Here is a 57,671-nt window from a genome sequence, read left to right on the forward strand (position 1 = left end):
CCGCACTTCGTCGTCTATTGCCCGTACGCGAGTCGATTCGCCTACGAGATGAAGATCGTCCCGCGGAGACCGGGCAGCCACTTCGGGCAAATTCAGCCGGAGCAGATTCAGGATCTGGCCGAAGTGCTCAAAAAGGCGCTGCAGAAGATTGAGTCGGCACTGAGCGATCCTCCCTACAACTTCGTTCTGCGGACGGCCCCGTTCCGAACCGGTTCGTTGCCTTACTTCCGATGGCACATCGAAATTTACCCTCGCATCGCCCGGGCCGCCGGTTTTGAATGGGGCACGGGATGCTTCATCAATATCGCCGCTCCGGAAGACGCGGCGGAAACGCTCCGCTCACAGGCCGTCGACTGAGCGAAGACGGTTCAGTACTGCCGGTGATTTGAGCTTCGCGCCGGTCGACCTCATGATTGCAGGCGAAACAAATTCTCGCGGAGGTACTTAATGCGCGCTCACTTTCGACCTGCGGCCTTGATGGCGGCAATGACAATTTGCCTCGGAATGGTGGACGACTCAAACGCCCAAGAGACCACCGAAACGTCCGCGTCCAAAGAGATCGTCGTTCCGGAGATTGAATCGACGCCGTTTGACGACAGTCAGCAGAAGTCAAAGCTCTATCGCGAAGGATTCGCGACCGGCTATCACTGGGCATTCAGCAAAGGCCATCAAGGCTGTCCGACGCATCCCAGCTTGCGCAATCTCGCCTTTATTCGAGGCTGGGTCGAGGGTTGGCAGGCGGCGATCGCCGATGGCGGAACTCGGTCACTGCCGGGCTTGTACGCTAAGTACTTGAAATGGGACGACGAAGTCAGGCCGGAGGAAACTGGTTTCCGCTCGCTGTTCGACGGCACCTCGACCGACGGTTGGCTGGTCGCACCCAACAAGCCGTATGCGGGCCCGCTCGAAGAAGGTGCGATTCAGCCTCACAAGGCGGGCGGAAGATACGTTTATCACGACGATGTATTTGAGAACTTCGAACTGCGGCTCGAAGTCAAACAGTCGAGCGAGAAAACGAACTCGGGCATCTTCATCCGGCTCGTCGACCCCACAAAGCACTTTGGAAACCCGAAGAAAAACCCTCGCAGCGGTTTCGAAATTCAAGTCGGCCCCGGAGGAACGGGGAACCACGACTTCGGCGCGATTTATGATCTCGTGCCCGCGGCGGAGAACGTGCAGCGGCCCGTCGGCGAGTGGAACGAGGTTCAAGTTTACGCGAACGGTCCCCGCATTGTTGTGACCGTCAACGGCCTTCGCACGGCGACTCTGAATGCCGACGAATGGGCCGAGCCGGGCAAGCGACCGGATGGCACCAATCACAAATTTCTCGCCGCGATCGCCGAATTGCCGCGCCGCGGGCACATCGGCTTTCAGGATCATGGCAGCAAAGCCTGGTTTCGGAACGTGCGTATCCGTGAGTTGCCGAGTTCTGAGCGATCGGAACTGGGCGGTGAAAACTAGCACGGCCGCTGGGTGGCCGGGGACGACGCTTTCGCCGCCCCCGGAACGCGTATCTCGGACGGGCGACTGCTCGTCAAAGACGCTTCACCGCACCCATTCGAGTTTCCGAATCGTTCAGTCAGGTTTGCGACCCGCGTCTACGGCAGGTGGAAGTTAGACGAGGGGCGGTCTAACATTTCGCGAACCGCTTCCTCTCCACACCAAGTCGCAAATGCTCCTGTTCGCACTCCGTAATCTCTGGTCTCGTCCCGCGCGAACCATCTTGGCTCTGTTGGGACTGACGGTCGCCATTGCCGGGATGGTGGGCCTGTTCAGCGTGGCACACGGGCTCGACGCGACGGTCAAAGACACGTTCGCCCGCGTTCCGGGACTCGTGGCGATGCAGCCGGGGGCGCCGATCCCGCTGTTTTCGACCCTTCCCTCCGACTGGCAGCAGGAAATTGAGCAGGTCGACGGGGTTGGCGTCGTCAACACGGAAGTTTGGCAACGCGTGAACATGATCAACGGGAAGGCGATTATCTCGCCGCCGCGATTGTTCTGCGGGACCGACATCCCCTCGCGACTCCAACTCTCAACCGATCTGTTTGGCGACTCGATCATCGAAGGCCGGTACCTCACGCTCGAAGATCGAGGCACGACCAATTGCGTGGTCAGCAACTTCATCGCCGAAGAGTTCGGGGCGACGGTCGGCGACGTGCTGACACCGAACGGGGTCGAATGCAAAATCGTCGGCATCTATTCCGTCGGGTCGATTCTGGTCGATGTGGCTATTGTGCTCGATGTCGACATGGTCCGGCAGATTACCCGCTACGACCCGGAAACCGTTTCGGCCTTCTACATCGAAGCCGCACCCGGAGCGGAGCCAAAGGCCGTCGCCGAACGAATTTCCGATAACTTTGCCGATCGCGCCATCGAACCGTGGCGTCCGAGCGAGTTGTTACTGCTGTCCGATAAAAATCCGGTCGAATCGTTATTCGAGTCGATCGATCAGCTTCTCAGCGGCGAGTTAAAACCTGCTCCCGCGCCGCCTTCTCTGGGAGCAGGATCGCCGACCGGTTCGGGGGGAGAGCCGAAGTCCGGGGTTGATGTCCGCACCATGGATGATTGGTCGGCTCAATTCGATCAGCTCACGGGCGACCTTGATTTGTTTCTATCGATCTTGACGAGCATCGGCCTGACGATCGCGGTCTTAAGTGTGATTAATACGATGTTGATGAGTGTGAGCGAACGGATTATCGAATTCGGCATCCTCAAAGCCAACGGGTGGAGTCGCCTCGACGTTGTGAAACTCATTACGGCCGAAAGCGGACTGATCGGCCTCGGCGGTGGAGTATTGGGAACCTCCATCGGCTGGGCGGCGACGCTGATTCTTAACGCCTATTTCCCGGACCGACTGAATCTCTATGCCAGCCCTGAGCTCATCGGTTTCGCATTAATCTTCAGCTCTCTGCTCGGCGTTGTGGGAGGCCTCTATCCGGCATTGTGGGCGATGAGGATGGCTCCAATGGAAGCGATCCGCAGAGGCTAAGTAGAGGTGAGGGGTTAGAGGTTAGAGGTGAGAGGAAATTGAGTACTTTGTTGCCGAATTGGTTGAATTTGCGGGATTTTCAAACTTCTATTCTTAAAGAATAGAATCCACTCACCACTCACCACTCACCACTCACCACTCACCACTCACCACTCACCACTCACCACTCACCTTTTTCAATCATGATCGAACTGCAAGACGTTGCCAAAACGCATCACCGCGGGGAGACGGCCGTGCATGCGCTGCGGGGCGTGACGGCGACGATTCCGGAAGGTTCCTTCACCTTTATTCTGGGACCATCCGGCAGCGGTAAGAGCACGCTGCTCTATTTAATGGGTGCGCTCGATGCACCGACGGCCGGGGACATCGTCGTTGACGGGCACTCGATCAATGAAATGCCCGACTCTGCGAAGGACTCTTACCGTCGCGACGACGTCGGCTTTATATTTCAGAGCTTTAACCTGCTCAAGAATTTAAACGCCGTCGACAACGCGCTCGTGCCCTATCTGCCGCGGGGAGTGAACGGTGAGTTGAAATCGCGGGCGGTCGAATTGCTGAAACGAGTCGGACTGGAAAACCGGATCGATCACACACCCAATCAACTATCCGGGGGTGAACAGCAACGGGTGGCGATTGCTCGAGCGCTGCTCAAAGATCCGAAGTTGATCCTCGCCGATGAACCGACGGGCGAACTCGACAGCAAGACCGGGGCGGAGGTGTTCGGCTATTTGCGGGACCTCCACGCCGAACGCAAGTCGACTGTCGTCGTTGTGACGCACGATCAAAGTCATCTGACGTCGGGTGACACGGTCTTGCGGATGCGCGATGGGCGGATCGAGGAGTGATCCTTAACACGTTGCGTACGTGGTGCTTCGCTTTTATCCGCTTACTTCGTGCGCGGCTTGTTGACCTTGTGCGTGGCTTGTCGGGTTTTGAAAAGTTGACTCTGGGGGCGTCCCGGCAAATCATTGCGGATCGAAGGGAGAGTTATGCCGGGAATTATTCGGACCAGTCGTGATCGTTTTCGCGACTACTCGCAGAATCTGTTTCAGAGAAAATCGAAGGACGACAAGCCCGATGATCCACTCGCGTGGTATCGCGGACGACATCGCTCGTCATGGCAGTTGCTGCGCGAGTTTTTTGGGTTGATCGACGGTTACTGGCCCAGCGTCGCATTCGCCCTGGTGATGCTGACGTTGTCGACCGGTCTTGGGCTCATCCCGCCGGCGGCGACCAAACTGGTTGTTGACAACGTGCTGGGCGACCAGCCGATGCCGGAGTGGATCGCCGCTGCGATTCCGCTGCCCGAAGAACGCGGAGCGCTGCTCGCACTCATCATCGGTGTCGTAGTCGCGATCTCGTTTGTGAAGGTCGGGTTCGGGCTGTGGGGCCGTTGGCGGGCGACGCTGACGACCAAACGCGTGCAGATGAGCGTTCGCAAGCGGGTGTTCGCTCACGCCGTTCGGCTGCCAATGCACCGGGTTCACGATCTTAAGTCGGGGGGAATTGCGAGCATCCTGCGGAACGATTCCGGAAGTGTCGGAGATCTCGTCTTCGGCCTGATCTACAATCCGTGGCGGGCCGCGGTGCAGTTGATCGGGAGCCTCTTGATTCTTGCCTTCGTCGACTGGCGACTGCTCGTCGGGGCGATCGCGATGCTGCCGGTCGTGTACGTGACGCATCGGACTTGGATCAATCGCATTCGGCCCCAGTTCAAAGCGGTCCGGGCCACGCGGGAAGAGGTCGACGCTCAAGCGACGGAGTCATTCGGCGGGATGCGCGTCGTCAGGGCCTTCGCCCGGGAACGCAGCGAAGGAACACGCAACATGAAGTCTCAGCACTTCATGGGGCGACAGGAGCTCTACGCGTGGTGGTGGGTGCGAATCGTTGAATCGATTTGGGAAACGGTGATTCCACTCGCCAGCGCCGGTTTGCTGCTCTATGGCGGCTGGCAGGTACTCGAAGGAAGCCTCACGCTCGGCGATCTGATGATGTTCCTCGTTTACCTGCTCATGTTGTTGGAGCCGATCGCAGTGCTTGCGCAGAGTGCGGCTCAGTTCCAGAACAGCCTGTCCGGGCTGGATCGCATCCTTGATGTGCTGGCTGAGCCGACCGAGATGCCTCGGCCGGAAGACTGTCGGCCGCTTGATCGCAGTGCGGTCGCCGGGCGGGTCACCTTCGACAATGTCGACTTTCGATACGACACATCAGAGGACGACGCCGGCTTCTCGTTGCGGGAAGTCTCGTTCGAAGCCGAACCGGGCGAAGTCATCGCACTGGTCGGTCGCAGCGGCGCGGGTAAGACAACCCTCTGCAACTTGGTCGCGAGGTTTTACGACGCTACCGGTGGTCAGATTCTGCTTGATGACGTCGACGTTAGAGAATACGACGTCGAGCAATATCGCCGGCTGCTCGGCGTTGTTGAGCAGGATGTGTTTCTGTTCGACGGAACCGTCACCGAAAATATCGCCTACGCAAACCGCGCGGCTGATTTGACGGACATCATCCGGGCCGCCCGCGCGGCGAATGCCCACGAGTTCGTTGAGCGATTGCCGCAGGGATATGAGACGGTGATCGGTGAACGGGGCGTGAAGCTCTCCGGCGGGCAACGTCAGCGACTGGCCATCGCCCGGGCGGTGCTGGCCGAGCCGAAACTGCTCATTCTCGACGAGGCGACGAGCAATCTCGACACCGAGAGCGAGCGGCTCATTCAGGACGCTCTGCAGAACCTGATGGCTGATCGGACGAGTTTTGTGATTGCCCACCGGCTCAGCACGATCCGGCACGCCCATCTGATCCTGGTCATCGAAGACGGCCGGATCGTTGAACGTGGCACCCATGACGAGTTGGTGCGCACGGGAACGATCTATCCTGAAATGGTGGCGCTGCAAACCGGCCGGAACTTCGATGTCGAATCATCGGTATCCCAACCGATCGGCTGATGACTTCGAGTCAGTTCGGGTAATTGGCGCAGAGTGATCGGAGCACTGAGCGGTCCGGTTGGTCCAGCCGGACCGATTGTCCGGCCCCCATGCAGTTTCGGTGTAGAAATCGCCGACTTTCGAACTGGTGGATTTTCTCGGTGCAGGGAGGCACGGGGTTTGATGACTCGGTTCGGTAAAAAATTTGTTGTGTTGGCCTGCCTCTGTGCGGTGGGGCTGACCGCCTCGGCCGATGAGCCTTCTCCCTGGGTCTCTTACGAGTCGCAGATCGATCGATTCGCCGCGAGCTTTCCGACGACACCCGAGATCGAAGTCCTTTCAGAAACGGGCGAGCCGCGCCGGGCGACCTATCGTTCGGTCAGTTCGGACCGGCTGGCGCACTATCGACTGACGGTGCACGATCTGGTCGGTCCCGATACCGGCGCCGCTCAAGAAGGGTTGATCCTCGGAACGAGCGAGGCCATCCGCTCGGAATTGAGCGGGGCGATCCTTCGGAAAAAGATGATTCGAGGTCCGCTCGACGCGATCGATGAGAAATCTGGAACGGAGTTAACGTCATCTTGGAAGGAAGCGAATTCCGACAAGACGCTCTACAGTCTTTTTCGCTTCCTGCCGGTCGGCTCGCGATGCTACGAACTACAGGTGATCTTCGTCGGAGATTCGAGTTGGAGCGACGCGGACAAAGACCGGTTCTTCAAGTCATTTCGCCCGTCTGAACCGGAGGTCGCTGTTCGTGGATGGCGGACGGTCACGCCGTCGGGCGCGGGCTTCTCCGCGCAGTTCCCCGCACGACCAACCGTCGTCTCAAGCCGTGCCGGCAGTTCGCCATATAAGGCGTATACGACGACAGGTCCGCTCAACCGCGGCGAGTTCCGGATCAGTTACTTTGATTTAAAGCAGACACCGTCGACCGAACAGATTCCGCTCATTTTCGACAATGTTCGCAACACATACGCGAAGCGATTTGAAGCGACGGCTTCCAATGAAAAGTCGGTCGTGATCGACGGGTCGCCGTCGCGACAATTTGTGCTCAAGGGCACATTCGAAGACAAACCGATTACGGTCTCGGCCTGCCTCGTAACGACCGGCTCTCGATTCTTCGAGGTCAAAGTCGTCGACCGCGATCAGCAACGACCTGTCGATGCAGCCGACATCGATCGATTTTTGAAGAGCCTCAAAATCACCGGCGATCTGACGCCGATTGAAGCGGCCGGAGATGACGATGCGAACCTCCAGGTGACGGCCGCTCCGGCGCCGCTCGAAGACCGGCCCGCTCTTGACGATCTGAAGGCCGACGACTCGACATCGCTCGATGGAAAACCCGAACTCGACGTACCTCCCGACCAGTGGCGTTGGTTCCGATCGGAGCAGGGTCGGTTCCAGGTCATGCTTCCACAGGAACCCCGCTTGACGACCGGATCGGTTAACAACTGCGACCGCGTTTGCGCCCACGCACTCAGCGCGCAGGGAGCGATCAGTTTTGCGGTGTCGAGTGTCGATCACGACAGCCCGATCAGTCAAAAAGATGCCGTGAAAATTTTCAATTCGACCCGCGATCGTTCCATCAAGGAATTCGGGGCCGAGATCAAGCACGACCAGTTAATTCGCTACCGCAGCTATCTCGGGCGAGACCTGCTGCTCGAAGCGGACGTTGATGGTCGCGCCTACTTTTTTCGAGAGCGGAACGTTGTCGTCGGCGATCGAAGTTATATCTTGCAGATGGTGTGGACCGCGGACCAACCGGTGCATCCGCCCGCGGCGAATCAATTTTTAAACTCCTTAGTGCCAATGCAAGACGTTAAACGCACGGCTTCGGCTCAACGATAATTACGTCATGAAAGTTGCAGTTCTCAGCGACACTCACGGGCAGATCTCCAATACGACCGAGGCGATTCGACAGATCGAGCGGTATCAGCCAGATGCAGTGCTGCATTGCGGCGATATCGGTCGTCCCGACATCGTTCCACTATTTCGCGGTCGCCCGACGCACTTTGTCTTCGGAAACGTCGACCGGGACGAGGCCCTGTTCGCGCCCATGTTCGACGGAACCGAACTGATTGGTCACGGCCGCTTTGCCGATCTAACCCTCGGCACCGTTCGCATCGCGATGACCCACGGAGACGACCCGAAACTGCTTCGCAAAGCGATTCGATCCGGCGACTACGATCTCGTTTGCCACGGACACACGCACGTCCGGCGGCTTGAAACAATCAGTTCGACGCTCGTGCTCAATCCGGGAGCGATGCATCGGGCGGCTGAGTATTCGATCGCGATTGTCGAACTTCCGTCTCTTAACGTCGAATTTGTGACCGTCAATCACAATTAAGCGGGTCTTGCGATTGCGACGTTATTGAAAGATATATCCGTCCTCGCCGTGTTCGGTCAGGTCGAGTCCTCGTTGTTCGTTCTCGCGAGTGACGCGGAAGCCCATCACGAGGTCGATCCCCTTAAACAGGACTGCCGATGCGATCGCGGCATATCCCGCAGCGGCGAGTACGCCGATGAATTGGTTGAGGAGCTGATTCGCATTACCTTCAACGAGTCCGACGACTTCCGGGTCGCCGGTGATCGCCGCTGTCGCGAACACACCGGTGAGCAGCGCTCCGACGGCACCGCCAACGCCATGGACGCCGAAGGCGTCGAGCGAGTCGTCATAGCCGAGGGCGTTCTTCAATTTAATACATGCCAGATAGCAGGCGACGCCGCAGATTAAACCGATCGCGATTCCTCGGATCGGATCGACCGCCCCGGCGGCCGGGGTGATGCCGACGAGTCCGGCCACGCCGCCGGAGCAGGCTCCGAGAACGGTCGGCTTCTTAAACGCGATCCACTCTGCGACCGACCAGCCGATGACCCCGGCCGCTGCGGCAAGGTGGGTGGCGACGAATGCATTCACGGCCGTGGCATTCGCGGCGAGTGCGCTTCCGGCATTAAAGCCGAACCAGCCGACCCACAGCAGAGCCGTTCCGATCGCGGTGTAAGTCATATTGTGCGGCGGCATCGGCTCAACACGGTGCCCGTACCGCGGCCCGAGCAATAGACAGCAAATGAGGGCCGTCACACCGGAGCTGACATGCACGACGGTTCCGCCGGCGAAGTCGAGCGCGGCGAATCGACCTTCGAGCAGCCAGCCGCCGTCGCCCCAGACCCAGTGCGCGATCGGGCAATACACGAGCGTGCCCCACAGTACGAGGAACAGGCACAGCGGCGCAAACCGGACCCGTTCGGCAATCGCCCCGCAGATCAGTGCGGGCGTAATGATGAAGAACATTCCTTGAAAGGCCATAAAAAGCGACGCCGGAATCGTTCCGCTCATCGGAACGACCGCCTCACCCGCTTCGGCATTCCAAGTCGGGATGACGCCCCGGAGCAGCACGTGATCGAGGTTTCCGATGAAGCCGCCGCTGCCGCCGAAGGCGAGGCTGTAGCCCCATAGCGCCCACACGATGCTCATCAGCCCCATCATCGTGATGCACTGCATGACGACCGAGAGCACGTTCTTGCGTCGGACGAGGCCGCCGTAAAATAGGGCCAGCCCCGGCGCGGTCATCATCAAGACCAGTGCGGTCGACACGAGCATCCAGGCGGTGTCGCCGGTGTCGAGTTCCGGGACGACCTCGGCCGTATCCTCCGCCGCACCCCCCTCGGTGGGAGCAGCCTCAGACGTTACCGAGTCGTCTTGGGCGAAGCAGTGGACCGGCGCGGACAGCGAAAGCAACAGGACCGCCAAGACGGCGACCCCTCGAATCATGATGTGCATTGGAAAGCCCCGGAGCGCAGGGGAAAGTCAAAACGCTGCTGAGAATAGCGAGTCTGCTATGTCCCGCAAGTCGATTAGGGGTCAGTCTTCGGCCTGCCGATTCGGATCGAAACCCGAAAGACATATACAATGCGATCTTCCTCGAATACGCGGAAGTTAATTGAGGCAACCGCGCCACTGCTTCGGAATTCGAATCGAAAGACGCTGTCATCGTCTTCGAAGGCCAAAGCAGAGGAGAACTCACCCGCACCGAGCTTCAATTCAATCGCATGAGACAATTCAGTTAAGGTTTGCCGGACGGTCGCATTTCCGTCGACCCAGCGTTCCGTCATGTGCTCGACCAGTACATCATCCCAAATGACTTGGTAACGGCGGGCCGGGATCATTGGGACGACGCTTTCGACTCAAGGTGGGCCAGCATATCTGCTGTCGTCATTCCGGTTCGCCAATCCTTGTGCGATCGCTCGCGAACTGCCTGCAGTTCTTCGGCCGACGGTGGCTCCGAAGGTATCCCCACCATAAATGTTGGTCGCCGAATTGTTGCGATAGATAGACCGTCAGAGTCTTGAATGACGAGGACGTCGTCCTCCAACCCGGCCAGCACTTCCCCGATCGGCGTCTTGGCCGACTCTTCATTGAGAATGAACTCCGCCATCCGACCCTCCTTTCGATGAGCTATCGATTCGTATCAACCATTCTCGCACTGCTTCGCATCTGCGTCCACACGTCACCTGAGAAGAGGTCAACCATCGTCGCCAGGCCGGCTGCAACCACTTCCTCGCCGGTGACAAAACGTCCGGGGCGGGTCCAGTCTTGAAGCAGCTTGTCGTCCATCGGCAGCATTCGGCTGAGCAGGCGGTCCATGTCCCCTTCCATGACCTGAAAATGGCGGGCCCATTCGGCGGCTTCTTCCATCCGCACGTCCTCGTCGCTTTGCCAGCGGACGGGATGGAACAGCATTGTCGAATGGCGGGTGACGTACCGCTCTTTGCAGGCGGCAAAGGGCATGATCGCGGCGCTGCTGCACTCACCGGTCACGACGGCGACGGCGTTCAATCCTCGCAGGCGAATCAATGACGCCATGGCCAGCCCGACGTAAGCGCTGCCGCCGCAGGAATCGAACCAGATCGTGCCTTTCGAGTTCCGCGGCACCTCGACGAGTTGTTGCTCGATTTCGAGCTGCTTGTCGGTTAGCTCCCCGCAGATGATCAGTTCCCAGTCATTTTCAGCCATCCGAGCAGGCGGGGGCGGCGGTGACACGCTGGGATAGGGATGAAGTCGTTTCTTGACAGCGTTCATGAATCAGTCCACTGTGGCTTAGAGATATACCGCGAAGTCGGTCACGTTGACTGATGTCTTGATCGCGGGCAACGGTCAGTCGAAAGAGGCGGCCTCACGGGGCGTCACGTCAATCTTAATATTTGAACGGTCAATCGAATGCTTGCGCGTGTTTCGCCTACCTATTGGCAACTGCTTTACATTGTGCCGACCCTCTTTTTTGCTTTGCCTTTCGCTCCGGCGGGTGCAGGCGACGCACCTCACTCGCGCGACGTGATCGTAGGTGCGGTTCGCTGGCTTCCTTACGAGGAAATTCATGTCTTGATCGACTCCGACCCGTTTACCAAATTTCATTACGGAGAAGACTTCGAAAAGCCGTTCTTCCATCCGATCAAAGGGCCGTTCGGGCAGCCGCTGACCCGCGGACTCGACAAACAAGATGTCTCCGACCATCCGCACCACAAAGGTCTTTGGGTCGCCCTTGAGAAAGTCAATGGCGGTGATCATTGGCTCGAAAAAGATCCGATCAAACATATCAGTGCGAAAATCGATCGGAGCGAAACGGCCAAGAATGGATCGCTTCGACTTCGCACAGTGAATCACTGGCTCGGCAGCGAAGGCAAACCGGTGCTGGTCGAGAAAACGGACATCAGGCTGACCCCGGACCGACTCATCGGCTACGACATCACCCTCGAACCCGCCGGCACCGAACCGGTCTCCTTCGCCGACACCAAGGAAGGCTTCTTCGCCTTCCGCGTCGCCAACGAACTGCGAGCCAAAGGCGGCACCGGCAAAATCAGCGACTCTGAAGGGCGCTCCGGTGAGTCGGACGTTTGGGGGCAGACCGCGAAATGGGTCGACTACTCCGGCACCGTCGGCGGCAACGATGTCGGCGTTGCGATCTTCGATCACCCTGAGAACTTCCGCCCGGCCCGTTACCACGTACGCGGCTACGGACTGTTCGCCGCCAGCCCCTTCGGCGAGAAGGCTTATACCAAAGGGAAAAGCGAAGCTCAGCCCGTCATACTCCAGCCCGGCGAATCGCTCCGCCTTCGTTATGCCCTCTACGTCCACCCCGGCAACGCGAAAACAGGAAACGTCAACGAACGCTACCGCCAATACGTCCGCGCAACGTCAGAGTGAGGAGTTCGTTTAGCCGCGACCGATAGGGAGCGCTCCGCCGCCGCCGCGTTGCCGATCTCAGCCAACGTGATCATACTGGAGCGTTCCAAAAACACGCTCCGCAAATTGCTCGAATGGACTCGCCATGCCGGATCCTGAAGTCCGGACACACACCTACGACAACGGCCTCACGCTGCTCGTCGAGCCGATGGCTGACGTCAAGTCGGCGTCGTTTTCGATCATGGTTCCGGCAGGCAGCGTGTACGACCCGCCCGGCGAGAGCGGCTCCGCAGCCGTTCTCACGGAATTGATCACACGCGGTGCGGGCCCTCGAAACTCACGCGAACTCTCTTCAGACCTGGATGACCTCGGCACGCGCCGCTCCGAGTCGACCGGCACATCCCATTTGACGTTCGGCGTCGCCACGCTGGCCGAGAACATCCCGGCCACGCTCCGAATTTATCGCGACATCTTGCTCAGCCCACGTTTGCCGGAGGCCGAATTCGACGCGTCGCGAGCGGGGGTGGTCCAATCGGTTCTCGCCAACGAAGACGAGCCTCGCAGTAGGACCATGAGCGAACTGCGTCGCCGCTGCTATGACGTCCCGTGGGGACTGCCGACCGACGGGACGCTCGCGGGTCTCGAAGCGCTGTCGCATCAGACCGTCGCAGACCACTACCGCACCTGCTTCCGTCCCAACGGCGCGATCGTTGGTGTTGCTGGGCACGTCGACTTTGAGGGACTCAAAGACCTCGTCGACGAACTGCTGGGCGACTGGCCGCAGCAGCCCGAGCCTTCGATCGAGACAGGCCCCCGAGGATCGAAGCACGATCACATCACGCAGGATTTGACGCAAACGCATATCGGCATCTCGTTCGATTCGATCCCATATTCCCATCCGCAATACTTCGCCGCGTGGGCTGCGGCGAGTGTTTTATCCGGGGGAATGAGCTCGCGTCTGTTCACGGAAGTCCGCGAGCGTCGCGGCCTTTGCTATGCGATCAGCGCATCTCTGCGGGGAACTAAAGCCGAAGGCCGGCTAATGTGTTACGCAGGCACGACGAACGAGCGGGCGCAGGAGACGCTTGACGTGACGCTCGGCGAGTTCGGTCGACTGGCCGAGGGCATCGAGCAGAATGAACTCGATCGCTGCCGCAGCCGGGCGAAGAGCGGCCTCGTCATGCAGCAGGAGTCGACGATCTCCCGCGCCGGCTCAATCGCCAAAGACTGGTACCACCTCGGCCGCGTGCGGACGCTCGACGAAGTGCAAAGCGCGATCGATGCCCTCACCGTCGATGACGTACTCAACTTCGTTCGCAATCACCCCCCTGAAGACCCAACGATCCTGACGTTGGGACCGGATGCGTTGGAATTGAATAAAGAAAGTTAAGTTTGGGAAGTGTTAGAGGCCGCGCAATTGACGATGGTAACGGCCGAGCCATCGAAGTCTGTCCCAATGCAATTCGGTTGATCGTAGCAACCGCACGCATATGCCCAACTGAGGGTGGCATGTCACCCGCCGAGCCCATGGAGCGGGATTAGAACGGTTCCAAAGTCGGCTTACGACCCCAACGTATCCGAAATTGCGGGTGCAAGCGGTCGGCTTCGTAAAACCACACATCAGCAGTCGACGAAATCTCCGGCTTACAAACCACCACTTTTCCGGAGGAGCCTGCAAAGAGTTGCGAATAAATACGGCCACGATCTTCAGTCGAGTTTTCTTGCGGAAAAACCGGTTGCCTATGTAATACCGCGCCGGTATCCGAATCGATCAAGACAAATTCAGAACCGTCGATGGCAACCAATCGAGATTCTGATAAAAAACTGAATCCCCGCAAATGCGCGCTCTTCGCAGAATAGTCGAAACTAGCTTTAAAGTTATTTGCAAATTTAAATACACGTATTGCGTGTCTTCCATCTTCTTGCTGCAGGTGCAGCGCTAAAAGTTTGTTGGCGAAGTCGCAAGCAATGACGTTGGTTCGAACGTCATGCCGAAATCGAAATGGAATATCGCGACTTGAAACGGGAACTGTATTACGAAGTAGCCGCGTACGAAGATCTAACAGTATGATCTCGTTCGGCTTGTAGATAACGAGACCGTTATCGCCCCAAATTTCGCAATCCAGCAGCGGCGAATTTCGAATTTCCTCTTGCCAAAGAAGCTCCTGCTCGCTCACGTCAAATACGCCGTATTCGCCCCGTGTCGCGAAGGCAAGCATTTTGCCGGTCCGGGTGGCCTCTAAATCGGTCGGCGCTTCGGCGACCGCAGAAGCAAATTCCCACGGCCCCTTACCTGGACGCCAACCCTCTCGATTCTTCTTCAGCTGATTGACCGCGGAAAAAACCATTGAATCGGCACAGGCAAGCGCTACCTCAAAGTCGTCAACTCCCACATCCAGAGCAACCGTGGTTGAGCTTCTTTCGAAAACTTCAATCACTGTAAGGTTCGACGAACCACGGCCAAAACGAATAGTTCGATCGAAGCCAGCGATCGCTACAGTATCACCGCGCTCCGAAATCGTAACGCCTCGGATCAAAGGCGGCGAAGATGGAAATAGCATTTCGAGGGCAATCACGATGACCGCGACGCCAATCGCAACAGCTATGCAGTAGTTCGCCACCCGTCGAGCATAAAATAGTTTGAGTTTCATCATCTATCTTTAGGGCGACTCTAGAGTCATTTCGGTCGATACGCGATCTAAAAGTGATAAATGTCGTAGGCGTAATAACCCGGTGGAAGAGGATCTCCCGGATAGCTGAGTCTGATAGGCCAATCACCATCGTACGTGGTGTGCCAGAGAGGGTTTAGGCCGGACCCGACGTGGAAGATGACCGTCGGGGTATCAGGCTTTCTTGATTCATCATAGATCGTGGCGTCCGCTATGTATACGCCCCAGTGTGAGAACCCGACGCTACGATTACGCAAAATATAGCGATCACTATTCAAGAGAAATGGCGACGCTGCGTCATACATCGTTGCTGAGTAAGAGTGGCAAAGGCTATCCCCCGACGTCGACTGCCATAAGCCGTACGCTGCTCCTGTCATTGCGAGCCAAGCTCGCATGAGTTCTGGGCGTATTTCAAGCTCCTTGGAAACAAACTCTACGTCCGTCGTAGACATTTGCCAGGTAACGGCTGCAAAACGCCGGACGGCCGCACGAAGCGAACCAGCCTGCTCGTCAATCGGCTTGTCCGACGTAAAGAAGGTGCCAGTGCCAATATCAACCGTTATGGTTTTTCCAAGTACATCAAGCCCGTAAGCCTCCCAAAATTTTGCTTCGGGGTCATCAGGGTCGCCCATGTCTGGCAAATCTTGCATTGCGAGCGTGTAGCCCGCCCCGACCATGTAATCAAACATCGGTGCATAATGGGGATGCAATTCCCGAAATCGTTGGACGAGAACATGATTCGAATATGCAACAACATTAATATACACGTTGGCAACGTCGGACAATTCACCGTCAGAAATTTCGTAAGTGAATCTATCTTCGCCGGCGAAGTCCGGATTCGGCGTATATGTAAATTCTCCGGTCACGCTATCAAACGATAAAATCCCGTTTGATGGGCCGCTTACAATTGTCGCAGCGAACATCCCCGGAGGTGAACTAAAATCAAAGTCGTTTTCTGTCGGTAGCAAAAGCAATGAACTGCGATCGACTTCAAGTGTTTCGTTCATTTCGATGGTGTAGAAGTCGGTGTTTGCATACGGTTTTAAATTCTTAATTGTTACCACAACCCGCCCGCTCGCTACCGCAAAGCCAGTCGCGGCACCTTGTGTTGCAGTCACTTCAAACGCTTCGGTGAAGCCGACGCCTTTCCAGGATTTGCCGTCGATGTAGCCGGTCGATTCATAGTCGAGCTGCTTAATTAATTTCAGCTTGTGCTCGCCGTCGATCTCTTCGATTTCGAAATATTCGCTATTGCTGAGCGAGACCGAGAACGGATCGGACGCCCATTCGGCGGGGAGGGTAGCGACATAGGTGCCGACGGCCGTGTCTTCGCTCAACGTAATATTAATGTCGCCGACGACCGCGATCTTAACGTCCGCGGAGTCGCTCGAAACGCCATCGGTGACGGTGTAAGACAATTCGTCGACGCCGAGATAGTCGGCGTCGGGTTTATAGAACAGGCCGCCGCGTTTGCTTAGCCATTTCGCGACACCGCCGTCGGTCGAGACGTCGCGCTGCGTCGTCGTGGTGAGGTCATCGCCGTCCGAGTCGTTATCGTTATCGAATAACGGCCCGCGCCAGCCGGTGTAAATGTCGTCTTCATTGTTAATGACGAATGCGTCGTCGGCCGCTGTAACGGCGCTATTGTTAAGTTTAATATTGACCGTCGCGTCGTAGGTGTCGGTGCCGTTGTCGACGGTGATATCAAAGGACGCGACGAGCTCATCGTCCGCGTTGGTGCTGAAATTCGTGGGCGCGATCCAGTCAATGCCGCCCCACTTGCTGACCCATTCTAATTGTCCACCGTCGACACCGTTGGCGGGCGTGAAATTACTGTGACCGGTAATTTGGGCCGACGGGTCGTTTAATTCATCGAGCAGTAACGAGTCGCGCCAGCCGGTCGAGATCCGCTTTTGGGTTTGGTGCCAGTCAATGTCGATCGTCTGCGGGTCGGTCGCGGTGCCCGAGAGCATCACCCGCTGCTCCAGCGGTTCGATTGCCGTGAACCCGCGTCGTCGGCGTCGCGGGCGAAAGGAGTCGGCGTAAAGGGAGCGCAGCCATTTCGTGACGACCATCGGGGGAATTCCTTCGGCAGGGAGGGCAGATGCGCCACAGCCGCGGCTGGGATTAAAAGCGCGTTCAGTAGTCCCGTAGTGGACTGTAGATCGCTGGGATTTTATCGACAGCTTTCGGGAACGCGATCTCAGTTGCGAAAAATTTTCACATGCAGGCCGCCGTGGTCGAACTGCTGGTGTCGAAGTGACGTGTTGACACCGGATTGTGATTGATAGTCCGGCTTGCTTGCCTCAAGTCGAGGCTTTGGTTCTCTGCTAATTATCGCTTGGCGCGAACATTTTGCTCGATGGCTTGTCGGAACGGTACACGGACTTACCGTCCCGTCAGTTCTTCGCCGACCAGGTTCCCCGCCGATGCTCATCGACAGCCTCCATTCGACAGAATTCAATCCGCACGCCGCAAGCGAACAGATTGACCAGAGTGTCCGCAACGTGCCGGAGCGGCCCCCCGTCATCACGCCGTGTCGGGGCGAGACGTCAGCCTACGGGGCGGGGTTCCCGTCGTGGTTCAGCGGGCTTGTGGCGAGGCTGCTGTTGGAAGAGTCACCGCAGCCGTTGGACGTTCAGCCGCAGCTTCGTTGCGGCGAGGGCTTGCCAGAAGGCGGCCGCCCGCGATAAAACCTGCATGGTCTCGCGTATTCGGACCTGTAGCTCAGTTGGTTAGAGCGCCATCTTCACACGGTGGAAGTCCCCAGTTCGAGTCTGGGCAGGTCCATTTTCTTTGATCGCCAAGCAAGGGGGATCGCTCGGTTGCGTCCCTTGCTCGCGCTGCGGGCTTGTCTTCGGTCGCGGCGTTACTCGGCTTGCTTTCGATAGACGACGCCGGTGTCGATCTTTTCGAAGCCGCTGTACTCGAAGACCTTCAGCGCCGCCGTATTCGACTCGCTGACGTGGGCTTCGACGAGCGTGACCATTTCGTCGCGGAGCCGTTTGCAGAGCTCCGTCAGAAGGGTCTGGGCGTAGCCTTTGCGTCGACTGTCCTCGTTCACATTGAGATCGATCAGTCCGACGACGCGCTGGTGCCACTTCTGCAGATACAAATCGAGGCCGATCACCGTAACGGACGCTACGGACTCTCCGCCCGACTTCGGTTCGAGCAGGAATCGCAGCGTTTCGAGTCGGCCGTAGCGGGTCATCCACCACCAGTCGCTGCGTGGAGAGCCGGCGGCGATGCTCAGCTTCATCTTTCGGCGGACGTTGACGAGCCGAAAATTCAGCGGATCGCGCGTGTTGACGATGTCGCGCTGCAGCACAAAGTAGCGCTCGGCCGGTTCGTAACCGAGTTTTGTCAGAAACGGCTCCGCATCGGGATCGCTTTCGAGGAATCCCGTCGGGCGGCTGCCGCCGTAGAGCCCGATGTAGAATGGATCAAACGGAGGAGCCGGCCCCGCGATCAGTTCGGTTGCCCCGTTGTCGCGGAGGTAGGCCTCAGCGCGCGACAGCAATTCGCGACCGACGCCGAGTCCGCGGAACTGCGGGCGGACCATGATTGCGCAAATTGCTCCCCGCTCTTTGGTAAGGGCCGAGAAATCTTCGTTGGGGCCGAAGCCCGCGTGGACAAAACCCACGATGTCGTCGCTGCCCTCTTCAACCGCAACGATAAACCCGTTCGGGTCAAAGTACCGCTGCGAAAAGTTGAGGAACTCCAGCGCGTCATAGGAGAATCCCGAGGCCGCACCTCGACCGAGTTCGCAGTCGTGCCACAACGCGACGAGAGCGGGTGGGTCGCTGTTGCGAAACGACCGATAGGTGATTGCGGAAGTTTCTGCCACGTGCTGCACGGGAGGGTATCGAGCCGGGGGAGTCGGCGACCGGCGGCGCAAGCGGTCGATCCGAATTGGCTGGCGGTCGGCCCAAACCGCCAGCAAGTCCATCGTGGCGATCAACCCGAGAAATTGCCACAGTAGTTCGCTCTGGTTCCCAACGAGAATTCCAAAATTGTGTGAATGACGAACCAATTATTCCGATCTGTCGCCGATGGCTGAATTCCGGGCCATGATCGGATCACTTTCTCTATGATAAAGATCGAAGCGGCTCCGCTGTGAGCTGCGAACCGACCATGGCTCTGTAAATCTGGCTCCGATGCCCTCCGCCGACTTGATTGCCGATTCGACTCTCGAAGCGTACCTGTCTGAGCAACTTCCGTCGGCGAATGCGGCGGAGATCGAGAGTCAGTTACGCAACTCCGAATCGCTGCGCGAGCGATTGGCTGTGATCATTGCGCGGCGAGATGTCGGGCAACACGGCGTGGGGGATATCTGGCGGACCGCTCGATTGAGTTGCCCCACCCGCGTCGACGTCGGTCGGTTCCTTGAGGGAAGCGGCGAAGTCGAAGAACGCGACTACATCCGTTTTCACTTGGAGCGGGTGGGCTGCCGCTACTGTCAGGCAAATGTCGATGATCTTCGCAATAGCGATCGATCGGAAACCGATACGAGCAAGCGACGCAAACGCTATTTCGAAACCTCGGTCGGCCGCCTCGGGCATCGCCCTGAGTGATTCCCCTCCCGGCCATCGGAAGTCGCTTCTCGATGGGTTAAACGGAGCCGCCGCGTTGAGGGTGCAATCGGCTTTCCGATTGATGGAGAGTCTATTCTCAAATGCCGGGTAACAATTCTTGTCGTGACTCCGAAGTTGCTTGCGTTTCGACCATAAAGGTGACATTGTGTCCACATCCGATTCGGTCCGTTGAACTTCATGGGGAGGGAACAGCAAATGGGGCTTCGAACACAATTTGATGCAGGAATCTTCTGCTGGATCGACCTCATGGCTCATGAGATCGAAGGAGCCAAACGGTTTTATTCGGAGGTCTTCGGGTGGTCGGCCGAAGACCAGGACACACAGGGCGGACCGCCCTACGTGATGTTCCGGCATGGCGAGCACAGCGTAGCCGGGCTCGGTGAAATGCCTGAAGAAATGAAGTCGGGAGGAATGCCGCCGGTTTGGAACAGCTATATCAGCGTTGGCGATGCCGAAGCGGTCGCAGCCAAAGCAACGGAATTGGGCGGTACCGTCACAATGCCATTGATGCAGGTTATGACGGCCGGACGCATGGCGGGCATTCAGGATCCTACGGGCGCCTATTTCTTTATCTGGGAACCTCAGGAACACTTCGGTGCCGAGCTGGTCAACCAAACCGGGGCATGGGGCTGGAACGAACTGGCAACCCGCGACATCGAAACCGCGTTGAAGTTTTACGGCGAACTGTTCGGTTGGACGTACGAATCAAGTTCTGGAGCGATGTCACGATATGAAATCATTCATCACGCCGGTCGAATGAACGGCGGCATCATGGCAATGACTGAAGCGTGGGGCGACGCCCCTCCGAACTGGAGCGTGTACGTGACGGTCGATGATGTGCCGTCCGTCGTGGCGAAAGTGCGGGAGGCCGGCGGCGGAGTAATCGCGGAACCGTTCGATATGGATGTCGGAACGATTGCCGTCGTTACGGACCCCCAAGGAGCTGCCTTCAACGTGATCCGCACCAATGAGGAACCGGACGAGTAGAGGGTCGACTTGCGGCCCTGACATCCCAATACGTACCCCTCGATAGCGAGTTAGATTGAAAGAAACAGTCATTCAAATGGGTGGCTGTGGACGGCATCTTTACGACGCCCACAGTGATCGTGTCTTTGGTGGCACCATTTTCGAACAGTTCTGATTTTGAGAGTTCGCGTTCCGGGGGCGGCGAAAGCGCCGTATCCGGCCACCCGACGTTATTGTGTTAATATTGAAGAAGAGCGAATCCAGGTGACGGCGCGGGGCGAAGCGAATGAGCGATCGGACATACGGAATTGTCGGAACCGGAGCGCTGGGAGGCTATTACGGTGGTCTGCTGGCCCGGTCGGGGTGCGAAGTTCACTTTCTGGCTCACAGTGACGTCGACCACATTCGCGACAACGGGCTGAAGGTCGAATCAAAGGCGGGTGACTTTCATTTAAGCGATGTCTCCGTCTTCGGCACGCCCGAAGAAATGCCGGCTTGCGACGTCGTCATCGTCGCACTGAAGACAACTCAAAACCACTTGCTTGCCGAGTTGCTGCCGCCGATCGTGAAAGCGGACGGGTGCGTTCTGGTTCTGCAGAACGGGCTCGACATCGAACAGGAAGCCACCGCCGTCGTCGGTGCGGATCGGACACTCAGCGGGTGTTGTTTCCTGTGCAGCAACAAAGTCGGACCCGGACACATCCGACATCTCGACTACGGGCGAATCGAGTTCGGCGAGTTCTTAGGCAATGGGGTATCGGAGCGCGTGGGGGACATCGGGCAGGATTTTGCTTCCGCCACAATATCGGTCACGCCCAGCCCAGACATCCGGCTCACCCGCTGGAGAAAGCTCGTCTGGAATATTCCGTTTAACGGCCTGTCCGTGGCGCTCGACGCATCGACGGCGGACATCATGGAGTGCTTCGACGGGACCGAGATGGCGAAAACGCTGATGGAAGAAGTCGTCGCATCGGCTGCCGCCGAAGGGTACTCGATCGATGAGTCCTTCGTTGAAAAGATGCTGGAGGACACCCGTAAGATGGTGCCTTACGACAGCAGCATGAGGGTCGACCACAAACTCGGGCGGCCGATGGAAGTCGAGGCGATCTTCGGCAATCCCGTGCGGGCGGCAGCGGCGGCAGGACACGATGCCCGTCGGATGGAGATGCTTTACCGACACCTGAAGTTCGTCGATGCCCGCAATGTCCGCAATCTCAAATGACGCGGATCGATGGCTTTGTGTCCGCGTGGGTCCGGGCACTACGATAGCGACGGCGTTGAGTGAAATATGACTGCGGCGCCGACACCTCGCATCGGGCCACGATCGTTTGAAAGTGGACGGCAGTGTTCGGTAAGACGCTTTGAGTCGCAGATGGCGAACGGAATCGTTGGGTTAAGTCGGGCATGAATATTGTCATTCTGGGTGGCGGCACGGTCGGAACGTCGATCGCGCGAACGCTCTGCAATAACGGACACGATGTCTGTCTGGTCGACAGCTCGCGCGACGTACTCGACCGGCTCGAGGAAAGCCTCGATATTCAAACGGTCCGCGGGAACGGCTGCGATGCCGTCACTTTGTTTCAAGCGGGCGTACAGAGTGCCGACCTTTATCTCGGCGTGACCAACCTCGATGAGGTCAACCTGATCGGGTCGAGTCTCGCGAAGCAGATGGGAGCCGCTCGCAGCGTCGCCCGTATCTACAACGAGGCCTACCGCGACGCGAGCACGTTCGACTATCGCCGTCACTTCGGTGTCGATCGGCTGCTCAGCCTTGAGTTTCTGACCGCGCTCGAACTGGCGAAGAGCATTCGCGCTCGGGGATTATTCACGATCGAGAACTTTCTGCGCGGTGGCGTCGAGGTCCAGGAAGTCGCGGTGGAACCGCACAGCCGGGCGGCCGGCAAGAAACTCTTCGAGCTGAAGATGCGCAAGGGCGTGCGGATCGGCTTTATCACGCGGGACCGACAAACCCGCATCGCGACGGCCGAAGACTTACTTGAGCCGGGAATCTTCGTCACTTTAATGGGAACGAGTGATTCGATTGCGAAAGTAAAATCACTGTTCGAAAGCGGGACTCCCGAAAGGATGCGGGTGGTCATCGGGGGAGGCGGGGAGATCGGCTACAACCTGGCCCGCGTACTCGAACGCGGACGGTTCGAAACGGTCATCCTCGAATCGGACGCGCAACGATGTGAAGAACTCGCGTCGAAACTTGATCACGCCACAGTTCTCAATGCCGACGTCACGCGACGGGCCGAGATGGAAGACGCCCGCGTCGGAAAGTGCGATGCGTTCGTCGCGGCGACCGGTCGCGATGAAGACAACATCATTTGCGGCGTCGAAGCGCGGGAGTTGGGCGCCAAAAAAATTATGAGCGTCGTCCGCCGACCCGATTACGCGAACGTACTCGGTAAGTTGGGCATCGACGCGGCGGTCAGCCCAAGGCAGGTGATGGCGCGGCAGGTCCTCGGCATGGTGCAGTCGGGCGTGGTGATGAGCCGCTACGACGTGGCCGGCGGTGAGGCCGAGGTCTACGAGGTCGAAGTCGTCGCCGGCAGCCCGATCACGGAATCACCGCTGAAGGAACAGGACCTCTCTCACGGCATTATCGCGGCGATTGAACGCGAAAACTTCGTCAAAGTGCCCGGTGCGGATGACACGCTGAAGGCGGGAGATATCGCGTTGGTGCTGGCGCAGAGTGCGACGGCAGAAGACACGCTGAAACCGTTTCAACCGGTCCGCTGACCATTCCGGCTGTCCTCCGAACGACCGATGAGCGCGATCATGACGGTCGCGTTGATCGCACGGCCGTAAATTGTCCCGATGAGCCAATCACGCCGTGTCGGGTGTCCGTGTGCGGGCTAAGTATCGATAGGCGGCGACTCGCGCTTGCGCGAAAACGTTGCTCTCGCCAAGTCGATCTCTGTTCGCGGATAGCCGATGATACTCAACTCTACTGATCGTCGTTCCAAAGACGATCGCCGGGCCGAACCCCGCCCGGCCCAAGACGTATCGATCCGATTTCTGGCCGGCGACGGAACGGCGGGCGCATTGTGCGATGCCCGTCTTGCGGACGCATCGACGTCGGGTGTCCGGATTGCGAGCGAACGCCCGGTCGAAAATGGAACGGCCTTGCTGATCGAGGCCCATCACGGCCCTCAGCGATTGAACCTCTCTGCCAAAGTGATGTGGTGCCGGGAAAAGGACGACTGGCACCTCATTGGCTGCCGACTGAATGCGCCGCTCACCCATCGCCAAGCCGGGCTTCTCCGCTCGATCGCGGAAGCAACCGCGCCCGACGCTTCGTAATGTAAGGGTGATTCACTCACTCATCCGGGCTTTTGAAGCCGTTACGGACGTGAGCCTTCAGGGTTCTGCCGATTCTAACTAAGTCGTTCGGTCGATCGTGCCGATGAATTAAGCAGGTCGTGCGGTTTATCAATTCGCGCGCGCATTCTGCCTGCCGCCCCGACGGACAAAGCCGACATGGATACTCCCGCCCCCCATCAGGCGACCGACGCCGACGCGATCTCATTGCTGATTACGCCGGACGGCGAAATCTACGGTGAAGATTCTTCGGCGAATCAGGAGATCGTCCGCCGCATTCAGGCGTGCGTGAATGCCTGCGACGGGATCACGACCGAAGAGCTCGAGAACGGCATCGTCGCCGATATGCGGAGCGTCATCGGTCAGGTGGCTCCTCTGCTGGAGCAAGCGACGGCGAACGGAAAAAAATCGGCCTGAGTCGATTTCGCTGGGGTGATGTTCGCTTGTAGGATTGCGCTTGTCGGAGACGGGGTGCTGCTGCGAAGCTGGGATGCCCTATTCCCAGCCGAACGAAGCAGTCATCAATGCAGCGTCGAGAATTCTTGAAGGCCGCCACCGCCACAACCGCCGCCGGTGCGCTGGCCTCGATTTCGAACTGGAGCTTTGCGGACCAAGGTCCGCGCGGGCCGGTGGTCGGCACGCAGCAGTACCCGTGGTCGACGTTTTTTCGTCGCCAGGGCCGCAAGTGGGGTGAGGACCTCGATCGCGATCTCGCCGATGTCGCTGCGTCGGGCATTGAACTCTTCGAGCCGGTATTCGAGTCCGCCGACGATGTCGCGCGTTACGAACCACTGCTGAAGAAGCACGGGCTCTCAGTAAAGTCCTTTTACGTCAACAGCGTGCTGCACGAACCGCGGGCGGCGGTTCGCAGTGTGGACGCCGTCGCGGAGATCGCTTCGGCTGCTGACACGCTCGGCGCTTCGATCGTCGTGACCAATCCGAGTCCGATCGACTGGAACGGCCCTCAACTCAAGTGCGATCGACAACTGACGGTGCAGCGCGATGCTCTCGACGACTTAGGAAAGGCATTGAGCAAATCAGAAATGACGCTCGCCTATCACAATCATGACAAAGAGTTGAAAGCGGGCGCCCGCGAGTTTCATCATATGCTCTCGGCAACGGATCCTGAATACGTCGCGTTCTGCCTCGATAGCCATTGGATTTACCGCGGCTGTGGCGATTCGCAGGTCGCCCTGTTCGACGCGGTCCGGCTCTACGGTCGCCGCATCGCCGAGCTGCATTTGCGCCAGTCAAAGCGAGGCATTTGGACCGAAGCGTTCTCAGTGGACGGCGACATCGATTATCGCCGATTGAAAACCAAACTCGACGACCTCAACATCGATCCGCTGGTGATCTTGGAACAGGCCGTCGAAAAGGGATCGCCCGAAACGATGGACGCCGTCAAAGCTCATCGCATGGGGGCCGAGCAATGCCGGTCGCTCTTTGCGGCGAAGTGAAGACGAACCTTCGCGATACGTTGATCAGCTCGAGAAGATCGACTCCGTCTCGGTCTCGGGTTTCGGCAACCGTTTGGGATGAAGCCCTTTGTTGGCCAGCGAGTAGGTTAGCGCGGCGTCGACGCCGTGCAGCGTGATGATCATGAATAGCGCCACCAAGGCTGCTCCGCCATCGGCTTCGTTAATCGCGACGGTGATGAGACCGACGGCGATGAACCACGTCATCGCCATGCCGATGAGTTCGAAAAAACCGAGCAGGTGGTGCCCCATCAGCCAGTCGCCCCATGAGGGGAACACGAGACTCCGCAGGGCTAACTGCTTCGGCGGCCAAAACGTCGCCCCGCAACGCTCGCAGTCATATTCCCCGAGCGGTACGACGGTGAAGCAGGCCGAGCACAGGTTTTCGCGCGACTGCGTTACTTCGGGATCGAAATTCCGTTCCCGATAGGTCTCCAGCAGTTCCTCGAAGATGCGCGGCATCTCCTGCCGGTCTTTTTTCGGAAAGCCGGTAAACTTCAGCTTTTTGCCGTCCTTCAGTTTCAGGACGACCACACCGTTCCAACTCGATTTGAGCTGTTCGATCTGGCTGTAATAGATCATCCAGAACGTCTTTTTCGGCTTACCCTTCGCATCGCACCGCATCAACAGCAGGCGGGCATTTGTGAGCACGAAGACGGTCTGATTCACGTGGGCCGCCCAAATGCCCATAAAATATTGCTCCAACAGGGAATACTGAGCCCCCTTCGCGACGTAACAAATTTCTTCGCCCTCGATGCGGGCGTCGAGCAGTGTCGGCTCAACTTTCTTCAGCAATTTATGCTTGGCTTTGAAGTTGCCCCTCCAGCCGAAGCCCTCCACTTTGGGGAAGATCGTCGATAGTCGGTAGTTGATTTCGGGACTGAGGGACAGTCGCAATTCGTTGAGCCGCTTCTCCGCGGTCACGGGCTCATCGCCGGGCGTAAATTGGTCAGCCTCGGCATGGGGAGCGACGTCTGACATCAGCGGCCCTTGTTTTCGGTCGAAAAATTTAGAAAGAGATGTGACGAACCAGCCCAGAATGGGTGAACGTGCGGAGTGTACAGTTTCGCCAATCGTTCCGGAATGCCCCGGATCGTCGAAATTCGTGGCGGAACAGGCGAATATCGCTTGGCATCGCGTCGCGCTCGCGGTGACATATCCTCGATAAGCCTTACAGCCGGTACGACCTGTGGCCGATATTCATCTAAGCCCGTCTCGTTTCCGGTCAGATTTGCTCAAGACGCACCGCGCAGCTTAGCGCTGCAGCCCTACGGAGTTACCGATGTCCTGCCGTATCCGACTCGTGCTGGCCCTGCACGATCACCAGCCGATCGGCAACTTCGACGGAGTGTTCGAGGAAGCCTTCGAAGACAGCTATCGGCCGATGATCGACACGCTTGCCGAATATCCCGATATCGCGATCGTACTGCATACGTCCGGCAGCCTGCTGGAGTGGCTCGTCGAGCGGAAACCTGAATACATCGACAAGGTCCGCGGGCTCGTCGAGCGCGGCCAGATCGAGATTCTCGGTGGACCGTTCTACGAACCGATCCTCGCCAACATCCCGTCGCGCGACCGGGTCGGTCAGATCCAGGCCTACTCGAAATATCTGGAGAACCTGTTCGGCCAGCCGATCCGGGGCATGTGGCTGCCGGAGCGAGTCTGGGAACAGGGCTTCACGCGGGACATCATCGCCGGCGGCATCGAGTACACGATCCTCGACGATTATCATTTCAAGAATGCCGGGCTGCGAAATGAGGAGCTGTTCGACTACTACCTCACCGAGGACGAAGGCAAGCTCCTCTCCTTGTTCCCCGGAGACGAGACCCTTCGCTACCTGATTCCGTTCCAGAAGCCGGAAAAGACGATCGACTACCTGCGGCAACTCGCCGACCGGCGGCCCGGCTGCGTCGTGACGTTCGGAGACGACGGCGAGAAGTTCGGCACGTGGCCCGGAACGAAGTCGCTCGTGTACGAGAGGGGTTGGCTTCGCCGATTCTTCGACGCGTTGCGGGCGAACAACGACTGGCTGAAGGTGACGACACTCGGCGAGGCGATTGAAAATGTCGCCCCGGTCGGGAAGTTCTACGTGTCCGACTGCAGCTATCGCGAGATGACCGAATGGGCCCTGCCGACACCGCGTCAGCAGGAGTTCCATGACCTGACTCACAATCTGGAACACATCGAAGAGTGGCCGTCGCTGAAGCAATTCCTCCGCGGCGGGTTCTGGCGGAACTTCCGCGTGAAATACCCGGAAGTCAATGAGATGTATTGCCGGATGCTGCAGGTCAGCGAGCGGTTGGAGAAGTTCACCAGCGGTGAGCACCTGACCGACCGCGCCGATCTTGTGCATCAGGCCCGAACCGATCTCTACAAGGCGCAGTGTAATTGCTCGTACTGGCACGGGGCGTTCGGAGGGCTGTACCTGCCGCACCTGCGGAACGCGGTGTTTCAACATCTGATCTCCGCCGACACCGCTCTCGACGTCGCCGACGGTCGCCAAGCCGAGTCACTCACAGCCGATGTCGCCGACTTCGATTTGGACGCTCGCAAGGAAGTACGGGTGACCGGTGAGTCATTCGTCGCGCTGCTCAAGCCGAGTCGCGGCGGGCATTTGTACGAGTACGACATTCGAGCGATTAATCACAACTTGCTCGCCACGCTCGACCGCCGTCCGGAGCGCTATCACGAGACGATTCGCCAGCACGCCGCCAGGCTGAAACACGAAGCTGAGCACGGTTCCGCCGAACAGCATCACCACGGGGGTCATGATGAGGACGAGGGGGTCAGCATTCACGACCTCGTCCACTTCAAGCAGCCCGACCTTGATCAAAAACTGATTTATGATCGCTGGCCGCGCAAGAGCCTTGTCGACCACTTCCTCCAGCCGGGGTTGTCGCTCGAGGACTTCCGCCGCGGCGAAGGAGTGATCGGCGACTTCGAGACCGGCGTGTACGAGACGGCGCTCCGCGAACGTCCCGACCGCGTCGAAGTGGCGATGGCTCGGCAAGGACACGTCAATCGTTACTCGGTTGAAGCCGAGAAGACGGTCGCGTTCGATCAGGCCGCGCCCGATACGATGAGTGTCACCTATCGATTCAGCGAACTCCCCGCCGGGCTGCCGATCCACTTCGGGGTCGAGTTCAATTTTGCCGGGATGCCCGCCGGAGCCGACGATCGCTTCTTCTCGCTGTCCGGCGGCGAGCGGATCGGCCAGTTGGGCACCGTTCAAGGCATCGAAGAGACTGGTGAGATCACACTGACCGATGAATGGCTCGGCATCTCTGCGGGACTTGAAGTCTCCGAGCCGGCGTCTGTGTGGGCCTTCCCGATCGAGACGATCAGCCAGTCGGAAGCCGGGTTCGAAGCGGTGCATCAGTCGGTGATGGTCATGCCGCGCTGGGAATTCCTCGTTCCCGACGACGGCACGTGGGAAGTCACGATTACCATGCGGGTCGATACCTCGATGGCCGAAGCACGCAAGGACGAAGCCGAAGTCGTTGCGGTGTGAATTTGCAAAAAGCCCACGAGTCGCCACTCGTGGGCTTTAAAGCATTGCTAATCTCGATTCATTTCAAGACCCGGCAATCTCGCCGACGGCTTCGAAGGTGATCGGTTCGTCGCGACCCGGGATCGTAACCGTGAATTTTTCGACGTACTCGCCGGGGACGTTCGGTGCGGTCACCGCCAGCGGCAGCACGTGAACCGAGCGGGTCGTCTTAGGAAGCCGAACCTTGAAGGCTTCGGTCTCCGACTCACATTCGATCTTCTCGATTTCGAACGGCTTCTTGCCACGCAAGACGACGTTGACCATCCGAGTTTGACCGGGCGTCAGTTTGCCCAACGGCACCGTCGACGGCGTGACCGTGATATCGGCTTCGACACGTCCCTCGATCAGCACGGGCACGTTCGGGTTGGCCGAGTCATTGGTAATCAACGTCATTCGCTCGCGAATCGGACCGACGGGGGCATCCGAACTGAGCGTCACTCGCAGGTCGTAAGTCGCCTTGCCGGTTCCGCGATTCCGCTCGACGACTTCGGCATCAAGAATGTCGGAGTCTTCTTCGACCCGCTCGATCTTCCAGTCGTTGCGACCGGCATAGGCAACTTCCACGCCGCGCTCCGCCCCAGAACCGACGTCGACGGCGCCGAAATTGACCGACCCCGGCGAGAGGACGACGTCGGTCCGCACATACATCTTCACGGGGATCGTGACCTTGGCGTATTGCGGTCGGTCGAACGTGACGATGACGCTCGAATCTTTGTGGCGGGTGAACTTGCGGGTGTCCATTTCGATTGTCACATAGGCCGTCTCGTAAGTTTTGAGAAACGTACGATCGGGCTTAGCGGCCGTGCAGCCACACGAAGTGTCGACGTTCAAAATGTGAACGTCTTCCTCGTAAATGTTCTTGATCGCGATTCGAGTCTTCGTCTCCGCACCACGTGCGACGACGCCGAAGTCGTGCTTCAGTTCGCTGAACATCTCTTCTGCCCACCCGGCGCCCGATACCTGGGCCGAGGCTGAAGCCGGTAAGCACAGACCGGCGGAGAGTCCGGCAAATAGACAGAAATAGAAACGCGCTCGAATGATCATCGCTGGACCTCGGCACTCGGTAGGTGAGATCGTGGTGGGCGGAAGGCACATGACGGTCCAGACGATATTCGTCAGACCCGCTGCCTCCCTGATCGGCAATCCGTCGCGCCCGAAGTGAATGAACAACGGCGAACCTTGTTATCTTTGCGCGCGAGGGACCGCAGGGTCAACCTGACCCTACCGAGCCGGTGCCGCATTCCGGTAATAATTCGGGTGAGAAAAGCCTGACGGGTTACGCCGGTTGCCAATTTTGCGGCCTTGCGGCGACTCGTCGCGAAACCGAGCCGCTCCCGCGCCAACTCGTCCGCAGACGCCAAATCGCGCAACCGACTTCGGTAGGTTGATGGGGTAGTGCCTATGATTTGTGTCCCGGTTGATCGGTTTAGGAACTGGACTACGATGACGGGGCAGGGAAGGTCGGTCCCCCGATCGTCCCCAGCGATGCGTTCTGGATTCAGGCTGGCTCTCGGAGATCGACGCCGTGAAACGACAAATCAGCAGCATGACCGGCGGCTTTCGCAATCATGTCGTCCCGATCGCCCTTGCAGCGGCCCTCGCCGTCGCCGGGCTGCTGGCATTCGGCTATCTCCGATCGAATGTCGGTTTCGCCCAGCAGGCGACGGACGACTCATCAGTCGAAAATGCGGCGGGAGAGACACTCCAAAACCCGTTCCCGAATGCCGAACCGGCCCCAAGCCTCGAAGGCGGCAAAGCCTGGCTCAACACCAACGAGCCGCTCTCGCTGGAGAAGTTGAAGGGGAAGGTTGTTTTGCTCGATTTCTGGACGTATTGCTGCATAAATTGCATTCATGTACTGCCCGACCTGGAATACCTTGAGAAAAAATACGCCCAGGAATTGGTCGTCGTCGGCGTTCACTCCGCCAAGTTCGAGAACGAAAAAGAAACCGACGCCATTCGCGATGCCATCCTCCGCTATGAAATCGAACACCCCGTCATTAACGACGCCGACATGAAAGTCTGGCGCAAGTTCGGTGCTCGGTCGTGGCCCACACTCGTGCTGCTCGACCCCGAAGGCAACTACTGCGGCTACCTCTCCGGCGAAGGCAACCGAAAACTACTCGATAACATCATCGGCAAACTGGTCGCCTACCACGACGCCAACGGCACCCTCAAACGCAGCAAGCCCGACTTCGGACTCGAACGCGAAGACGTCGAACCCACCCCGCTTCGCTTCCCCGGCAAAGTCCTCGCCGACCAATCGACCGACCGACTCTTCATCGCCGACAGCAACCACAATCGCATCGTCGTCACGACGCTGGCCGGCAAACTGCTCCACGTCATCGGCACGGGCGAACGCGGGGCGGACGACGGTTCGTATGAAAAGTCGTCCTTCTTCCGCCCGCAGGGCATGGCCCTCGTCGGCGAGACGCTCTATGTCGCCGACACCGAAAACCACCTGATCCGCAGCATCAATCTGGAAGACCAAACCGTCGCAACGCTCGCCGGCACCGGCAAACAGGCCGCCTTCCGCGCCAAGGGTGGTCCGCTCAAATACACGGCCCTCAACAGCCCTTGGGACCTCCTCCAGCACGACGGAACCCTCCACATCGCCATGGCGGGGCCGCATCAAATGTGGTCCCACGAACTCGGGACCGACTACATCGGCGTCTTCGCCGGATCGGGTCGAGAGGACGTGATCGACGGCACCCATCCTGATTCCGCGCTCGCCCAACCCTCCGGCATCGCCTCCGATGGCGAGGCGATGTACGTCTGCGATAGCGAGGGATCCGCGATCCGCCGCGTCCCGTTCGACACGTCGAAGAAAGTCACGACACCCGCCGGCCCCCACGACCTGCCCCGCGGGGCAACGCTGTTTGAATTCGGCGATCGAGACGGCCTCGGCAGCGATGCCCGGTTTCAGCACCCCCTCGGCATCGCCTATAAAGACGGCTTCCTCTACGTCGCCGACAGCTACAACCATAAGCTGCGAAAAGTCGAACTGCTGAAAACCGGCAAGGGTGACACCACCTCGTGGCTCGGCACCGGCGATCAGGGGGACGACCTCGATCCGCCGCAATTCGACGAACCCGCCGGACTCTCCATCGCCGGCGAGACCCTCTTCGTCGCCGATACCAACAACCACCGCATCCTCGCGATCGACCTGGCCACTCGTCGTCCACGCCTCGTCTCGATCGAAGGCCTGGAGCCGCCCGCCTCTTCCAAGGAGTAAGCGGTCAACGCCCGCCTTGCTTCGAGTTTGATCTCGAAAAAACGGGGCATCAGATATTGACGTTCCCCGATGCGAGCGGTATCAAAGAACTCGATTCCCGTCGGCTTTCTCATTCTTCATCGGTCGACGGTCGTCGCTGAATTCGACGCGGGCCTTTCATTTCAGTCAATTCACTGACTCTTATTTCGCCCCAGTGCGAAGCCTGCCCGGTCGACGACGGCGTTATTGTAGTCGCCCCGTTCATTTCACTGTCATTTCGACTCTCTTAACCTCTGACGATCGCCTCGCGCCCTCCTAAGTCGCGTGTGCGCTTCCGTCGCGCCTCCACCAGCATTTCGCCGTCACCTCAGCGGTGACGATTTCCGTGGTCGGCCGTATCTCACGCGGCTCGGCTCACTGTCTGGCGCTGTGACTTCACATGCGATGGCCATCGCTGCCGCATTTGAGGTCGCCGCGCCCCAAATTGTTGGAGGTTCCCATGGTCGGACGCGTTCTTTCAGCCGGCGAGAAGATGGCCGAGTTCTGGGCAATGAAGGGCTACAACAAGCGGATGAAAGCCGAAGCCGGGTTCCACCGCACCGGCGACGGCACCCGCCTGATCATCTTCAGTTCCGACCCCGCCGCCGACCGCGTCCGGAAATACACCTGGTTCCGCGCCTGGCTTGAAGAAAATCGCTTTAAGGAAATCGCCCTCGCCGCCCACCCGACCGAAGGCCACGAATCAGGCCGCACCTTCGCCGTCGTCATCGACTGCCCCACCCGAGAACACCTCACGCAAGCCGTCAGTAAATTCGAGACAACCTTCGACCTAAAACTGGCGACCTATTAATTGACGACACGCGTTGCGATCCGGGGGATCGGAAGACAATACGATCCCCCATCCCCAGCTTCACCCGCCTCGATCATGGCGAAAGCGTGGCGAAAGCGTGGCGAAAGCGTGGCATGCCCACGGCACGTGGGCATGAGTGCCAAGCGTCCAAGTTCTCACGGCTCCGAACGACCTGAAGGCGCCACGCCATGCCCACGGGGTGGCCCGGACGCTACACGTCCGGGTCGCGAAGCGACAAGAGGTCTCAGAGGGAACCCGGCCTTACATCCCCAGCCCCAACCTCGTACCCACCGCCGCCCGATTCGATAGAAACTGAGCCACCCCATGAGTCGATAATTGGGCCAATGCGGAATATAAAAACATTCGATATCAAACAGTCGACGTTCATAGCCAAATCTGCTCTCAGGCTTTCGAAATTGAAGAAGAGAGCACCCGCGGCAGCACTCCTAAACCGCCTCCCACCTCTCTCGCCTCCCCCCGATACCGCGCCTCCCCCACTTTCCGAAGGCGTTTCACCACCGCGAGCGCAACTTTGAAACAGAGAAATCGTTTGCGTGCGAAATTGTCGGCGAAGTCTCAAGCCCAACGCATGCCGTAAGCAGCGCGACTCTACTGAAAGGAAATTTCGAAGTGTGCGACTCGCATGGTCGAGCGGTCGTTTCTCGGGTGCCGTCCGTCACTATCGAGAGTTCATTCGAAATCTTGCCCTAGGGCACTACTCCATCTTCTAAGAGGTTCGGAATACTTCTCTTCCTGCAGTTCGCCAAACATTTTTACCCTGTCAGCTGCATCCAACAGCGATGCCGATATGTCGGATCGATGATGAGTACTAACGAAAGCAATCTCGCGTTCCCGACACTCTACAAAGTGGTCTAAAGCCACTTGCGGATCAATTTCGTCGAGAGGCCGGCCGGACGAAAGTTCATGTCGCATTATCTCAGTATCAGAGCCGAAGTTCGCAGGGTCCGTGGTGGCGAACAACTGATACTCGGACGCCTCCAAGAACCGATGAAGTTTCAATGAGTATAGCCTTACGGCGGCACTACCTCCCCGATGGTATCCGCTGTCACGCCACTCTCCGTATCCTGCTCCATTGGCGAATCCGGACAGACCATCCCGATACAAAGCAACTGCAAAAAAACCACCATGCCACGCAAAGGGAAGAATCCCCTCCGACGACAAGCACGAAACGGACGTTCTGTAATCAAGTAGTTCTTCCGTCGACGCTTCGAGTTCTTTGAAATTGTTCGGATAAATCGAAACGGACGTGATACCCGACTCAACATATGACCGAGCGACTTTCACCCAATCTCGCGACGCCTCGTGCGGAAGTCGTTTCAAATGCAAAACGGGTCTAACTGCGGAGGGTGGATGGCTCGCCAACGTAAAATCTATTGCGCTGCTGTTTAACTCCCACCATTCGTCACCAAAGACCTCGCATTCAAAGTAGGGCGGTACTACCACTTGAGGCTGTCGCATTTCATCTAATTCAGACACGCCCAGCAACTTTTTGTACTTCTGAAGCTTTCGCACATCTTCATCTCGCGCGCGAAAGTTCTGCTGGAACGACAAGCAATTCTGGACGACTGAACCTAACAAATCCGTGGTAAAATCACGCGGACTTAATGCGCGAGAAAGACCTACTGTGCTGAACGGCGGCCCGAATATCTCCGCAACTTTTATGTGTGGTGGGCGAACATTGCTTCGATCCCACGCCTTCTGAAAGAGTGGAGTTCGTGGGTCGAATAGATATGTCTTATCCTGCGAGTGGCTAAGGAGCGCTCGAATAAATCCATACGTTCCTGTCGGGAACGCTGACGCAATCGAGAAGGGGATAACAATGCCCGAATATTTCTCGGTATGCTCACGGAAGACTCTCTGCACGTTGTGCTGGTAAATGAGCAAGTGTTCAAAATGTTGAGCCATTAGATTGCCGACAGACTTGAAAGTCGTTCGTACCAAGCGTGCTTAAGAGAAGATGGAATTTTTGCGAGCGAAATAGCCTCGAATTCGATTACAGCGTGTGTCTCAAAAACCACAATCAGCCCCACCCCGTAACTGCTGAATAGTTCGCGTTGGTTGATGCAGGGACGTGAGTAGTCATGCCAAATTGCAACGTAGGACAGTCCTCCGATCGTCCGATTCTGTTGAGCTTGCCATAATGCCCGACGCCAATCGCGAAGTTTCATCTCGACCGTTATTGTATCCAGGTCAGGAGATTCAGGGACGAATGCGAGGTCTATAGACTTTCGTCCGAAACGAACTTGCTCGATAGTTCGAAAATCGTTCGCGAACAATTCCTTCACTGCTGGCGCCATCTCGTTTTCGGTCATCAGGGGGCTACCTCGTGTGATCGGTCTCGAGCAGGGCGGTCAGAGTCCCAATTAACTGCCGGTACCTGATGAGCCAACCGACAGTCAAGATCAATGTGCCGAGCCAGAGAAGCGAGAAGATAACAATGGCGAGCACTGAGAGACTCCACTTAAGACGGTCCATTGCCGAAATCATCGCAAAGAACGGCAGCATCAAAAGAAGCGATGCGAGAACGTGACTGGCCGCGCTGTACCATAAAACCGAACATGCTAACCGCAACTTGATTCGAAAACGTTCCAAATTATTGATGGACGACATTGCCGCTTGCGCCTGCTCGAAATCTTCTAAGAAATCAACGTCTTGGAGTAGCTGGAGCGCCGTATCGAAGTCTATTTTTGATCGGCCCCGGTGTGCTTGATAAGCTTGCGCGAGGATTCGTGCCAGCGGGGGTATTAGCCTGTTACTCTCTATAGCAGCCACGGCATTCGGAAATTCTGACGAGAAGAATTGGTTGTGCAGTTCTTCTCTACGACTGAAAAAAGGCAATAGCACGAGTTGCATCCATGCGGTGGCCCAAATTCCGATTGCAGTGAACCCACCGAAAAAGATGCGCCAGTCGAATTCGGCAGCAACAATCGATGCTTCTGCAAAATACCACAAAGTACGGCCCCGTCAGTCTAAGTCTGAAGACGACGATGAAACGCGTTTTGCTTCAGGATGAATGCTGTTTGTCGTCATAAGCGGATACCGGTGATAGACGTAACGAATGATTTGGCCGAGCGGTTTCGCACCAAACCGACTGACGACTGAGTCGATTGCTTCGCAATCGGCAGGTTTTTTTTGAAACAGCAACTCTCGCAACTTCGATGCAACCACCTTGCCGTCATCAGTCAACGTGAATACTTTCTCCCGGACTGGAATCGCTTGGTTCTCATTGGTGTCTCGGTCTGAGTCGGTGGCAATGTCTTCAAGAAGAAGAGCCTCTTCCCGTGTCGCGTAGACAGACTCGACTTCCCGCTCCTCAATTTCAACCAGCCCACATCCGTCAAGAAAGTCAACGGCTTCGTGAACTCCCTTCGAGAATGGGCCGAAGTTCCAAGGGACGAAGTCGAACATTCTCCCAATGCCCTCAAAGGGCGTTTCTTCTTCAAGAATGAAAACAAGCTTCTGTAGTCGTGTGACGCCAGCGAGACTCCTCCGCCGAAGTAGCCTTTCATTTGCCTCGAGTATCAGCAACACGACATCCTCTGGGTCGAATTGGATATCTATTACTTTATGTGTCGCGTCCATATCGGCCGAACCCTTCGTAGGGCACCTTGTGTTCAGATATCGTATCAGTGTTGACCCAAGTATCGCAACACTGGCGGCTACCGCCGGGTGCCCCTGCGGGCTAGTCCCGCAGTGCGGCTGACTCGGACGGATGGAATTCCCGTTGCACGGCTTTCGTCCCGCCCAGAGGTTGAATCGATGCAACGTGGTGGCAGCCGATGGTCTCGATCCGAGCTGCCGGACAAGCCGGGCAGTGGCACCCTGTCGTCAACCTCCCGCGGCCTGACGTCTTCTTAACAACTCCTTTCGAATCGCCTCATCACTGATGTGGGCGTATTTTTCTTCGAGGGTTTGCGGTGGCGACGGTGTGGGTATTGGTGGCGGTGGGTTGGTCGGGTCCATCAGGCGTTCGGGGACGGGGTCGGCGAGCCAGGGGAGGGGTTCCTGGGGGAGCAGTGGTGGCAGCGGGGGGAAGTCGTAGAGGTTGTGGTTCGGTTTGATCTTTTCGGGGGGCGGTTCGAGCAGCGGGTCGGGGACTTTGCCGGTGCGGTCGTAGGCTTCCCAGTTGATGTGCAGCTTCTCGATTGAGCCGAAGTGCTTGTAGATCGTGGCGAGCGAGAACCCGGCGTGGCGGTCGAGTTGCGTCGTCGTCACACGCACGTTGCCGAGATAGCGACGGACGTCGCCGTAGCCGTCGAGAATTTGCCGAAGGGTGTAGCGGCTGCGACCCTCCGTTTGCCAGCCGGGGTCCTCGCCCGCTTCACGCTTCAGGTCGGACCAGCCTTTCTCCGGGAAGTGCCGTCGGATCGTGGCTCGGGCGATGCCGGCGTGACTGCAGAACCGCTCCTGCGTGAGGAGCGTATCGGGATGGGTCTTCACGAACTCGCGCAGCCGCTTCACCAGACGCTTGCGGTCCCACGAGGGCGCGGCGGTGCCGCTTTTGCGTCGGCGATTACTGACCCCGGCGGCGTCGAGCAGTTCGCTCCAGCCGCCGGACGGGAAGTGGCGGTAAAGCGTGTTGGGGCTGACCTTCATTCGCCGCAGAAAGTCGCGGGAGGTGATCCGCACATCGGGCAGTTCGACGTACTCTTTCGCCTGAGCAATCAGGCGGTCGCGGGTGGCGGACATTGTCGGAGGGTAGATTTTAGCGTGATCGTGAACAGTGAGACCGGTGTCAATATTGTGAGCCTGCGGGCGTCGCTTGGGAGGGGCACATCTGGTCCGACAAAGATGTTTTTAAAAATGAATGAGAATGATCGGCGGGTGCCGGGCGAGTGCCGTCCAGGCTGCCCTGTAGGAAATCAATTAAGGGTCGTTGCTATTGGCGTCAGAAGATTTCTGTTTTGCCCGTTCTTCGATCTCGGCGTTGTATTTTTCGTGCGCGGCTCGTTCTTCAGCAGTAGCTTGCTTGGGGATGCCGTCGCTCCATTTCAGAAGCTTTCCGGCGCCGCGAAGCTGCTCCAGCAGGTCCGCGATTTCGCGATGGCAGGCTTCGGTCTGAGAGATGATCAGCAAGCCGTCGAAGTGCTTAATGGTGCCGCCCACCCCGTCGATCTCGATCCATGGATGACCGCTCGCTGCATAAATAACTCGGATGAGGTCTTCCGTTGGAGGGAATTCCACGCACTGGGGTTCTTCGCTCTTTGAAATTCCACCATACGGTGAGGGCGAATTGTCGAGCCCGCGGCGCATCACAGCGTCTTCGATTAAGTCGCGGACGTTATAGACGCGGTTCTCCAGGATATCATCGGCCTCGGTTTGCGTTGTGATCACGCCGACTCCGCTGTCGTTTAACAATGCCAGGTCCATGGGTCGGATCATAATCCTGACGACATCACGCACGGAGACGGGTGACTTCTTAATCGACAGGGAAATCTCTTGGCCCGAGTCGATGCCGTGATCAATTAACGCCCGCTCGTCAAACCGAAATGTGATCCCGGTTCGATGCCCGAGTTCATCAATGACCTCGCTCAGAGGTGTTTCCTTGAATGAGAGTCCCGTGATCGATTTCTCAAGTTTAGCCTCCAGTTCTCGCTTCCGTTCGACTGTGCGGCTGCGGCCCTCGGGCGTGCCGGCGGTCGCCGCACTGATGGGCTTAAATTCTAACGCGGACTTCGCGGGGCCATCGCCCGAGGCCGAAGCCATCGAAGCGGCGAAGATCAGCATTGCCGTGATCGTTGTGCAATAATTCATGAAACTCTCTCAGTGAGTATATCTTGGCCAGGGCAATCGAGATGAGGCGAGCGATTAATCGCTATCTTTGGCAGCGCTCTCCTGCGATTTATAATTTTCCTCGATCCGTCGGCGAAGCTGCTCGTTATAAGCGGCCTGTTCGGCCTTGTCTTCGGCGGTTGGGTTCTTCGGAAATCCTTCGCTCCAATCTCGGGACTCATCGGCGGCACGCAGTTGACGGAAGAGGTCGGCGATCTCGCGATGAACGCGCTGCGACTGATACACGACGAGCAGTCCTTGACGTTGATCGAGTGTCCCGCCGATTCCGTCGACGGCCAACCAGGGGCCGGTCGTCGTGGTGATTACGGCATTCATCAGTTCCGACATCGGATCGGCGTCCAAGCAAGGTCGCGGACCGGAACCGGGGAAGCAACCCATCGCGCCTGCAGAATTAAAGCCCCAAGGGCGACCTGCCCACTGCGTACCGCGGCTGACCGCTGCACCTTTCAAGAAGTTGCGAACATTGTAAACACGAACTTCAAGCGTTTTCTCTTCCACGTATCCGGTCGTGAGGCGAACAACTCCACTGTCATTAATCGCCACTAAATTAAGTGGCGTTAAGATTGCTCTCAAAGCGTCCCGCACCGTAATTTTAGCCTGCGCGGTGCTGAACTTAATTTCCGTTTCGAGGCTGATGCCCTCGTCGATTAGGGCCTCCTCCTCAATGAGAAACTCAATACCGGTTTGTTTGCTGAACTCGACAAGCACCGCGGAGAGTGGAATAAAATTGAACTCCACTCCCGGCATCGCTTCATCGAGCCTTCGTTCGAGTTTAAGCTTCCTTTCGATGGCCCGTCGCCGCCCTTCAGAAGTACCAGCGGTCGAGGCTCCAATGGGATCAATCGCAACGGGCTCTATCTCATCCTGACCCAGAACGAAGGTGCCTTTCCCCAAGAGGAACACTCCACACAGCACCGCCATCAAAGTGAATCGAACCACCTTTGGTCTCCTTCAAGCCTAGAGTCGCTACAACGTTCACCCTCGCAGGTGGTGTGCAAGTTTTCAATTGAAGACTTGCGATAGCATGTGCCTCCGGCGTATGACGCAGGATGGCCCGGAGGTCATCATCTCCGGGCGGCGCAGCCGCAAGAGGTTTGGTGTGCGGTTCCGTTGACCGAGGGGCATATCGAATCACCGCCAGCACCGGCTCGATTTTGGTCTCGAACCGGCGTCGTGCATTGAGAGTTCCACCCCACAACCACTTGTCGCTTCGCGACCCGGACTTGTGACGTCCGGGCTACCCGCACGGGTGGGTCGGATGTTTCACGTTTGGCTGATGGAAATCAATTTGCCTGTTGCTGTAAGATGGGCCTCGAGGTTCAGTTGGAGGATCATCTCAACTTCTGTCGGGCCGAACCCTAAATTTGCGGGAAAGTGCAGACATGACGGGCGGTGAAGCAGATCGAACGCCCCCCGAGGTTGCCGGTGATTTCGAGGAGCCGGAGATGTCGGTCAACTCGGACAATCTTGAGACCCTGCTGCAGAGCGCATCGCGTCCGCGGGCGGTCTCGGATCGTCTGGGCGAGGGGATCGGCCAGATCGGCGAGTACGTCCTGCTGGAGAAGATCGGCCAGGGCGGCATGGGGATGGTCTTCAAGGCCTGGCAGCCGAGCCTCTCGCGGACCGTCGCCTTGAAGACGCTGCTCGTCGGCGAGCACGCGCAGTTGACCGAACTGCAGCGGTTCCGGTCCGAAGCCGAGGCGATGGCAGGTCTGGAACACCCGGGCATCGTGCCGGTCTACGAGGTGGGGGAGGCGGACCGACTCGCGTTCTTCAGCATGACGTTCGTCGAAGGACCGACGTTGAAGGACCGGCTCGACGAGGGGCCTCTTCCGGCAAACGAGGCCGCGGCGATGCTGGCTGATATTGCCGATGCCATAGGTTACGCCCACGGCAACGGGGTGATCCACCGCGACCTCAAACCGGGCAACATCTTAATCAATACCGAAGGCAAACCGCTCGTCGCCGACTTCGGCCTCTCGAAACGAATTAAAGGCGAAAGCGAGCAACTGACCGCGACCGGTAACGTGCTGGGGACCCCCAGTTACATGGCCCCCGAACAGGCCGGAGCCAAACAGGAACTGACTCCCGCGGCAGACATCTACGCCCTCGGTGCGCTGCTTTATGACATGCTGACGGGTCGCCCGCCGTTCCAGGCGGCCAGCGTGATGGACACCTTAATGCAGGTCATGCAGGACGACCCGGTCGCGCCGCGATCGCTCAATCCGAAGGTGAATCGCGACCTGGAAACGATCTGCCTGAAGTGCCTGCAGAAGGAGCCATCGCAGCGGTACGCGACGGCAGGGGACCTCGCGACCGATCTCCGCAAGTGGCTCGCGGACGAACCGATCGCGGCCCGCCGGGCGACGGCGAGCGAGCGGGCTTTTAAATGGGTCCGCCGTCACCCGGCATTAACGACGGCAATCGCGCTAACGTTCCTGGCGATGTTCGGCCTGGGGGCGGCGATGGTCGCCGTGCAGGACAATACACGGCTGCAGGACTCGCTCGCCGAAACCGAGGCGGCCCGCAACGAGGAACGCACCGCCCGGCGGGAAGCGGAAGACGCGCGGAGCGAAGAAGCCTTGGCCCGCGCGACGGCAGAGCAGGCCGTGCTCGAAGCGAAACAAGCCGATTACCTCCGAAAGATCGCGCTCGCGAGTGCGCACTGGGAGTTACGCGAAGCCTATGAGATTCCGGCGATACTTGAATCCATTCCGGAGGAATCGCGGGGCTGGGAATGGCGTTACTTCAACCGACTCGTGAACCAGCACGAGAAGGAGTTCCAGTGGCAGGCCGATAACCTCGTTATGGAGGCCGACTTCCTGTCAGACGGAAGGCGACTGGTCTGTGGGGCAGTGGAAGTTGCCGTCGGCGACCCCTGGCTGCAGTGCATTGACGCTGAGACGGGCGCCGTCCACTGGCGACGAGACGCGACTCTCGAAAACCAGAATAGTGGATTTCCGTGGTGCCTCGATACGCGAGATCGCCTCACGATTCGACTCGCCTCACACGGGATGTGCCGCAGTATTCTGATCATCGACGCTCGAACGGGCGAGACCATTCGCGAAATCGCTATGCCTGATGACCGCAATTTGCGGCAGACTCGGGCAATCACCGTCAATCCGGACGGTTCGCTGCTCGCCGCGAACTTCGTCGTCGTCGTCGGAAAACGAATCTGGCGTATCAAAGTTTGGAATACGGAAACCGGCGAGCAAGTGGCAGAGAAAGAATTGGACTACGGCCCGTCAATAACTTTTCTGGATGATCACCGCCTCCTGATTTCGCCATTTACTGCAGAACAAAAATCGATCGAAGTCTGGGATATTCTCGCGGACACGATCGGGCCGTGTGAGTTTAATTTCCCTCGCTGGACGAACTCGTTCGCTAGAGCGAATGATGTTGCCCTAATCGGGTTCGCAGGTTCGATCGTCGAGGCGCCGGCGCGAACATGCCTCGGGTTCGAGGTGCGACGAGGTGCCGATTTGGAACTCGTCACCCGCGTCGACCAAGCATGCCGCAAAATCGCGTTGCGCTCTGACGGGGCAAAAGTTGCGGCCCCTTCGATAGCCGAGCGGTCGGCGGTTATCTATAGCACCGGGACTGGCGAGCGCGAGGACGCTTTCCCGGGCCATCGTGCCCCGGTGAAGTCGGCTAAGTTCTCACCGGACGGACGCCATCTCGTCACGGCAGCGGACCGGTCTATTCGCGTCTGGGATTGTGATCCTGAAAATCGAATCCGGTCGGTCACGATCCTTCCGAGCATCCCCGTTTGCGTCGACTTTGCCCCCGACGGCAAAACAGTCGCGGTAGGCGGGAACGCCATGCTCGCGGTCGCGTCCGCCGAGACTGGTCGCGTTCTGCAGTCATGGTCGTCCACGAAGAACCGAATGAATTCCGTCTATTTCGTCGAAGATGGTGAGCGGCTCATTTCCGGGGGTTGGGACGGGCGGCTCGAGAAGTGGAATTGGAAGGACACGACCCCTTCGGCCGAACTGATTTATCGTACGGCCGCAGCGTTCCATTACATCGCAAAGCCTGTCGACGGATCGGTGATCATTTCGGCAACCCATAACGGCGGACATAGAGGCCATTTTCTCGTGAGGGTTAACGCCACGACCGGCGCGGTACTTGATACGTGTGTAGTTAGAGGAGGATGCCGAGGCCTCGCAATGAGTCCGGACGGGATGCGTCTCGCCGCCGGCTTCCTCGGCGGCGGCGTCTCTCTCCATACTTCGACAGGTCTGGATTTGCAGATGGAGAACAGGGCGGTCGACAGCTCGCTAGAGATCATCTTCGGAAGTGATTCCGAGTCAGTCCTTTTCGGCGGTTTTGGCGGAACGTTGACCGCGTTAAGCGTTCGCAACGGGAAATCGTCCACACGGGAGTTAGCCGACGGCGGCACGATCGGCGGTCTTGCCCTCAGCCCGGACGGAACGCGATTGGCCGTCGGTGTTGGCAATACGGTCCGCCTGCTCGATCCGTCGACCTTGCAGACGATCGTAACCCTCCGCGGGCATATGCTCGACGTGGAGGCCCTCGCCTTCAGTCCCGACGGGAATCGGCTCGCTTCGGTTGCCAAAGACAAGACCCTCCGCATCTGGAACGCCACGCCGGTCGAGGATAAGACCATCGTGATCGGCGGGGATTGAGTCTCGCCATCGCCAGAGCCCGGCCGGCCCGACGGGTGCGTGTCGCCCCCGCAGTGCGTGGTTGGCTCGCTTACTGCACAATGTCCACACGTGTTGCGTCGCGAACAACATCTTGTGCCTGTCGGCACCCGGCCGAGGATCGGCCGGGCTACCCGCTTAATGTGTTTGGCGGCTCCTCCCCCATGGCCACGCGTCATGTGGCACTCACCCCTCACCTCTAAACGCTCACCCGTCGCGCAGCGACCTACGCGATTACGTCGTGAATCACGCGGCCGGCGACGTCGGTGAGGCGGAAGTCGCGGCCTTGGAAGCGGTAGGTCAGGTCTTCGTGGTCGAGGCCGAGCAGGTGCAGGATTGTGGCGTGCAGGTCATTAATATGCACCGGGTTTTCGGCGATCGAGTAGCCGAGATCGTCGGTCCTTCCATACGAGACGCCCCCCTTCACGCCGCCGCCGGCCATCCAGACGGTATAGGCATCTTTATGATGGTCGCGTCCGGCTCCTTTTAATTTGTCGCCCTGCAGCATCGGCGTGCGGCCGAACTCGGCCCCCCACACGATGAGGGTGTCTTCGAGCAAGCCCCGCTGCCGGAGGTCTTTAATTAAGGCGGCAATCGGCTGATCGGTTTGCCGACACTTCTTTCGCAGGTTATTCGCGACAGCCTGATGGTGATCCCAACTGCCAGCGTTGTCGCAAAGCTGAATAAATCGCACGCCCCGTTCCACAAGTCGTCGGGCTAAGAGGCAACTATTCGCAAATGACCCGGCGCCGGGCTTCGCGCCATATAGGTCGAGCGTCTCACGCGACTCGTCAGCGATATCCATCAGATCGGGGACGCTCGTTTGCATTCGAAACGCGAGTTCGTAGGAGTCAATCCGCGTTAAGATTTCGGGATCGCCGAGCGAATCATATTGCAGACGATTCAGCGCCGAGATGTCGCCGATCATGTCGGAGCGGGTTTGGCGACTTAGTCCCTGAGGGTCACTCACGAATAGAATCGGCTCGCCCCGGGTTCGGAACTCGACCCCCTGATATCGGCTCGGTAGAAAGCCCTGCCCCCACAGCGAACTACCGCCACCAGGGGCTTTGCCATTCTTCAAGACGACGAATGCGGGCAAGTCGTCGTTTTCGCTGCCGAGGCCGTACGTGACCCATGACCCGAGCGAAGGTCGTCCCTGCCGGCCGAAGCCCGACATTAAGAACACCTGGGCGGGGCCGTGATTAAATTCCTCGGTGTGGACCGAACGAATCACCGCCAATTCATCCGCCACCTCCGCGAGATGCGGCTGAATCTCCGACATCATTTGCCCGCTCTCGCCGCGGGGGGCGAATTCGAACTCACTGCCGAGCAGTTTGGGATGTCCTTTAATAAATGCGAATCGTTTGCCCTCGATAAATTCCTTCGGGCAGAGTTTGCCGTGATGCTCATTCAGGGCTGGCTTGTGATCGAACAGGTCTAGCTGCGATGGGGCCCCCACCATGTGCAGATAGATGATGTTCTTCGCTCGCGGCGCAAAATGCGGCCGGGGCGATGTGCCTGCTTGCGCGGCGCGGCCGAGCAGCGATGCCAATGCCATCGATCCGACGCCGAGGCCCCCGCCGCGAAGGAATTCCCGACGACCAAGCTGCGATGGAAGAAGCTGCGGGATATTCATGGCGATTACTTCATCATTAAACGTTAAACAAGCCGCGCACGAAGTAAGCGGGTATCGATGGGACTCACGCCTGAATGATCCGCTTACTTCGTGCGCGGCTTGTATTACACTCTATCTTGAGATTGATTCGTCGAGGTTGAGCAGGATGCTCGCAACGGTGGTCCATGCGGCGAATGTGTCGACCGAGACGTTCTCGGGTCGCTCATGTTTTTTGGCAAGCTGTCTTGCCGCAGCGGGGTCTTTAGAGAATTGCTCGACCGCACTGTCCAATCGCCGCGTCAGGATTCTTAACTCCGGCTCGGATGGACGGCGTGACGTCGCAAGGCGGAAGCCGCGAATGATGCGATCACTATTATTGCCATCGACTTCCGTAAGTATTCGCCGGGCCAGGCCCGCGGCCGCTTCGATATAGACGGGGTCATTCATTAACGTGAGTGCCTGAAGCGGAGTGTTCGAGTTCGACCGCTCCAGCGAACAGACCTCCCGGCTGGGGGCGTCAAAATTAACGAAGCTCGGATAGGGCACCGTCCGCCGCCAGTAAACATAGACGCCCCGGCGGTACTGGTCTTCGCCGGTGCTCGTTTGCCATTCGTTGCTGGCAACACCGGTGTGATTCCAGACCCCCTTGGGCTGGTACGGGAAAACCGGCGGACCGTGCATTTTATCGCTGAGTAACCCCGCGACGGCGAGCGCGTTGTCCCGCACAAATTCCGCCGGCAGCCTTGAGCGCGGGCCGTGAGAATAAATCTCGTTGTAAGGGTCAATCTCCAATAGCTCGGGCGTTACGCGAGCCGACTGCCGATAGGTTGCCGACGTGACCATTAATTTGTGCAGCCGCTTTAGGCTCCAGCCTTCCTGCATAAACTCGATGGCGAGCCAGTCGAGTAATTCGGGGTGCGTTGGCGATTCCGCCTGCACACCGAAGTCGACCAGCGTCGGTACGATCCCGCGACCGAAGAGTTCGGCCCATTGGCGATTGACCGTGACCCGCGCGAGCAGCGGGTTCTCCGGGTCGGTCATCCATTTGGCGAGGCCGAGCCGGTTCCTCGGCTCGCCCTCCGGCCAATCGTGCATCACGCGTGGGACATGAGGTTCGACGAGGCGACCGGGGTTCGTGAAGTCTCCGCGTTTAAACATTCGGGTCGGCCGGTCTTCGGGGAGTTCTTTCATCACGAGGACGGTGTGCGGCTCGATTTCGTCGAGTTTTTTGGCCGCGCGGTCACGCTTGGCCTTCATCTCAAAGAACTCCGGCCGCTGAGCGACCGCGGGCACGAACTCGCGTTGCTTCATTTCTTCCGGCAGATCAATCAGGCACTGCCGCATCGCCGCATCGGCTTCGTCGAGTAGCTTCGACCAGCGTGTTTTTGCTGCCCGCTGTTTGTCCGTCAGGGGCAAGTTCATTTTCGGACCGGTAAATTCGCGGCGTGACTGCTCATGCCGTTTAATCTCGGGGGCGGTGTTGTCGAATATCGCGTACAGCCCGTAGTAGTCTTCCTGGCTGATCGGGTCGTACTTATGGTTATGGCATTGGGCGCACTCGAGCGTTGTTCCCAAGAAGACGGTGCCGGTTGTATTCACGCGGTCGACGGTCGCGTTGAAGTATTCCTCGTCCGGATCGGTACCCGCCTCCACGTTCGCCATCGTGTTGCGATGAAAGCCGGTCGCGATGATTTGATCACGCGTCGCATCGGGCAGGAGATCTCCCGCCAGTTGCTCGGTGACGAATTGGTCGTAAGGCATGTCGGCATTGAAGGCCCGAATGACCCAGTCGCGGTAGGCCCATGCTTCCCGCCGACCGTCGCGCTGATAGCCGTTGCTATCGGCGAAGCGGGCGGCATCGAGCCACGGCACCGCCCAACGCTCGCCGTACTTGGGTGAAGCGAGCAAGCGCTCGACGACCTGCTCGTAAGCGTTCGGTGAGTCATCCGACAAAAACGCGTCGATCTCGTCGATCGTGGGCGGAACGCCGGTCAGATCGAGCGTCACCCGTCGCAGCAGTCGTTCTTTCTCGGCTTCGGGCGAAGGCGACAGGCCTTTCGCTTCAAGTCGAGCCAGAACGAAGTTGTCGATCGCATTTCGCGGCCAGGCTTTTTGCTCGACCTCCGGCACGTCCGGCCGCTCCGGCTTCACGTAGGCCCAGTGCTTCTCGACGGTCGTGGCATCTGAACCGAAGCCCCCGGGCCATTTCGCTCCGTCGTCGATCCACTTGCGGATGATGCCGATCTGTTCGTTGCTGAGCCGCTCGTCTTCAAACGGCATCGCTTCCTGATCGTCGAGCCCGGCGATGCGGCGCACGATCAGGCTGTGCTTGCTGTCGCCCGATTTCAGCGACGGCCCGCTCATCCCGCCGCTGAACACGATCGCCTTGGCGTCCAATCGCAGTTGTCCTTCTGCTGCGAATTCGCCGTGGCAGTGGTTGCACCGCTCCTCAAAAATCGGGGCCACATCTTTTACAAAATCGATGTCCCGCGTCGCCGGAGGTGGTAACGCGGCCGATTTTTCACTCTCCCCAGCCGCCGCGACTTGCAGCAATCCAAGACCAGCGGCGGCAAGAAAGGCGTAACGCGTTGTCAAATATCGCATTGCGATCGAATTGGCAGGAGGCAGGGCGGGCAACGCAGCAGTCAATGTTGATGCTTTAGCCTACCCGCAAATCGCTGCCGGGTCTACCAGATTTTGCCTGCTTCGAATCGACCGGCGGCGGATCGATGACCATTTCTTACCGATCGCAACGGCCACGACCCGACCGTTTGAAGCCGCAGGGTTTCGCTCGGCTTCCCGACCTGTCGGAAACGGACGAACGGACCGGACTGCCCGACCCGCCTTTTTGCTTCGGCCATCACGATGCGATCCGTCGTGAGTCGACACTCAACGTAGACGGATTCGCGAACCCTCAATGACCCCGAGGCAATCCCATGGCGGACGGAACTGCTCACGAAGCCCCAGCGTCGATTGAAAGCCTTCGCGCTGAGAATCAGCGGCTTCGAGACGAACTCGCTCGCGCTCAACGGCTTTCGACGGTCGGATCGATCGCGGCCTCGATCACGCACGAATTCAACAACATCCTCACCACGACGATCAACTACGCGAAGATGGGCTTGCGGAACGAAGACCCCGCGACTCGTGAGAAGGCGTTCACAAAGATTCTCTCGGCCGGGCAGCGGGCATCGAAGATCACCACCGGAATGCTCTCGTACGCCAGAGGGGGCCGAGATCAGAAAGAGCCGACCGACCTCGCCGAATTGCTCGGCGATGTGCTGGTGCTCGTGGAGAAAGACCTGAAATGTCACAGAATCTCCGTCGAGATTGATGCGGCCGAAAATGTGATCGCCGAGATCAGCGCTTCGCAGGTGCAGCAGGTGATCTTAAATATGGTCATTAATGCCCGACAGGCCATGACCGCCGGAGGCACGCTGCGACTGACCGTCCGACGCGACGTATCGACCGGCTTTGCGGAACTTGCCGTCGCCGACAGTGGGTCCGGCATCCCGGCCGACAAGCTGCCGCACATCTTCGACTCGTTTTATTCGACAAAAGAACGAGACGCGCAGGGACAGGGCGGGACCGGGCTCGGCCTCGCGTTCTGTAAGGAAGTCGTCCAAGCCCACGGCGGCCGCATCCGCGTCGAAAGCACCATCGACCGCGGCACGACCTTTACGCTGAAGTTTCCGCTGGCGGAGAAGGCATCGTTGGCTGCGGCGGGGTAGAGCGCCGCATCACACAAGCCCGCAGCGCAAGCAAGGAATTTCGCTCTCACGCGTTCGAACAGATTCTTGCCGACTGTGGCGGCTTTCGAACGCACGACGCCTGCAATTTCGTAAGAATCGCCAACGGCATCCGCTACACTTCGATTAGATTCGTACCGGCCGTGTGGGCGCGACTCAGTTCTGCGAAGATTGTCCAGAACAGCAGAATGATCGCGATATGCTCCAGCGTGGCCGGCACTGAGATGAAGATGGCTGGAATTGTATATTCCAAGTCCCACCACACCCATGCAACCTGTGCCGGATCATTAGGATCAATGAATATCTGCAAGAACGAGTCGATTGCCGACTCCAGTTTTTGTCCCTGATCGAGCCAATACAACGCGATCCAATTGCTCACGTTGAATGACAATAACGCAGTGGCAAAACCCAGCCGCCACCGACTGCTTCGGAGCAGACTTTTCCGGCACAAAAATGTCGACGTCCCGACCAGCAGAAGCCACGTCGCACACTGTTCGAAATAAAAATTAAAGAGATTCCAGAACACGAAATCCGCTGCCTCCGTGAATCATAAAACTGTTAAGTTATGTCGTGGAAGACATCCTCAAGTGCGAATTCAAATCCCGGCAATAGCGGGGTTTGATAGACTTCGTTCTCTTTCAACACCCGCTGTTTTCCGTCCGCAAAGATGACGGTCATCGTCTGCGCAAACCGTTCGATGATCCAGTATTCTTTCACACCTGCGGCGGGGTACTCTCGCGCTTTCTCAACGAAATCGCGTCGGCGGTGAGCGGAGCCTTTCGACACGATTTCGATCGCAATCGTGGGAATATCGTTGACGACATCGGGCTGCCGACCAAGCCCCGCCCAAATCGCCCGATCGCAGACCCGGCGGTCATCACCGACGATCACGTAATTTTCCGGAAGAGTGCGATCGAGTGCTGCCCCGTCCGGATGAACGTCCTGATAATTCCTTAGCAGTTGGCCAAGTCGGTCGATATGTTCGCGGTGCCATTCTCCGGGGGGCGGACTCACGACGAGGACTCCATGAATAAGTTCGTAGCGGTAATGCTCTTCGGCTGACTCAATTGCGTCGAATTCCGCAGGCGACATTAACGCGCCGTTGTCTTCCGGGCCGAGGTGCAATACCGGTTCGGTCGCTACCGTCACGCTCATTCGTCGGTCTCCCCTGCGTTTTTAAGGTCTGCAATCAACTTGCGGAATTCCTTAATAAGTACCGTATCGTTTCGGCCGATTCGCGTGCGACTGCGAATCAGCTCGGCCGCTTCTTGAGCCGGAAAGCCGGATAAAATCTGACTCAACTCCGAAGGCTCGTAATCCCCCGCTGTCGAGAGTCGCAGAATTTCCAGCGTCTCACGCTTCCAACGCCAAACCTCAGGAATCTTCAGTTTTGCATAGAGTTGAAGTCGGCTTTTCGAGGAGCTGGTCCAATCCGATTCTATCATCAGATCGGGAGGCGGGTCCTCAGCCGGGCGTTCTTCGTCCATCCCCAGTTCCACGGATTCTCCAATGTAGAAGCAGTCGTCTGGCTCTGCCCCCTTCTTCGTTTTTTCAAGTTGGAGCGTGAGGTCGGCGAAACTCACCTGCGGTATATCCCATTCTTCGCAATAAACGGCCACAAACATACTGAGAGTTTTCCACGGACGCCCGTGCGGCTTCTTCGGCGACATCAGTTCCAGCATCCCATCGTCGTAGGTCATGCGGACGTGAAAGTTCTCCGGCATTTCGCGTAGCGCAACGTACGTCTCCCACGGGATGCCGTAGAGAACGGTGGCGTTTACGTTCGTCGCGGACGCACGCGGCGTTTCGGGCACTCCGAACTCTTCGCGTTCAATCGCTTCGGCGGTGCTCATCGCACACCTCAAAAAAGAAAAGACCTCAAGCCTGCATGATAGCAGACCGGAGGTCTCGATGTACGTGCGATCGACGGAAACGATGCGGGCAATCAGCCCAGTACTTTCGCAATCGTCCCTTTGAGCACATTTGCCGAGTTGGTCAGCCCCATCATCTCCTTGGGCCACAGGTCGATTTGCAGCGTATCGACCACGCCGGCCCGGCCGACGATCGTCGGCACAGAGAGGCACACATCTCGCAGGCCGTAGGCGCCGGTCTGCAGTGACGACACCGGCAGCACCCGTCGGCGATCGAGCGCGATCGAGTGAATCACTTCGGCGATCGTCACCCCCACGGCGAAGCCTGCTCCGCCCTTTTTCTTAATCACTTCCGCTCCGCTGCCACGCGTTTTCTTCTCAACAGCGGCGAGCATCGACGGATTGACGCCCGGCCATTTTTCAAGTGGCAACCCGGCGACCTGTGCGGCGCTCCATATCGCAACCATGCTGTCGCCGTGCTCGCCCAGCATCATCGCCGAGACCTGTGTCGGCGGAACGTTTAATTCCCGGGCCAACATGCCTTGGAACCGCGATGTGTCGAGCATCGTCCCGAGACCGATCACGCGTTCTTTGGGTAACCCCAAGTCTTTGAGCATTAAGTACGTGAGAATGTCGACCGGATTGGAAACGACAAAGCCGATCGCGTCTTTCTTCAGCCCGTGTGATTTGACATCTTTTAAGATATTGCGAAACAGGGCGACGTTTCGATTAATGAGATCAAGACGAGACTCGTCCGGCTTGCGCCGCAATCCAGCCGTGATTACCACGACGTCGGCGTCCTTGCAGGTCGACGTATCGGCCGCGTAGATCGACTGATCCGAAAGGAACGACGAACCGTGCACAAGGTCGAGTGCCTGACCGTCGGCGACATCGGGATTCACGTCGACGAGTGCGATTTCACGGACGATTCCGCCCGTTTGCAGCGCGAAGGCCGCACACGAGCCGACCAGTCCGCCACCACCAATGATTGCAATTTTCATGAGAAATCGTGGGTTAAGAAGTGTGAACTGGAATTATTTGCCGAGCGAAGCCATCACCTGGTCCGTGATCGCCTGCACGAGTGCGTCTTGGTCGACGCTGCCCGCTGCGGCGAGTCCGTCCGGCGTTTGGCAGCCGTTCGGGGCACAACCGGGTTCGTTGGAATAACCGGGGTATTGCGGCGGGGCATTAAACGCCGAGGTCTGCGGCAGATTCTCTTTATAGCCTTCACGGAACGCGCTGTTGCCACACAGGTCGCAGTCTTCGGCGTGGAATCGAGGATCGTCGAAGCCGAGCTTCTTCTTGAGGTCGATCAATTCTCGTGATTTTTCCTCGTTGAGATATTCGATCGGCTTGCCGAGCTGTTTCGTCAGAATCAGCATGCGGCAATACGCGTCGAGAATCTCGGTCTTCCAATAGGCTTCTTCGACGTTCTTTCCGAAACTGACGGTTCCGTGGTTCTTAAGAATCACACAACTGGTGCCCTTTAAGAATGGGACAGGTGTGTTAGCGAAGTCTTGCCCGCCTGGCGTCTCGTATGGCGCAATCGGGACCTCGCCCATGAAGACTTCGATTTCCGGCAGAATACATTGCGGGATCGGTTCACCGGCGATGGCGAAGGCCGTCGCGTGCGGCGGGTGACAATGCACGACCGACTTCACGTCGGGCCGCTCCTTCATGATTGCCAGGTGCAGCAGGACCTCGCTCGTCCGCTTCCGCTTACCCGCGATCTGATTGCCTTCCATGTCGACGGCGCAGATGTCGTCCGGAGTCATGAACCCCTTACAGATCATCGTCGGCGAGCAAAGTACTTCGTTTTCGCCGACGCGAATCGTGATGTTCCCGTCATTGGCTGCCGCGAAACCTTTGTTGTAAACCCGGCGGCCGATTTCGCAGATGTCTTCTTTGAGCTTGCGGTCATTAATACCGCTGTTCCAACGATTGGTCGACATGGTCACTTATCCTTGAAAGAGGTCTTAATTACTAGGAGTCGATCTCGATCGCGTCGAGAATCGCAGCGTTGTAAGCATCGATCGGTTTGATTGCCGGCTGAAACGGAGCCGCCGCTTCGGGGCCCTCGGCGATCGCGACAAGCGATCCGAGATCCGCCCCAAGTTCGTCGTACAGGGCAAACGGTTCTCCGCGGCCTGCCGAATCACCGTTGAGGCCCCGTCGATCGAGCGGCGCCACCAACCGCCATCGTCCGGTCGATAAGTCCGGATGAGCCGTCGCGAGCGTCACGGTTCCGATGATCTCTCCGATTTTCATGACGTCTCCTTACGTCGCCCCGAAGCCGCACGCGATACAATCGCGTTCAAGATCTGTCCGAAGCGGAAGGCCTGAAGTTCCGTGACCGCCCAGTAATTCGGATTTAATTGACGCGTCACGCGGTCGACTTGATCTGGATCAGTCGCCACGCAACCGCGGATTCCGCGTGAACGATTGGCCCGACATGCCGCGACTTCTGGTTCGTTTGTGATGACGATCGCCCCATCGGCGGCGCCGCGGAGCAATTCAGCCGTCGCGTGATCGGTCGCTTCGGCGGGGCACCCGACAAGTTCGCGACGAAATGCCATTTTGCTGTTTTTAATCACGCGGTCGCTGACCGAGAGCCCCGATTTCGTGACCGAGACAGGATAGAACAACCAACGACCTGCCCCGCCCTCGGATTCAGCTGGCTGCACAGTAGTGGAAGCGCGAACCCAGTCGACGTGATTTCTCTTAAGGAAGTCTTTGGCCGAAGGTGTCAACAGACTCCTGTCGCCGATTTTGAGAACGTTTTTTCGCTCCCATTGCTTTTCAAGAACGCTTTCGGTGATGACGGCGGCGTCAATCGTGATCGCGGGCGCCTTTTCGGCGGATTGCGGCACCGGCGTAGCGTCACCCTTCGCACTCGCCTTTAATTGGCTGAGTACGGCGGCGACAATATCGTCGATGACTTTTGATTCGCTCACTGAAATCTGCGTCAAAACTGTCTTAGTCGTGAAAAATATTAATCGTCGAGAATACCGATCACCGCCCAGCGGACCGGCGTTGACTTGTCACCGATCATCTCGCGGACGCTCCCGCCGTCTGACGTTAAGATCACTTTGTCGCCACGTCCGGCGCCGAGTTGGTCGATCGCGATTAACGGCGGCCCATCATCGCCGCCATCTGCGAGCAGTGGCTGCGTGATGAGTAACTTCCAACCCTTTAAGGTCGGGTGTTTCGTGGTGGCTCTTGTCGAACCGAGTACCAGAGCGGCTTGCATATTGAACCTTTATAAGATCCTCAGTTCGTCGCTCATGCTCATCCGTCGCTGACGGGTGAACGTCATCGGGGTCGTCACTCCCTCTCCAGTGGGTGTCGCGATGCTGTAGCTGAGATAACCTTCCCCCCCGACTCCAAGGCCTGCCGTCGATGGTCCGTTTACACAGAACAGGGTCGTGTTCATCACCCGGCCCATCTCCGCGATCACATCGAGGTTCTTGCTGTGCACAATCGCCGTGTGCCGGAATCCGTGTTCGAATTGCTCGCACAGTTTGATGCCTTCGGCGGTATCACGGCAGCGGACGATCGGCACGAAGGGCATCATTTGCTCTTCGGGCACGAAAGGATTGTTGACATCGGTTTCGCCGACGAGCAGTTGTGTATTGGCCGGTACAGAGAGACCGATCGCCGCAGCAAGTACCGCCGGGTCTTTGCCGACGTATTGCTTCTTAACGTGGTAATGATCGCTCGCATCCTTCGGAGGATCGAAAGCGACCGCGGTTAATTTAGCGACCTGATCGGCGTTTAATCGGAATGCACCGTGTCGACCGAACGCTTCCATCAGTGAATTAAAGACGCCGTCAACGACGAAGACTTCTTTCTCACCGATACACAATAGATTGTTGTCGTAGGCCGCCCCGGCAATAATTGACTTTGCCGCTTTTTCGATATCGGCTGTGTCATCAACGAGCACGGGGGGATTTCCGGGACCGGCGACGATCGCCCGCTTGCGTGTCCCCAAAGCAGCTCTTGCGACGGCCGGACCGCCGGTGACGACCAGCAGCGGAATGTCGCGGTGCTCGAAAATGGCCTGAGCCGATTCGATCGTCGGATTGCCGATGATCGTAATCACATTGGTCAGGCCGGTTTCTTCGTAGATCGCTTTATTGAATCGGCGAACCCCCTCGCAGGCGATGTTCTTGCCCGACGGATGTGGGTTGAATACGACCGAATTACCCGCTGCCACCATGTTAATAACATTGCCCGCCAATGTTGGCAGCGAATGGGTCACGGGGGTAATTGCACCGATCACGCCAAACGGGGCGTATTCAATGATCGTTGTCCCGCCCGATCCGGTCAGGGCTTCCGGCTTCAAATAGGCAACGCCGAGAACATCTTGAACGATCTTCAGCTTCTCGATTTTGTGATCAAGGCGCCCGACCTGCGTCTCCTCAAGCTCTAGTCGACCCAGTTCTTCGGCCTGATCGTTGCAAATCTGCTTGATGATTCGCTCGACCGCTTTGCGAGCGTCGGTGCCGGCCTTCGTTAATTGATGAAAACCGTCGGTCGCGGCAACGACCGCATCGTCGACATTCTGAAAGACGCCCCAGTCACCATTATCGGCTGACCCGTTGACGTGACCGTTCGCGGGAATCTTGCCGAGCTTCGACAGGACTTCTTGAACGACGGTGCGGATGGCTTGTTCGTTGGCATTCATATAATTAGCGCGATATTAATTGAAGGAAGGAAATCCATCGTCGTTCGTCGCCTCGAGTTCGAGGCGTTGTCGGACCCAAGTAGCGACGGCAGCGCGAGACGGAAATGTGGCGGCCATCGTCATTAACAGCACTGCGACCACCACATAAGAGACCCACTGTCCCTCAACGATATAGGCGATAAGATTAAAGAAGGCTCCGCCTTCGAGCATCGCGAACCAGATAATCATCCTCGACTGGTATAGAAACAGTGCCTGCACGATGTTCTCAGGCACAGTCTGCGGTGGTGTCTGACTGCTTTCCGTCGTCACCGGTTTCTTAATTTGCGCGGTCACGACCGCAGCCGAAATGGCCAGCAGGATCGCGAAGCCTGCTCCGACAATCGTCAGCACCGGCACCCCGTCTTCCGCTGCCTGTGCATCGTCGTTGGCCTTTTCGCCGCCCGCGACGACGAAGGCGATGGCGGCGAAACTGATCACGCCGGCCATCAATCCGCCCGCAATGATCTGCATTGTCGCGACGACGCCGCCGAACCACTGCCTGCTTTCGTCATCACTCAGATGATCTTCAATCATCCCTCGCCCTCCTGGCCGTCGCTGTCAGGACCGTCCTTTGTAAAGACCGTTTTCCCATGCACGCTAACGCGATCGACAATGCCGACGACAGCCGCGTCAACAGGTAATGTCTTCGTTTCCGGCGTATAACGTGCGCTCGATCCTTGAACGAGAAACACAACCTCGCCTTCGCCCGCCCCGACCGTATCGACGGCCAGAAACGTCCGCCCCGTCGGCTGCAGGTCGCTCGCGTCGGTTTCATTCACGCGTAGCGGCTCCACGACCAGTAATTTCTGGCCTTTCATAACGTCGACTTTGTGAGTCGAAACGACGCTGCCGGTAACGCGTGCTAGAAACATGATTTAGTCTAGAGTCGAGAGTCGAGAGTCGAGTGCGGCGTCAGCCGTCACCTTTGGTAGTCAGGCTGCCCTTAAGTCCGCTCAGCATCTTTGCAAGCTCTTCGGCTTGCCGATAAAGAGAATCATATTTGTTCTGGCTGAGAAATTGTTGGCGAGACGCGATTGTCAAATGAGAAATCGATTCCATGAGTGAGCCATATGCAATTTGAACAAATCTTGAGAAGTCCTGGTCAGTTGTTCGTCCGCTGCCTTCAGCAATATTCGCCGAAACGGAAATCGCAGATCGACGAGTTTGACTTGTCAGGCCGAATCGCTCGTCAGGCGGAAAGGAACGCGTCGCCGCGTACACTTCGTCGGCGTAAGCAACTGCTTTCTGCCAAACTGACAATTTCTCGAATCGGAACACACTATTTCCCTACTGCCCTGGACTCTCGACACTCGACACTCGACTAACAGCATCAGCCGTCTGTCTCGCGACGATGATTTCTTCGTTAGTTGGGATCGTCCAGACTTGAACCGTGCTGTCGTCGCTTGAGATGACCGCTTCGCCTGTGGCGGTGCGGTTTTTCTGCTTGTCGATTTTTAAGCCGGCCCAATCCATCTGGTTGCAGACGCCGGCGCGAACGAGCTTGCTGTTCTCGCCAATGCCGCCTGTGAAGACGACGGCATCGCAGCCGCCCAGCAGAGCGAAGTAGCCGCCGAGGTAGCGTCGGATTTCCGCGACGTAGGTCTTAATCGCGAGGCCGGCTGATTCGTGTCCTTTAGCCGCTGCCTCTTCAAGGTCGCGTAGGTCAGTGCTTAAACCGTTGCTGAGTCCGTAAAGACCGCCTTTTGACGACAGGTCTTTGAGGATATCTTCAAGTGACTTGCCGGTGCGGCGGATCAAGTACGGCAGCGCGAAGGGATCGAAGTCGCCGACGCGGTTATTTTGCGGAAGCCCCGTTTGCGGCGTCATGCCCATTGAAGCCGCCTTCGATTGCCCTGCGTCGATGGCGCAGAGTGAACTGCTTCCGCCGAGGTGGCACGACACAACCTTCAGGTCGTCTCGCCCTGTCAGTTCGGCGACACGCCCTGCGATATAACGGTGACTCGCGCCGTGGAAACCCCACTTCTTAATTCCGTGTTCACGCTCCCAATTACGAGGGATCGCGTAGCTGCGATTCTCCGGCGGGATCGTTTCATGAAATGCTGTTTCCAAGGCCGCGACGAGCGGAATCTGCGGGAACGCTTCACGCAGTTGTCGCATCGCTTTCACGTAAGGCGGATTATGGGCCGGTGCGATGTCGAATAGTTCCTGCATTACGCTTAGCAGTTCGTCATCAACAATTCGCACGCCGCTTAAGTGCGCGGCGTGGACGGCTTTAAAACCGATTGCCGAGACTTCATCGACCGATTTCAGACACCCGTAATTGTCGTCAGTCAATTGATCCAGGCATAGCTGGACGGCAGCGGCATGATCGGCAATCGCCTGATCGACCTCATGTTCTTGATCGCCGATTTCGACGAAACAATGGCTCGACTCCTGACCGATCCGATCGATACCGCCGCGGGCGAGCTGACGCCCTTCCGGCAGATCGAACAGACGATACTTAAAGCTCGTCGATCCAAGATTTGCGACCAAAA

At 58.1% G+C, this 57,671-nt stretch carries 53 protein-coding genes and 1 tRNA gene (2 of these 54 only partly in view); 23 read left to right on the top strand and 31 right to left on the bottom strand.

Annotated elements, in window-relative coordinates; genetic code table 11:
• The 7 genes from galT to Pan189_RS03865 form a co-directional block, all read left to right on the top strand.
• On the top strand, positions 1 to 357 hold the 3' end of the coding sequence (galT, locus tag Pan189_RS03835; RefSeq protein WP_145362643.1) for a galactose-1-phosphate uridylyltransferase. Its footprint begins 642 nt before the window's first position; 357 of the gene's 999 nt are visible here — the last part of the coding sequence; the start codon falls outside the window, past its left edge; its stop codon occupies positions 355 to 357.
• Between the two features lie 90 nt (positions 358 to 447).
• Positions 448 to 1,461 carry a 3-keto-disaccharide hydrolase gene (locus Pan189_RS03840; RefSeq protein WP_145362644.1) on the top strand — a complete coding sequence of 338 codons (1,014 nt, stop codon included), beginning with the start codon at positions 448 to 450 and terminating at the stop codon, positions 1,459 to 1,461.
• 211 nt (positions 1,462 to 1,672) lie between these two features.
• Entirely contained in the window at positions 1,673 to 2,989 is a 1,317-nt protein-coding gene (locus tag Pan189_RS03845; protein ID WP_145362645.1) for an ABC transporter permease, read from the top strand.
• 182 nt (positions 2,990 to 3,171) lie between these two features.
• Positions 3,172 to 3,834: an ABC transporter ATP-binding protein gene (locus Pan189_RS03850; RefSeq protein ID WP_145362646.1), complete on the top strand. Its 663-nt coding sequence runs from the start codon at positions 3,172 to 3,174 to the stop codon at positions 3,832 to 3,834.
• Between the two features lie 144 nt (positions 3,835 to 3,978).
• Positions 3,979 to 5,931: an ABC transporter ATP-binding protein gene (locus tag Pan189_RS03855; protein ID WP_145362647.1), complete on the top strand. Its 1,953-nt coding sequence runs from the start codon at positions 3,979 to 3,981 to the stop codon at positions 5,929 to 5,931.
• A gap of 162 nt (positions 5,932 to 6,093) precedes the next feature.
• Complete coding sequence (locus Pan189_RS03860) at positions 6,094 to 7,758, top strand: hypothetical protein (protein ID WP_145362648.1); 1,665 nt, start codon at positions 6,094 to 6,096, stop codon at positions 7,756 to 7,758.
• A gap of 7 nt (positions 7,759 to 7,765) precedes the next feature.
• Positions 7,766 to 8,257 (top strand): metallophosphoesterase family protein, encoded by a 492-nt coding sequence (locus tag Pan189_RS03865; protein ID WP_145362649.1) that lies wholly within the window; start codon positions 7,766 to 7,768, stop codon positions 8,255 to 8,257.
• Between the two features lie 21 nt (positions 8,258 to 8,278).
• Here Pan189_RS03865 and Pan189_RS03870 read toward each other — a convergent pair whose 3' ends face one another.
• The 4 genes from Pan189_RS03870 to Pan189_RS03885 all read right to left on the bottom strand — a co-directional run bounded on the left by Pan189_RS03870 (position 8,279) and on the right by Pan189_RS03885 (position 10,990).
• A complete protein-coding gene (locus Pan189_RS03870) occupies positions 8,279 to 9,691 on the bottom strand; it encodes an ammonium transporter (protein WP_310821051.1) in 1,413 nt (470 codons plus the stop codon).
• Between the two features lie 74 nt (positions 9,692 to 9,765).
• On the bottom strand, positions 9,766 to 10,077 hold the full coding sequence (locus Pan189_RS03875) for a hypothetical protein (protein WP_145362650.1): 312 nt from the start codon (positions 10,075 to 10,077) through the stop codon (positions 9,766 to 9,768).
• On the bottom strand, positions 10,074 to 10,346 hold the full coding sequence (locus Pan189_RS03880; RefSeq protein WP_145362651.1) for a hypothetical protein: 273 nt from the start codon (positions 10,344 to 10,346) through the stop codon (positions 10,074 to 10,076). Before Pan189_RS03880 ends, Pan189_RS03875 begins: the two co-directional genes overlap by 4 nt.
• Positions 10,347 to 10,366: 20 nt before the next feature.
• Positions 10,367 to 10,990 (bottom strand): ATP-dependent Clp protease proteolytic subunit, encoded by a 624-nt coding sequence (locus tag Pan189_RS03885; RefSeq protein WP_145362652.1) that lies wholly within the window; start codon positions 10,988 to 10,990, stop codon positions 10,367 to 10,369.
• A 138-nt stretch (positions 10,991 to 11,128) separates the two neighbouring features.
• On the opposite strand from Pan189_RS03885, the gene Pan189_RS03890 reads away from it, so the two are divergent.
• Together Pan189_RS03890 and Pan189_RS03895 are read left to right on the top strand one after the other, a co-directional pair.
• A complete protein-coding gene (locus Pan189_RS03890) occupies positions 11,129 to 12,112 on the top strand; it encodes a DUF6807 domain-containing protein (RefSeq protein WP_145362653.1) in 984 nt (327 codons plus the stop codon).
• 124 nt (positions 12,113 to 12,236) lie between these two features.
• A complete protein-coding gene (locus Pan189_RS03895; RefSeq protein WP_145362654.1) occupies positions 12,237 to 13,481 on the top strand; it encodes a M16 family metallopeptidase in 1,245 nt (414 codons plus the stop codon).
• Positions 13,482 to 13,629: 148 nt separating this feature from the next.
• Here Pan189_RS03895 and Pan189_RS03900 read toward each other — a convergent pair whose 3' ends face one another.
• Positions 13,630 to 14,742, bottom strand: coding sequence for a hypothetical protein (locus Pan189_RS03900; RefSeq protein WP_145362655.1), 1,113 nt, complete (start codon positions 14,740 to 14,742; stop codon positions 13,630 to 13,632).
• Between the two features lie 47 nt (positions 14,743 to 14,789).
• Positions 14,790 to 16,835 (bottom strand): Ig-like domain-containing protein, encoded by a 2,046-nt coding sequence (locus Pan189_RS03905; protein ID WP_145362656.1) that lies wholly within the window; start codon positions 16,833 to 16,835, stop codon positions 14,790 to 14,792.
• A 354-nt stretch (positions 16,836 to 17,189) separates the two neighbouring features.
• Here Pan189_RS03905 and Pan189_RS03910 point away from each other — a divergent pair, with 354 nt between their 5' ends.
• Together Pan189_RS03910 and Pan189_RS03915 are read left to right on the top strand one after the other, a co-directional pair.
• Positions 17,190 to 17,453, top strand: a complete 264-nt coding sequence (locus tag Pan189_RS03910) for a hypothetical protein (RefSeq protein ID WP_145362657.1) — start codon at positions 17,190 to 17,192, stop codon at positions 17,451 to 17,453.
• A 23-nt stretch (positions 17,454 to 17,476) separates the two neighbouring features.
• Positions 17,477 to 17,550 (top strand) — tRNA-Val (locus Pan189_RS03915).
• 79 nt (positions 17,551 to 17,629) lie between these two features.
• On the opposite strand, the gene Pan189_RS03920 is transcribed toward Pan189_RS03915, so the two are convergent.
• Positions 17,630 to 18,793 (bottom strand): GNAT family N-acetyltransferase, encoded by a 1,164-nt coding sequence (locus Pan189_RS03920; protein ID WP_145362658.1) that lies wholly within the window; start codon positions 18,791 to 18,793, stop codon positions 17,630 to 17,632.
• Positions 18,794 to 18,917: 124 nt separating this feature from the next.
• On the opposite strand from Pan189_RS03920, the gene Pan189_RS03925 reads away from it, so the two are divergent.
• The 7 genes from Pan189_RS03925 (at position 18,918) to Pan189_RS03955 (ending at position 25,105) form a co-directional block, all read left to right on the top strand.
• On the top strand, positions 18,918 to 19,334 hold the full coding sequence (locus Pan189_RS03925) for a hypothetical protein (RefSeq protein WP_145362659.1): 417 nt from the start codon (positions 18,918 to 18,920) through the stop codon (positions 19,332 to 19,334).
• Positions 19,335 to 19,550: 216 nt separating this feature from the next.
• Entirely contained in the window at positions 19,551 to 20,342 is a 792-nt protein-coding gene (locus Pan189_RS03930; RefSeq protein ID WP_310821052.1) for a VOC family protein, read from the top strand.
• A 265-nt stretch (positions 20,343 to 20,607) separates the two neighbouring features.
• A complete protein-coding gene (locus Pan189_RS03935; RefSeq protein WP_145362661.1) occupies positions 20,608 to 21,543 on the top strand; it encodes a putative 2-dehydropantoate 2-reductase in 936 nt (311 codons plus the stop codon).
• A gap of 182 nt (positions 21,544 to 21,725) precedes the next feature.
• A complete protein-coding gene (trkA, locus tag Pan189_RS03940; RefSeq protein WP_145362662.1) occupies positions 21,726 to 23,066 on the top strand; it encodes a Trk system potassium transporter TrkA in 1,341 nt (446 codons plus the stop codon).
• Between the two features lie 195 nt (positions 23,067 to 23,261).
• Complete coding sequence (locus Pan189_RS03945; protein WP_145362663.1) at positions 23,262 to 23,630, top strand: PilZ domain-containing protein; 369 nt, start codon at positions 23,262 to 23,264, stop codon at positions 23,628 to 23,630.
• Between the two features lie 177 nt (positions 23,631 to 23,807).
• The gene (locus Pan189_RS03950) at positions 23,808 to 24,065 is read left to right on the top strand and encodes a hypothetical protein (protein WP_145362664.1); all 258 of its coding nucleotides are present in this window, start codon (positions 23,808 to 23,810) and stop codon (positions 24,063 to 24,065) included.
• Positions 24,066 to 24,172: 107 nt separating this feature from the next.
• Positions 24,173 to 25,105, top strand: coding sequence for a sugar phosphate isomerase/epimerase family protein (locus Pan189_RS03955; RefSeq protein WP_145362665.1), 933 nt, complete (start codon positions 24,173 to 24,175; stop codon positions 25,103 to 25,105).
• A 24-nt stretch (positions 25,106 to 25,129) separates the two neighbouring features.
• On the opposite strand, the gene Pan189_RS03960 is transcribed toward Pan189_RS03955, so the two are convergent.
• A complete protein-coding gene (locus tag Pan189_RS03960; protein ID WP_145362666.1) occupies positions 25,130 to 26,104 on the bottom strand; it encodes a hypothetical protein in 975 nt (324 codons plus the stop codon).
• A gap of 301 nt (positions 26,105 to 26,405) precedes the next feature.
• Here Pan189_RS03960 and Pan189_RS03965 point away from each other — a divergent pair, with 301 nt between their 5' ends.
• Positions 26,406 to 28,634 carry an alpha-amylase/4-alpha-glucanotransferase domain-containing protein gene (locus Pan189_RS03965; RefSeq protein WP_145362667.1) on the top strand — a complete coding sequence of 743 codons (2,229 nt, stop codon included), beginning with the start codon at positions 26,406 to 26,408 and terminating at the stop codon, positions 28,632 to 28,634.
• Between the two features lie 63 nt (positions 28,635 to 28,697).
• Here the strand turns inward: Pan189_RS03965 and Pan189_RS03970 are convergent, their stop codons facing one another.
• On the bottom strand, positions 28,698 to 29,717 hold the full coding sequence (locus Pan189_RS03970; protein ID WP_145362668.1) for a DUF1573 domain-containing protein: 1,020 nt from the start codon (positions 29,715 to 29,717) through the stop codon (positions 28,698 to 28,700).
• Positions 29,718 to 30,198: 481 nt separating this feature from the next.
• On the opposite strand from Pan189_RS03970, the gene Pan189_RS03975 reads away from it, so the two are divergent.
• Positions 30,199 to 31,908, top strand: a complete 1,710-nt coding sequence (locus Pan189_RS03975; RefSeq protein WP_310821053.1) for a thioredoxin-like domain-containing protein — start codon at positions 30,199 to 30,201, stop codon at positions 31,906 to 31,908.
• 478 nt (positions 31,909 to 32,386) lie between these two features.
• Positions 32,387 to 32,737, top strand: a complete 351-nt coding sequence (locus Pan189_RS03980) for a hypothetical protein (RefSeq protein WP_145362669.1) — start codon at positions 32,387 to 32,389, stop codon at positions 32,735 to 32,737.
• 690 nt (positions 32,738 to 33,427) lie between these two features.
• Here Pan189_RS03980 and Pan189_RS03985 read toward each other — a convergent pair.
• From Pan189_RS03985 to Pan189_RS04015, 7 genes are all read right to left on the bottom strand, one after another.
• Positions 33,428 to 34,663, bottom strand: a complete 1,236-nt coding sequence (locus Pan189_RS03985) for a hypothetical protein (protein WP_145362670.1) — start codon at positions 34,661 to 34,663, stop codon at positions 33,428 to 33,430.
• Positions 34,663 to 35,070 carry a hypothetical protein gene (locus Pan189_RS03990; protein WP_145362671.1) on the bottom strand — a complete coding sequence of 136 codons (408 nt, stop codon included), beginning with the start codon at positions 35,068 to 35,070 and terminating at the stop codon, positions 34,663 to 34,665. Before Pan189_RS03990 ends, Pan189_RS03985 begins: the two co-directional genes overlap by 1 nt.
• Before the next feature lie 7 nt (positions 35,071 to 35,077).
• On the bottom strand, positions 35,078 to 35,710 hold the full coding sequence (locus tag Pan189_RS03995; protein WP_145362672.1) for a VIT1/CCC1 transporter family protein: 633 nt from the start codon (positions 35,708 to 35,710) through the stop codon (positions 35,078 to 35,080).
• A 12-nt stretch (positions 35,711 to 35,722) separates the two neighbouring features.
• On the bottom strand, positions 35,723 to 36,166 hold the full coding sequence (locus Pan189_RS04000) for a hypothetical protein (protein WP_145362673.1): 444 nt from the start codon (positions 36,164 to 36,166) through the stop codon (positions 35,723 to 35,725).
• A gap of 420 nt (positions 36,167 to 36,586) precedes the next feature.
• On the bottom strand, positions 36,587 to 37,447 hold the full coding sequence (locus Pan189_RS04005) for a TetR/AcrR family transcriptional regulator (RefSeq protein WP_145362674.1): 861 nt from the start codon (positions 37,445 to 37,447) through the stop codon (positions 36,587 to 36,589).
• Positions 37,448 to 37,624: 177 nt separating this feature from the next.
• Positions 37,625 to 38,512, bottom strand: a complete 888-nt coding sequence (locus Pan189_RS04010; RefSeq protein ID WP_145362675.1) for a hypothetical protein — start codon at positions 38,510 to 38,512, stop codon at positions 37,625 to 37,627.
• A gap of 54 nt (positions 38,513 to 38,566) precedes the next feature.
• Positions 38,567 to 39,490, bottom strand: coding sequence for a hypothetical protein (locus tag Pan189_RS04015; RefSeq protein ID WP_145362676.1), 924 nt, complete (start codon positions 39,488 to 39,490; stop codon positions 38,567 to 38,569).
• A gap of 443 nt (positions 39,491 to 39,933) precedes the next feature.
• Here Pan189_RS04015 and Pan189_RS04020 point away from each other — a divergent pair, with 443 nt between their 5' ends.
• Positions 39,934 to 43,200, top strand: a complete 3,267-nt coding sequence (locus Pan189_RS04020; protein WP_145362677.1) for a serine/threonine-protein kinase — start codon at positions 39,934 to 39,936, stop codon at positions 43,198 to 43,200.
• A gap of 244 nt (positions 43,201 to 43,444) precedes the next feature.
• Here the strand turns inward: Pan189_RS04020 and Pan189_RS04025 are convergent, their stop codons facing one another.
• Together Pan189_RS04025 and Pan189_RS04030 are read right to left on the bottom strand one after the other, a co-directional pair.
• Positions 43,445 to 44,854: a DUF1501 domain-containing protein gene (locus Pan189_RS04025; RefSeq protein WP_145362678.1), complete on the bottom strand. Its 1,410-nt coding sequence runs from the start codon at positions 44,852 to 44,854 to the stop codon at positions 43,445 to 43,447.
• 111 nt (positions 44,855 to 44,965) lie between these two features.
• Positions 44,966 to 47,437: a PSD1 and planctomycete cytochrome C domain-containing protein gene (locus tag Pan189_RS04030; protein ID WP_145362679.1), complete on the bottom strand. Its 2,472-nt coding sequence runs from the start codon at positions 47,435 to 47,437 to the stop codon at positions 44,966 to 44,968.
• 332 nt (positions 47,438 to 47,769) lie between these two features.
• Between Pan189_RS04030 and Pan189_RS04040 the strand changes: the two genes are divergently transcribed.
• Positions 47,770 to 48,561 (top strand): sensor histidine kinase, encoded by a 792-nt coding sequence (locus tag Pan189_RS04040; RefSeq protein WP_145362681.1) that lies wholly within the window; start codon positions 47,770 to 47,772, stop codon positions 48,559 to 48,561.
• A 133-nt stretch (positions 48,562 to 48,694) separates the two neighbouring features.
• Here Pan189_RS04040 and Pan189_RS04045 read toward each other — a convergent pair whose 3' ends face one another.
• The 13 genes from Pan189_RS04045 to Pan189_RS04105 all read right to left on the bottom strand — a co-directional run.
• Entirely contained in the window at positions 48,695 to 48,958 is a 264-nt protein-coding gene (locus Pan189_RS04045) for a hypothetical protein (RefSeq protein WP_145362682.1), read from the bottom strand.
• Positions 48,959 to 49,137: 179 nt separating this feature from the next.
• Positions 49,138 to 49,734 (bottom strand): Uma2 family endonuclease, encoded by a 597-nt coding sequence (locus Pan189_RS04050; protein WP_145362683.1) that lies wholly within the window; start codon positions 49,732 to 49,734, stop codon positions 49,138 to 49,140.
• Entirely contained in the window at positions 49,731 to 50,432 is a 702-nt protein-coding gene (locus tag Pan189_RS04055; RefSeq protein WP_145362684.1) for a Uma2 family endonuclease, read from the bottom strand. Before Pan189_RS04055 ends, Pan189_RS04050 begins: the two co-directional genes overlap by 4 nt.
• A gap of 92 nt (positions 50,433 to 50,524) precedes the next feature.
• Positions 50,525 to 51,451, bottom strand: coding sequence for an L-lactate dehydrogenase (locus tag Pan189_RS04060; RefSeq protein WP_145362685.1), 927 nt, complete (start codon positions 51,449 to 51,451; stop codon positions 50,525 to 50,527).
• Positions 51,452 to 51,484: 33 nt separating this feature from the next.
• Positions 51,485 to 52,402 carry a class II aldolase/adducin family protein gene (locus Pan189_RS04065; protein ID WP_145362686.1) on the bottom strand — a complete coding sequence of 306 codons (918 nt, stop codon included), beginning with the start codon at positions 52,400 to 52,402 and terminating at the stop codon, positions 51,485 to 51,487.
• Between the two features lie 31 nt (positions 52,403 to 52,433).
• Positions 52,434 to 52,718, bottom strand: a complete 285-nt coding sequence (locus Pan189_RS04070) for a EutN/CcmL family microcompartment protein (protein WP_145362687.1) — start codon at positions 52,716 to 52,718, stop codon at positions 52,434 to 52,436.
• Positions 52,715 to 53,404, bottom strand: coding sequence for a hypothetical protein (locus Pan189_RS04075; protein ID WP_145362688.1), 690 nt, complete (start codon positions 53,402 to 53,404; stop codon positions 52,715 to 52,717). The genes Pan189_RS04070 and Pan189_RS04075 overlap by 4 nt, the downstream gene beginning before the upstream one ends.
• Positions 53,405 to 53,442: 38 nt before the next feature.
• Positions 53,443 to 53,700, bottom strand: a complete 258-nt coding sequence (locus tag Pan189_RS04080; protein WP_145362689.1) for a EutN/CcmL family microcompartment protein — start codon at positions 53,698 to 53,700, stop codon at positions 53,443 to 53,445.
• Positions 53,701 to 53,709: 9 nt separating this feature from the next.
• Positions 53,710 to 55,137: an aldehyde dehydrogenase family protein gene (locus tag Pan189_RS04085; protein WP_145362690.1), complete on the bottom strand. Its 1,428-nt coding sequence runs from the start codon at positions 55,135 to 55,137 to the stop codon at positions 53,710 to 53,712.
• A gap of 15 nt (positions 55,138 to 55,152) precedes the next feature.
• Complete coding sequence (locus Pan189_RS04090) at positions 55,153 to 55,710, bottom strand: hypothetical protein (RefSeq protein ID WP_145362691.1); 558 nt, start codon at positions 55,708 to 55,710, stop codon at positions 55,153 to 55,155.
• A complete protein-coding gene (locus tag Pan189_RS04095) occupies positions 55,707 to 56,048 on the bottom strand; it encodes a EutN/CcmL family microcompartment protein (RefSeq protein WP_145362692.1) in 342 nt (113 codons plus the stop codon). Before Pan189_RS04095 ends, Pan189_RS04090 begins: the two co-directional genes overlap by 4 nt.
• 40 nt (positions 56,049 to 56,088) lie before the next feature.
• Positions 56,089 to 56,436 carry a four helix bundle protein gene (locus tag Pan189_RS04100; RefSeq protein ID WP_310821056.1) on the bottom strand — a complete coding sequence of 116 codons (348 nt, stop codon included), beginning with the start codon at positions 56,434 to 56,436 and terminating at the stop codon, positions 56,089 to 56,091.
• A 27-nt stretch (positions 56,437 to 56,463) separates the two neighbouring features.
• Positions 56,464 to 57,671: the 3' portion of an acetate/propionate family kinase gene (locus tag Pan189_RS04105; RefSeq protein WP_145362694.1), read on the bottom strand. 7 nt of this gene lie beyond the right edge of the window; the window shows 1,208 of its 1,215 coding nt (coding positions 8-1,215); the start codon falls outside the window, past its right edge; it ends in the stop codon at positions 56,464 to 56,466.

Origin of the sequence: Stratiformator vulcanicus, assembly GCF_007744515.1 — a bacterium.
Classification (GTDB): Bacteria; Planctomycetota; Planctomycetia; order Planctomycetales; family Planctomycetaceae; genus Stratiformator; species Stratiformator vulcanicus.

Coding starts and splice junctions, on each gene's coding strand:
- Pan189_RS03840 (WP_145362644.1), top strand. CDS start 448: ATGCGCGCTCACTTTCGACCTGCGGCCTTGATGGCGGCAATGACAATT.
- Pan189_RS03845 (WP_145362645.1), top strand. CDS start 1,673: ATGCTCCTGTTCGCACTCCGTAATCTCTGGTCTCGTCCCGCGCGAACC.
- Pan189_RS03850 (WP_145362646.1), top strand. CDS start 3,172: ATGATCGAACTGCAAGACGTTGCCAAAACGCATCACCGCGGGGAGACG.
- Pan189_RS03855 (WP_145362647.1), top strand. CDS start 3,979: ATGCCGGGAATTATTCGGACCAGTCGTGATCGTTTTCGCGACTACTCG.
- Pan189_RS03860 (WP_145362648.1), top strand. CDS start 6,094: ATGACTCGGTTCGGTAAAAAATTTGTTGTGTTGGCCTGCCTCTGTGCG.
- Pan189_RS03865 (WP_145362649.1), top strand. CDS start 7,766: ATGAAAGTTGCAGTTCTCAGCGACACTCACGGGCAGATCTCCAATACG.
- Pan189_RS03870 (WP_310821051.1), bottom strand. CDS start 9,691: ATGCACATCATGATTCGAGGGGTCGCCGTCTTGGCGGTCCTGTTGCTT.
- Pan189_RS03875 (WP_145362650.1), bottom strand. CDS start 10,077: ATGATCCCGGCCCGCCGTTACCAAGTCATTTGGGATGATGTACTGGTC.
- Pan189_RS03880 (WP_145362651.1), bottom strand. CDS start 10,346: ATGGCGGAGTTCATTCTCAATGAAGAGTCGGCCAAGACGCCGATCGGG.
- Pan189_RS03885 (WP_145362652.1), bottom strand. CDS start 10,990: ATGAACGCTGTCAAGAAACGACTTCATCCCTATCCCAGCGTGTCACCG.
- Pan189_RS03890 (WP_145362653.1), top strand. CDS start 11,129: ATGCTTGCGCGTGTTTCGCCTACCTATTGGCAACTGCTTTACATTGTG.
- Pan189_RS03895 (WP_145362654.1), top strand. CDS start 12,237: ATGCCGGATCCTGAAGTCCGGACACACACCTACGACAACGGCCTCACG.
- Pan189_RS03900 (WP_145362655.1), bottom strand. CDS start 14,742: ATGAAACTCAAACTATTTTATGCTCGACGGGTGGCGAACTACTGCATA.
- Pan189_RS03905 (WP_145362656.1), bottom strand. CDS start 16,835: ATGGTCGTCACGAAATGGCTGCGCTCCCTTTACGCCGACTCCTTTCGC.
- Pan189_RS03910 (WP_145362657.1), top strand. CDS start 17,190: ATGCTCATCGACAGCCTCCATTCGACAGAATTCAATCCGCACGCCGCA.
- Pan189_RS03925 (WP_145362659.1), top strand. CDS start 18,918: ATGCCCTCCGCCGACTTGATTGCCGATTCGACTCTCGAAGCGTACCTG.
- Pan189_RS03930 (WP_310821052.1), top strand. CDS start 19,551: ATGGGGCTTCGAACACAATTTGATGCAGGAATCTTCTGCTGGATCGAC.
- Pan189_RS03935 (WP_145362661.1), top strand. CDS start 20,608: ATGAGCGATCGGACATACGGAATTGTCGGAACCGGAGCGCTGGGAGGC.
- trkA (WP_145362662.1), top strand. CDS start 21,726: ATGAATATTGTCATTCTGGGTGGCGGCACGGTCGGAACGTCGATCGCG.
- Pan189_RS03945 (WP_145362663.1), top strand. CDS start 23,262: ATGATACTCAACTCTACTGATCGTCGTTCCAAAGACGATCGCCGGGCC.
- Pan189_RS03950 (WP_145362664.1), top strand. CDS start 23,808: ATGGATACTCCCGCCCCCCATCAGGCGACCGACGCCGACGCGATCTCA.
- Pan189_RS03955 (WP_145362665.1), top strand. CDS start 24,173: ATGCAGCGTCGAGAATTCTTGAAGGCCGCCACCGCCACAACCGCCGCC.
- Pan189_RS03960 (WP_145362666.1), bottom strand. CDS start 26,104: ATGTCAGACGTCGCTCCCCATGCCGAGGCTGACCAATTTACGCCCGGC.
- Pan189_RS03965 (WP_145362667.1), top strand. CDS start 26,406: ATGTCCTGCCGTATCCGACTCGTGCTGGCCCTGCACGATCACCAGCCG.
- Pan189_RS03970 (WP_145362668.1), bottom strand. CDS start 29,717: ATGATCATTCGAGCGCGTTTCTATTTCTGTCTATTTGCCGGACTCTCC.
- Pan189_RS03980 (WP_145362669.1), top strand. CDS start 32,387: ATGGTCGGACGCGTTCTTTCAGCCGGCGAGAAGATGGCCGAGTTCTGG.
- Pan189_RS03985 (WP_145362670.1), bottom strand. CDS start 34,663: ATGGCTCAACATTTTGAACACTTGCTCATTTACCAGCACAACGTGCAG.
- Pan189_RS03990 (WP_145362671.1), bottom strand. CDS start 35,070: ATGACCGAAAACGAGATGGCGCCAGCAGTGAAGGAATTGTTCGCGAAC.
- Pan189_RS04000 (WP_145362673.1), bottom strand. CDS start 36,166: ATGTTCGACTTCGTCCCTTGGAACTTCGGCCCATTCTCGAAGGGAGTT.
- Pan189_RS04005 (WP_145362674.1), bottom strand. CDS start 37,447: ATGTCCGCCACCCGCGACCGCCTGATTGCTCAGGCGAAAGAGTACGTC.
- Pan189_RS04010 (WP_145362675.1), bottom strand. CDS start 38,512: ATGAATTATTGCACAACGATCACGGCAATGCTGATCTTCGCCGCTTCG.
- Pan189_RS04020 (WP_145362677.1), top strand. CDS start 39,934: ATGACGGGCGGTGAAGCAGATCGAACGCCCCCCGAGGTTGCCGGTGAT.
- Pan189_RS04025 (WP_145362678.1), bottom strand. CDS start 44,854: ATGAATATCCCGCAGCTTCTTCCATCGCAGCTTGGTCGTCGGGAATTC.
- Pan189_RS04030 (WP_145362679.1), bottom strand. CDS start 47,437: ATGCGATATTTGACAACGCGTTACGCCTTTCTTGCCGCCGCTGGTCTT.
- Pan189_RS04040 (WP_145362681.1), top strand. CDS start 47,770: ATGGCGGACGGAACTGCTCACGAAGCCCCAGCGTCGATTGAAAGCCTT.
- Pan189_RS04050 (WP_145362683.1), bottom strand. CDS start 49,734: ATGAGCGTGACGGTAGCGACCGAACCGGTATTGCACCTCGGCCCGGAA.
- Pan189_RS04055 (WP_145362684.1), bottom strand. CDS start 50,432: ATGAGCACCGCCGAAGCGATTGAACGCGAAGAGTTCGGAGTGCCCGAA.
- Pan189_RS04060 (WP_145362685.1), bottom strand. CDS start 51,451: ATGAAAATTGCAATCATTGGTGGTGGCGGACTGGTCGGCTCGTGTGCG.
- Pan189_RS04065 (WP_145362686.1), bottom strand. CDS start 52,402: ATGTCGACCAATCGTTGGAACAGCGGTATTAATGACCGCAAGCTCAAA.
- Pan189_RS04070 (WP_145362687.1), bottom strand. CDS start 52,718: ATGAAAATCGGAGAGATCATCGGAACCGTGACGCTCGCGACGGCTCAT.
- Pan189_RS04080 (WP_145362689.1), bottom strand. CDS start 53,700: ATGCAAGCCGCTCTGGTACTCGGTTCGACAAGAGCCACCACGAAACAC.
- Pan189_RS04085 (WP_145362690.1), bottom strand. CDS start 55,137: ATGAATGCCAACGAACAAGCCATCCGCACCGTCGTTCAAGAAGTCCTG.
- Pan189_RS04090 (WP_145362691.1), bottom strand. CDS start 55,710: ATGATTGAAGATCATCTGAGTGATGACGAAAGCAGGCAGTGGTTCGGC.
- Pan189_RS04095 (WP_145362692.1), bottom strand. CDS start 56,048: ATGTTTCTAGCACGCGTTACCGGCAGCGTCGTTTCGACTCACAAAGTC.